At 62.4% G+C, this 57,671-nt stretch carries 32 protein-coding genes and 3 rRNA genes (2 of these 35 running past the window's edge); 28 read left to right on the forward strand and 7 right to left on the reverse strand.

Features of this window, described 5'->3' with window-relative positions; genetic code table 11:
- The 3 genes from S6FBBBH3_RS04780 to S6FBBBH3_RS04790 form a co-directional block, all read right to left on the reverse strand.
- Nucleotides 1-641, reverse strand: the 5' portion of a protein-coding gene (locus S6FBBBH3_RS04780; RefSeq protein WP_170143819.1) for a patatin-like phospholipase family protein. It extends 316 nt beyond the left edge of the window; the window shows 641 of its 957 coding nt (coding positions 1-641); the start codon lies at nt 639-641; its stop codon lies beyond the left edge, outside the window.
- A 125-nt stretch (nt 642-766) separates the two neighbouring features.
- The gene (ade, locus tag S6FBBBH3_RS04785) at nt 767-2,560 is read right to left on the reverse strand and encodes an adenine deaminase (protein WP_120176665.1); all 1,794 of its coding nucleotides are present in this window, start codon (nt 2,558-2,560) and stop codon (nt 767-769) included.
- Between the two features lie 95 nt (nt 2,561-2,655).
- A complete protein-coding gene (locus S6FBBBH3_RS04790) occupies nt 2,656-3,606 on the reverse strand; it encodes an alpha/beta hydrolase (protein WP_120176666.1) in 951 nt (316 codons plus the stop codon).
- Nucleotides 3,607-3,854: 248 nt separating this feature from the next.
- Here S6FBBBH3_RS04790 and S6FBBBH3_RS04795 point away from each other — a divergent pair, with 248 nt between their 5' ends.
- The 4 genes from S6FBBBH3_RS04795 to slmA all read left to right on the forward strand — a co-directional run bounded on the left by S6FBBBH3_RS04795 (nt 3,855) and on the right by slmA (nt 9,072).
- A complete protein-coding gene (locus tag S6FBBBH3_RS04795; protein WP_120176667.1) occupies nt 3,855-5,954 on the forward strand; it encodes an ATP-binding protein in 2,100 nt (699 codons plus the stop codon).
- Between the two features lie 53 nt (nt 5,955-6,007).
- Entirely contained in the window at nt 6,008-6,649 is a 642-nt protein-coding gene (locus tag S6FBBBH3_RS04800) for a response regulator transcription factor (RefSeq protein WP_120176668.1), read from the forward strand.
- Nucleotides 6,650-6,651: 2 nt separating this feature from the next.
- On the forward strand, nt 6,652-8,211 hold the full coding sequence (locus S6FBBBH3_RS04805) for an FAD-dependent oxidoreductase (protein ID WP_120176669.1): 1,560 nt from the start codon (nt 6,652-6,654) through the stop codon (nt 8,209-8,211).
- A 204-nt stretch (nt 8,212-8,415) separates the two neighbouring features.
- Nucleotides 8,416-9,072, forward strand: coding sequence for a nucleoid occlusion factor SlmA (gene slmA, locus S6FBBBH3_RS04810; RefSeq protein ID WP_120176670.1), 657 nt, complete (start codon nt 8,416-8,418; stop codon nt 9,070-9,072).
- A gap of 162 nt (nt 9,073-9,234) precedes the next feature.
- Here the strand turns inward: slmA and S6FBBBH3_RS04815 are convergent, their stop codons facing one another.
- From S6FBBBH3_RS04815 to S6FBBBH3_RS04825, 3 genes are all read right to left on the reverse strand, one after another.
- On the reverse strand, nt 9,235-10,599 hold the full coding sequence (locus tag S6FBBBH3_RS04815) for an RNA-guided endonuclease InsQ/TnpB family protein (RefSeq protein ID WP_120176671.1): 1,365 nt from the start codon (nt 10,597-10,599) through the stop codon (nt 9,235-9,237).
- Between the two features lie 186 nt (nt 10,600-10,785).
- Nucleotides 10,786-11,625: a posphoenolpyruvate synthetase regulatory kinase/phosphorylase PpsR gene (ppsR, locus tag S6FBBBH3_RS04820; protein ID WP_120176672.1), complete on the reverse strand. Its 840-nt coding sequence runs from the start codon at nt 11,623-11,625 to the stop codon at nt 10,786-10,788.
- 111 nt (nt 11,626-11,736) lie between these two features.
- Nucleotides 11,737-12,318, reverse strand: coding sequence for a TorD/DmsD family molecular chaperone (locus tag S6FBBBH3_RS04825; RefSeq protein ID WP_170143820.1), 582 nt, complete (start codon nt 12,316-12,318; stop codon nt 11,737-11,739).
- A gap of 459 nt (nt 12,319-12,777) precedes the next feature.
- Between S6FBBBH3_RS04825 and ppsA the strand changes: the two genes are divergently transcribed.
- The 3 genes from ppsA to S6FBBBH3_RS04840 all read left to right on the forward strand — a co-directional run bounded on the left by ppsA (nt 12,778) and on the right by S6FBBBH3_RS04840 (nt 16,906).
- The gene (gene ppsA / locus S6FBBBH3_RS04830) at nt 12,778-15,153 is read left to right on the forward strand and encodes a phosphoenolpyruvate synthase (RefSeq protein WP_120176674.1); all 2,376 of its coding nucleotides are present in this window, start codon (nt 12,778-12,780) and stop codon (nt 15,151-15,153) included.
- A gap of 319 nt (nt 15,154-15,472) precedes the next feature.
- On the forward strand, nt 15,473-15,901 hold the full coding sequence (locus S6FBBBH3_RS04835) for an NfeD family protein (RefSeq protein ID WP_120176675.1): 429 nt from the start codon (nt 15,473-15,475) through the stop codon (nt 15,899-15,901).
- A 132-nt stretch (nt 15,902-16,033) separates the two neighbouring features.
- Nucleotides 16,034-16,906, forward strand: a complete 873-nt coding sequence (locus S6FBBBH3_RS04840; protein WP_408646497.1) for an SPFH domain-containing protein — start codon at nt 16,034-16,036, stop codon at nt 16,904-16,906.
- A gap of 510 nt (nt 16,907-17,416) precedes the next feature.
- On the opposite strand, the gene hydG is transcribed toward S6FBBBH3_RS04840, so the two are convergent.
- Nucleotides 17,417-18,838, reverse strand: a complete 1,422-nt coding sequence (hydG, locus tag S6FBBBH3_RS04845; RefSeq protein ID WP_120176677.1) for a [FeFe] hydrogenase H-cluster radical SAM maturase HydG — start codon at nt 18,836-18,838, stop codon at nt 17,417-17,419.
- Nucleotides 18,839-19,657: 819 nt separating this feature from the next.
- Between hydG and S6FBBBH3_RS11045 the strand changes: the two genes are divergently transcribed.
- The 21 genes from S6FBBBH3_RS11045 to cas6 all read left to right on the forward strand — a co-directional run.
- Nucleotides 19,658-19,795 carry a hypothetical protein gene (locus S6FBBBH3_RS11045; protein WP_170143821.1) on the forward strand — a complete coding sequence of 46 codons (138 nt, stop codon included), beginning with the start codon at nt 19,658-19,660 and terminating at the stop codon, nt 19,793-19,795.
- Between the two features lie 201 nt (nt 19,796-19,996).
- Entirely contained in the window at nt 19,997-20,776 is a 780-nt protein-coding gene (locus S6FBBBH3_RS04855; RefSeq protein ID WP_120176679.1) for a hypothetical protein, read from the forward strand.
- 363 nt (nt 20,777-21,139) lie between these two features.
- Nucleotides 21,140-24,793: an autotransporter outer membrane beta-barrel domain-containing protein gene (locus S6FBBBH3_RS04860; RefSeq protein ID WP_120176680.1), complete on the forward strand. Its 3,654-nt coding sequence runs from the start codon at nt 21,140-21,142 to the stop codon at nt 24,791-24,793.
- A gap of 246 nt (nt 24,794-25,039) precedes the next feature.
- Nucleotides 25,040-27,163 (forward strand): autotransporter assembly complex protein TamA, encoded by a 2,124-nt coding sequence (tamA, locus tag S6FBBBH3_RS04865; protein ID WP_269460466.1) that lies wholly within the window; start codon nt 25,040-25,042, stop codon nt 27,161-27,163.
- Nucleotides 27,160-31,905: a translocation/assembly module TamB domain-containing protein gene (locus tag S6FBBBH3_RS04870; protein WP_120176681.1), complete on the forward strand. Its 4,746-nt coding sequence runs from the start codon at nt 27,160-27,162 to the stop codon at nt 31,903-31,905. The genes tamA and S6FBBBH3_RS04870 overlap by 4 nt, the downstream gene beginning before the upstream one ends.
- Nucleotides 31,906-32,264: 359 nt before the next feature.
- Nucleotides 32,265-33,815, forward strand: coding sequence for a Na+/H+ antiporter NhaC family protein (locus S6FBBBH3_RS04875; protein ID WP_120176682.1), 1,551 nt, complete (start codon nt 32,265-32,267; stop codon nt 33,813-33,815).
- A 318-nt stretch (nt 33,816-34,133) separates the two neighbouring features.
- Nucleotides 34,134-34,856: a CopM family metallochaperone gene (copM, locus tag S6FBBBH3_RS11410; protein ID WP_120176683.1), complete on the forward strand. Its 723-nt coding sequence runs from the start codon at nt 34,134-34,136 to the stop codon at nt 34,854-34,856.
- Between the two features lie 300 nt (nt 34,857-35,156).
- Entirely contained in the window at nt 35,157-39,107 is a 3,951-nt protein-coding gene (gene purL, locus S6FBBBH3_RS04885; RefSeq protein WP_120176684.1) for a phosphoribosylformylglycinamidine synthase, read from the forward strand.
- Nucleotides 39,108-39,627: 520 nt separating this feature from the next.
- Nucleotides 39,628-41,162 (forward strand): 16S ribosomal RNA (locus S6FBBBH3_RS04890).
- Between the two features lie 290 nt (nt 41,163-41,452).
- Nucleotides 41,453-44,333: ribosomal RNA gene (locus S6FBBBH3_RS04895) — 23S ribosomal RNA — on the forward strand.
- Nucleotides 44,334-44,429: 96 nt separating this feature from the next.
- Nucleotides 44,430-44,544, forward strand: a 5S ribosomal RNA gene (rrf, locus tag S6FBBBH3_RS04900).
- The 16S, 23S and 5S rRNA genes sit together here, the layout of an rRNA operon.
- Nucleotides 44,545-45,384: 840 nt before the next feature.
- Nucleotides 45,385-47,556 (forward strand): cobaltochelatase CobT-related protein, encoded by a 2,172-nt coding sequence (locus S6FBBBH3_RS04905; protein ID WP_120176685.1) that lies wholly within the window; start codon nt 45,385-45,387, stop codon nt 47,554-47,556.
- Nucleotides 47,557-47,630: 74 nt separating this feature from the next.
- Nucleotides 47,631-48,758 carry an NYN domain-containing protein gene (locus S6FBBBH3_RS04910; RefSeq protein ID WP_120176686.1) on the forward strand — a complete coding sequence of 376 codons (1,128 nt, stop codon included), beginning with the start codon at nt 47,631-47,633 and terminating at the stop codon, nt 48,756-48,758.
- A gap of 117 nt (nt 48,759-48,875) precedes the next feature.
- On the forward strand, nt 48,876-49,913 hold the full coding sequence (locus S6FBBBH3_RS04915; RefSeq protein WP_123957640.1) for an AAA family ATPase: 1,038 nt from the start codon (nt 48,876-48,878) through the stop codon (nt 49,911-49,913).
- Nucleotides 49,913-50,932 carry a hypothetical protein gene (locus tag S6FBBBH3_RS04920; protein ID WP_120176688.1) on the forward strand — a complete coding sequence of 340 codons (1,020 nt, stop codon included), beginning with the start codon at nt 49,913-49,915 and terminating at the stop codon, nt 50,930-50,932. The genes S6FBBBH3_RS04915 and S6FBBBH3_RS04920 overlap by 1 nt, the downstream gene beginning before the upstream one ends.
- A gap of 158 nt (nt 50,933-51,090) precedes the next feature.
- Nucleotides 51,091-53,712 (forward strand): type III-A CRISPR-associated protein Cas10/Csm1, encoded by a 2,622-nt coding sequence (gene cas10, locus S6FBBBH3_RS04925; RefSeq protein WP_170143822.1) that lies wholly within the window; start codon nt 51,091-51,093, stop codon nt 53,710-53,712.
- Nucleotides 53,713-53,756: 44 nt separating this feature from the next.
- Nucleotides 53,757-54,188 (forward strand): type III-A CRISPR-associated protein Csm2, encoded by a 432-nt coding sequence (csm2, locus tag S6FBBBH3_RS04930; protein WP_120176690.1) that lies wholly within the window; start codon nt 53,757-53,759, stop codon nt 54,186-54,188.
- 80 nt (nt 54,189-54,268) lie between these two features.
- Entirely contained in the window at nt 54,269-54,973 is a 705-nt protein-coding gene (gene csm3, locus S6FBBBH3_RS04935; protein WP_120176691.1) for a type III-A CRISPR-associated RAMP protein Csm3, read from the forward strand.
- A 40-nt stretch (nt 54,974-55,013) separates the two neighbouring features.
- Entirely contained in the window at nt 55,014-55,952 is a 939-nt protein-coding gene (csm4, locus tag S6FBBBH3_RS04940) for a type III-A CRISPR-associated RAMP protein Csm4 (protein WP_120176692.1), read from the forward strand.
- Nucleotides 55,953-56,293: 341 nt separating this feature from the next.
- The gene (locus S6FBBBH3_RS04945) at nt 56,294-57,427 is read left to right on the forward strand and encodes a hypothetical protein (RefSeq protein WP_123957641.1); all 1,134 of its coding nucleotides are present in this window, start codon (nt 56,294-56,296) and stop codon (nt 57,425-57,427) included.
- A gap of 240 nt (nt 57,428-57,667) precedes the next feature.
- A protein-coding gene (gene cas6 / locus S6FBBBH3_RS04950) for a CRISPR system precrRNA processing endoribonuclease RAMP protein Cas6 (RefSeq protein WP_170143823.1) crosses the window boundary here: on the forward strand, nt 57,668-57,671 show its 5' end (the start). It continues 695 nt past the right edge of the window; only the first 4 of its 699 coding nucleotides appear in the window; it begins with the start codon at nt 57,668-57,670; its stop codon lies off the right edge, out of view.

Genomic DNA, 57,671 nt, shown 5'->3' on the forward strand with positions numbered 1-57,671 from the left:
TTGCGGGCAAAGCCCATGGCTTCGAACGCGGCCAAAGGGACGCGGTCCGTGCAGCCGCCGTCAAGAAGCTTCATCCCGCGAAATTCCACGACGGGCGAAACGTAGGGAAGCGACGCGGACGCGCGCAGACCGTCGATTTCGGCCGTGAGATCCGGAATATGGAGGTATTCGCAGCGTCCCGTTTCAAGGTTGCTCGCCGCAGCAACGAAACGAACGGGCGACGTCCGGAAGGTTTCCCCGTCAAAGGGATCGAGCTTTTCGGGAATCTCCCGGTAGCAGAAGTCGGGGTCGATGAGGTTTCCCGTCCGCAGCCAGCGGCGCACCGAAAAGAAGCGGTCGTCGCGACAGAAGCGCTCGTAAAAGCGAATGCTGCGGCCCGGTTGCCCCGAGACGAACGACGCCCCGTGAATGGCGCCCGCGGATACGCCCGCAAGACCCCCGACGGGAAGCTCCTCTTCGTAGAGCACGTCGAGCACACCCGCCGCGTAAATCCCGCGGCATCCGCCCCCTTCGACAACGAGACCGATCGGTCGAGCGGGATCGGGGTTCAAGGCGGGAAGGTTTGAGCGCAGGAAGGGGGTGTCGTCGATGGAATCGGTGAAGTCGGCGGTCATGGCGGGGAAAAACGGGGAAGGCTTCATGAGGCAAACGGGCAATCCGCCCATCCTACACCGCAGACCCGACGCAAAAGCGCCCCGCACGTCTTTTCGGGATGCTCGTCGACCGGACGATCGATGCGCATCCCGAATCCGATCATCGACTTCGATCAGCGCTCGGCGTCGACCGCGACGTGTTTCCAACCGAGGACGTCGAAGAGTCCTTCGTCCGTGACGCGCAACGCGGGAATGACGGGAAGCGCGAGGAACGCCAACGTCATCACGGGCTCCACCGCGTCGCGGATGCGGAAGGTTTCGCGCGCGACGCGGTAGACATGTTCGAGTTCGGCTGCAATGCTTTCGCCCGTCTCGAAGCTCATGAGGCCCGCACAGGGAAGGGCGAGTTCGGCGAGAACGCGTCCGTCCTTGACGACCGTCATGCCGCCCCCGATTTCGCGCAGGCGTTCCACGGCGGCATGCATGTCCGCGTCCGACCCGCCCGCAACGACGATGTTGTGACTGTCGTGCGCGATCGTCGTTGCGACCGCTCCGGGCATGAAGGCGTCCGCCTCGACGTAGCCCGAGAGAATCCCCGTGCCGACGGTGCCGAGCGCGTGGTGCCGCTCCAAGACCGCTACCTTGACGAGCCCCGGGTTGAGGGCCGCGTTGAATTTCCCCGCTTCCGTACGAACGGTAAGTTCCCGGGCCGTCGTGAGAATTTCGTGCGGAACGAGCCCGATCACGCGGGCGCGACCCGAGGGGACGTCGACGGCGAACGTATCCGCGTCCACGCGCCCCGTGCGCACGCGCGAAAGCACCCCTTCGGGGCGAAGCGGAGCACGCAGGGGAGCCGACAATTTCCCGTCGCGCGACGTGAGGCGCCCGCCGTGGTAGGTCGCGCGCACGCGGAAGTTCGTGAGGTCGTCGACGACGGCAAAGTCGGCGCGACGCCCCGGAGCGACGGCGCCCGATTCCGTAAGACCGAAACGGTTCGCCGCATTGATCGTGGCCATGCGTACGGCCGTCATGGCGGGTACGCCCGCCGCCACCGCCATGCGGAGGTGTTTTTCCATATGGCCTTCGAGCGCGATGTCCGCGGGATTCGCGTCGTCGTTGCAGAACATGCACATATGGGCGTTTTCGGGCGTGACGCCGCGGATGAGTTCGGGGAGGTTCTTGGCGGCCGACCCCTGGCGGATCATCACGCACATGCCGCGACGGATGCTCTCGCGCATTTCTTCAAGGGTCGAGCACTCGTGGTCGCTCGTGATCCCCGCCACGACGCACGCGGAAAGCGCTTCGCGGAGCACCCCCGGCGCATGACCGTCGATCGGACGTGCGAGCGTTCGGGCGTCGAGGAGCTTTTGAAGGAGGTCGGGGTCTTTCCCGAGCACGCCCGGAACGTTCATGACTTCGCCCAAACCCAGAACGCGCGGGTGCGCGTAAAAGGGTCGAAGCGCTTCGGCGTCAAGCGTCGCCCCCGCGTGCTCGAAGGGGGTCGCGGGAACGCACGAGGGGAGCATGAAGCGGATGTCCAGGGGCAGGCCTTCGGATGCTTCCAGCATGTACCGAATCCCTTCGGTCCCAAGCACGTTCGCGATCTCGTGCGGGTCCGCAATCACGACTGCCGTCCCGTGCGGAAGGACGAGTTCGGCAAAGCGCTCGGGAACGAGCATCGACGACTCGATATGAACGTGTGCGTCGATGAAGCCCGGCAGCAAAATGCCGCCCTCCAAGTCCACGGTTTCGAGGGCTTCGGCCGAGCCCGTCGGGACGCAGTCGACGACGACGCCGTCCGTGACGAGCACGTCGACGTCCGTCAGAAAGGTGCCCGAGAAGACGTCGGCAACGGTGCCGTTCGTGAAGCGCACCTCGGCGGGCGTACGGTGCGTGGCGGCGTCGAGTCGGCGCTCAAGCTGCTCGCGTGTCACCGCGCGGAGCGCGGACTGCGTGGACTGAAGCATGGGTTTTCCCTTGGTTGTCAAGAACTGCGCCCATGATAAACGAGGGACGCCGCTTCGGGTGACGGGGAGTTGGAAGGCGGCCGACGTTCGTCCGCTCACGGCATCCGGAGCCAAAAGTTCTTCATCGCGTCGTACATCGCGGGCCAAAAGACCGTGCCGTGCACCTCGTCGGGGAATCGCCGCACGATCACCTCGACGCCTCCGCGACGAAGCACCTCGGCGATACGCTCTTTCGCGGGGGCCGACCGATCGAGCGCCCCGACGGATCCGCGTCGGGGACGTTCGGCGTAGGCGAGGTAGACGCGCTTGCCCGCCCATTGATTCGGCCGAGTTTCGTGGAATGCGTCCGCCCAGCGACCCCCGTCCCACCAAAGGCTCGGGTCGATCGCAATGAAGTCGTCCCAGGCGTCGGGCCGTTCCAAGAGCGCATGGAGCGTGAAGAGCCCCGCGTAGGAGTGGCCCGCCAGGACGCGTCGTGCGGTCTCTCGTCCCGACAAGCGCTCCGTCTCGCGCTGCCAAGGGTCCGACAGCCAGTCGAGCATTTCGGGCGCACCCCCGCCCGCGCGTTTCCTTCCGGGAAGCGGCTCTCCGCGCCGGTCGATCGAGGAGGCCGTGGGCGTGAGCGCGTATTCGCGCTTCCGAGCGTCCGAGGTCGTTTCGATGCCCGCGACGACAAAGCCCGCAAAGTCGCCCGCAAAAAGGCGGCTCTTTTCGATCGCACCCGCGTAAGCGACGGTCGTCTCGAAAAAGGATTCCGCATCGAGAAGGTCGATCACCGCAACGGACCCGGGATGCGTCGGAACGCGCAGCCGCCGCCCGAATCGAACGGAGCGAATGCCGGATTCATGCTCGATTGCAGGAACCGATTTCGGTTCGGCGGGTTTCCTCGAACCATCGGCCGTTTCGGCGGTTTCGGTATCGGGAGCCGCAGGAGCCGCCTTGGCCCGAAGGGCGAGAAGCCCCGAAGCGGCAAGTCCCGCCAGGGTCTTGAGGGCCGTTGCGCGCGTGATGCCCGCCGCAGGGGTCGGGCTCGGAAGTCGATCCACGATGCGTCCTTTAAAAGAATATGAAAACGAGAATCGTTACGGATTCTATAGGAACCAAGTGCAGCCAGAGAGCCTCGGACGACTCAAGCCGTCTTCAACGTCGACCGATCGCCTAGGCCAAGGTATAGAGGGTTGTCCGGTCGAATTTGCTACGCTCGCAGTATCCGATCGATGTGCGCTAGACCTCCCTTCGGAGTCGTCTTCGCGTCGCTTCGGCGTTTCTTTTCCCGCCCGTTTCCGGTGACGCCATGTCGTTTGTCGCAGCGTTTTTCTTCGATTTTCTCCGGCGAGGCGTCCGTGACGGGCGACCCGCGGAAGCACGCGCGCGCGGCGTGCTCGGGGCGGGCCTCCTTGCGCTCGCAGGTTCGGCGAGTGCGACCGCGGTAGCGGATGCTCCGAATGCACCGAGTGTTCCGACGGTTCCGACGACGCCCGCCGCAGTCGACCTTCTCTCCTCCGCCTCCGTTCGGGTTCCCTTTCCGAAGCCCGTCACGCTTCGCATCGGTCGCATGAGCGGCCCCGCGGACCTCGACGCGAGTCTCGACGAGCCGGTGCTTCTCTTTTCGGATTTCTTCTCCGATCGGGTTTCGATCGAGTGGGTGGAAATTCCGGCGGCGGACGCCGCCGACACGTTGAAGCGCGAGCGGCCCGACTTCGTCTTGGCCTATCCCTCGTTTATGGCCGATGCTGCCGCGGCGGGGATCACGCTGCACCAGGTGGCGGCTCGAAAAACGGCCTATGCCGAGTCGGCCGGGCACTCGGTCGGAACGGCGCTCGTCGTGCTCGACGCGCGTAGGAACCTCCGTACGCTCAAGGATTTGAAGGGAAAGCGCCTTGCCGCGGACCTTCCCGAGTCGATCACGGAATTGGCGCTTCTCGATCGGGTGCGCGAGTCGGGCGAAGACCCCTGGCACTACTTCGGCGACATCATTCATCTCTCGGCCGCCTACCCGAATGCCGTGGCGGCCGTCCTGGGGGGCGGCGTCGACGCGGCGGCGTTGCCCACGTGCCTTCTTGAGTCGCTCGAGCGTTCGGGCCTCGTGGCGCCGGGCCTTTTGCGCGTCGTCGACGGCGTTCTCGACGGGCACCTCGCCTGTCGGCGCACGTCGGCGCTTTTTCCCGACGTGAGTCTCTATGCGTTCGACTGGACGCCCGAACCCGTCGTGCGCGACACGACGCTCGCGCTCCTTTCGCCTCCCGCACCGAGTGCGGGATTGCATGCGGTGACGCCGGGGAGTCCCTCCTACGGTTGGGTGGCCTTTTCGCCGGGCGAAGATTTGACCCGTCTGTATCGGTCGCTTGCGGCGGGTCCCTACAAGTACCTGCGTGAGTATTCGCCTTCGGCCCTTTACGAGCGCTACGGCACGTACGTGAACGCGGCGCTCTTGCTCCTTCTCTGGCTCGTTGTGAACGAAGTGCGGTTGCGAAGGCTCGTCTCCGTTCGCACGCAAAGCCTGCGGAAGGCCCTGGCCGACCGCGCGCGGCTTGAAGTCGAAGCGCGTCGGGCACGGGCGCGCTTAAGCGGCCTTGAAAAGCGCAGCATCGTCAACCAGATGTCGGGCATGATCGCGCACGAAATCCGATCGCCCGTGGGGTCGATCCGCAATTTCGCGGCCGTTCTGAAGCTGCTCCTGGCGCGCGACGGCAACACGAATGCCGACATTCGCACGGCGCTCGACGGAATCGACGGCGAGGCGCTTCGCATCGCGGGGATCGTCGATCGGGTGCGCCGCTACGCGAAGGCGCAGCACGGCGCGCAGGTGCCGTGCGACCTCGTCGAGATCGCGCAGCGGGCGCTGCGCGCTTTGGACCTGAGCAAAACCGACCACGTCCCCGTGGTGCTCGATTTGCCCGAGCGAGCGCCCGTCAAGGGCGATCCTCTCGAACTCGAGCTCCTGATTCTGAACCTCATCAAAAACGCGGCCGAAGCCTCGGCCGAGTCGCCCGACGCGAAGGTGGCGCTCTCGCTCGCCGAGATTTCGCCCGAGGACGACCCCGCGGGGTGCGCGCGCATTCGCCTCACGGTCGAGGATAACGGCCCCGAACTCTCCGACGCGGGGTTCGAGCGCCTCACGGCGGGGTTCGACTCCGTGAAGCCCGAAGGGCTCGGTCTCGGCCTCGGGATCGTGCGCGGGATTGCCGACAGCCACGGGGCGACCATCAAATTCCGCCGCCGTCCGGGCGGAGGCGTCGTTGTGGACGTCGTCTTCGAAATGCTCGTCGAAAACGAAGAGTCGGACGATGCGGACGAACCGCATGAATCGTCCGTCCCGTCTCCCGACGCACCGAATTCCGCCGCGGCCGACGCGGTTTCGCCCCCGGGCGCCGAGCCGAGCCGCCGCGCGTGACCGACGCGTTTTTCCTCCGTTAGGAGGGGTACGATTTTTTTGAGATACACCCCATGACCACACCGACTCTCCCTCTCATTCGTATTGTCGACGACGACGAAACCTTTGCGGGCTCGCAAAAGCTCTTCCTTCAGGCGATGGGCTGGCACGTGCAGACCTATTCGAGCGGGCGCGATTTTCTCGCCTTCGACGATGCGGAACGTCCGGGCGTGCTCATTCTCGACGTGCGCATGCCGGGGATGACCGGTATCGAACTCTTCGACGCGCTGCTCGGTCGCAAAGCGCTCCTTCCCGTTGTCTTTCTGACGGGGCACGGCGACGTCGACATGGCGGTGCACGCGTTGAAGCGCGGGGCCTACGATTTCCTTCAGAAGCCCGTCGACCCCGTTACCTTGAATGCGGTCGTCGAAGCGGCCGTGCGGCACTCCCGGACCCTTGCCGAATCGAAGCGCAAGGTCGAAGAGACGAAGGCGATCTACGCGTCTTTGACGCCGCGCGAGCGCGAAGTCGTGCGCCTTGCGGCCCTTGACCGCTCGAACAAGGTGATCGGGGAAGAGCTCGGCATTTCGCTTCCGACCGTCAAGATGCACCGCGGGAACGGTTTTCAGAAGCTCGGCGTGCGCGGCGCGCTCGAAGCCTTCTGGCTACTCGAATCGATCGGGGTCGTCGAAAAGGGCGGCCGCTCGGAGGACTGACCATGCGTGAGGATTGCCCGCGCCCGACGACAACCGTGGCTGCGTTCCCGAAAGACGTCGGGGCTCCGAACGAGCCCGTTCGGCGCCGACTCCTTCAGGGGGCGTCCCTCGCGGCAGGCCTTGCCCTCGTGCGGCCGTCCGCCGCATCGGTCTCGCTTCATCCGACGGAGACGATCGCGCCCTATTGGGACGTGATCGTGATCGGCTCGGGCATGGCGGGCTTGACGGCGGCGCTTGCCGCCCGCGAAGCGGGCGCCGAGCGCGTGCTTCTCGTCGAAAAGGGACCGCTTGCGGGCGGGCACACGCTCTACTCGGCGGGGTCGCTTTCGGCCGTCAGCCCCAAGCGTCAAAAGCCCCTCGGGATCGAAGATTCGGTCGACATGCTCGTTCGGGAGTGCATCGAAACGGGCGGCGCGGGCGTGAGCCTTCCGCACGTGCGTTATATCGCCGAGCATTCCGAGGCGGCCCTCGACTGGCTTGAAGCGAAGGGCGTTCCTTTCTCGGGCGTCATCTTCCAAGCGCTCGGCACCCACCGCCGACGCTCCTACGGCGTCACGGGGACGGCCTCGGGGCGTCGCTACGTGATCGTCCTTCTTGAAGCCGCGCGACGCGCCGGTGTCGACGTGCGCTTCAACCTGCGCGCCACGCACCTCTACCGAACGGAGTCGGGTACGGACGGGCGGGCTTCGCTTGAGGTCGAAGGCCCCGACGGAACGCAGACTCTCTCCGCGGGCGGCATCGTGATCGCAAGCGGGGGCTTTACCGCCAACGCCGCCATGCGCGCCGCCTCCGACCCGCGCATCACGCCCGAAATGACCACGACCGCCAACCCCGAAGGCCTCTACTGGGACGGCGCCCAAGGGGACGGTATCCTCATGGGGCGCGAAATCGGGGCGGTGACGAGCGGGATGGAGAACGTGATGCTCCTCCTTTACGCGGGCGGGCGTCTCGTCGACTACGCGGGGGCGGACATCTACGTCAATCGCGAGGGCGAACGCATCGTCGACGAAACGGCGGGCTGGAGCACCGTGGCGGACGCGGTGATGGCCGCACCCGGAGGCGACGTGTGGGTGATCACCGACAGCCGCTCCCGCAAAGGGGCGACGCTCGGCGTGAAGCTCGCTTCGGGTATCGTCCACAAGTCGGAGACGATCGCCGACATGGCGGAAGGGATGGGCATTCCCCCGTCCGCGCTGGAGCGCACGATCGCGCGCTACAACCGGGCGGCGGAAGCGGGGTTCGACCCCGCAACGGGCAAACGGGTCTTCGCGCAGAAGATCGAAGAGCCCCCGTTTTACTGGGGGCGCGAACGGCTATTCGTGCACATGACCTTGGGTGGTCTTCTCACGACCCCCGACGGGCAGCTCGTTGACGAAGCGCACCGACGGATCCCGGGCTTTTGGGCGGCGGGCGAAGTCGTGGGCGGCATCTTCGGCGAAGAGCGCCCGGGCGGCATGTCGCTCACAAGCTGCGTCGTTCTCGGTCGCGCCGCGGGCAAAGCGGCCGCTCGGCGTGCGGCAGCCCTCAAGGCGGGTACGCCCGACGAGACGCTCTTGGGCTGAAGAGGGAGGCTTTTCCGGCGTTTCGCACGTTCCCGGAAAGCCTCGAAGCCTCCCGAAACGCCCGAGAAACGTCGCCCGCACCCGTCGCGCCCTGCCTTTTTTCGCTTTTTTTTCGCGAAAAGTTTGTGCTTGCACTCGCCGATACGCTAGAGTTTCGGCACAAATCAAAAACACAGCCTCTCCGAAGGGGCGAACACACGAACCATGTCGGACAGTCACGATTCCCAACTTGCCTCGAAGAACCTTCAAAGCTCGAACCTTCAACCCGTGCGCCGTACGCGCAAACCCCGTGCGGACCGTCGCATCGAAATTCTGAAAACGGTGGCGACCCTCCTCGCCGACCCAAAGGTCGACCGCATCACCACGGCCCAGATCGCGCGCGAACTCGCGCTCTCCGAAGCGGCCCTCTACCGCATCTTCATTTCAAAGGCGGACATCTACCTCGGGCTTCTCGACCTGATGGAAGGGTCTGTGGTCGAAGTCTTTGAGCGCATCGCCGCCGACCCCGCGCTTCCCGCCACGAACGATCGCGTCCGTACGATGGTGCGCGCGCTCCTGGACTTCGGTACGGCCAACCCGGGCTTTGCCCGCGTCTTCGCGGGTCAAGTCTTCCTGGGCGAAGACGAGCGCCTCATGCAGCGCCTCGCTCTCGTTTTCGACAAGTTCGAAGCCGCTTTCCGTCAGCGCTATCGCGAGGGCGTGATGGCGGGGGAACTCCCCGCCGACTTCAATACGACCGCCAAGGCGAACCTCATCATGAGCTGGGTGATCGGTCGCTGGACCCGCTATGCCGTCACGGGCTTCAAGGGCGCGCGCCCGAACGACGCGGCGGCGAGCGCCGTGGAGGCGCTTCTCGCCTGAGGCCCCGAAGGGGCCGTTCTTCCGGAACTTGCTGCCGATCGCGCTCGGGCGCGATCGGTGTGTTGCACGTTCGAAAGCGTCAGTCGTCCGCGCCGAGCACGGCCGCCGCGGGACAAAAGGCAACCTCTTGACTTCCTCCCCGTCCTAAAGGGCGGGGATTCCTTAGGCCGCGCGGTCGCGCGGACTGAGGCTGGTTCCTGTTGATGGCGTCGAGTCCTCCGGCCGAAAGCCTTGCTCCCCGACACTCACTACATGGGCGATGTGCTTTTTGTCGTGTGCACTCGGGCCAGTCCGGCCCTTCTTCAACACGTTTAGGGCGCCAACCACATCGGCATTCGATTCGAAGTTGCAACTTTTGTTGATGCACTTGAAAATCGCTTGCGTCGGACGGTTGCGTTTATCCCTGGTCTGGCAGTGCGGGCAGGTTATGCTCGTTCCTCTCGGATCAACGGCAATGACCACCCCTCCGGCCTTCAGAAATTGCCATTCGATTTCGTGGTGCAGACCGTAGAATCCCACGCGCAGAATGACACGGTTAAGCCCGCTTTTCTGTTTCACGTTCTTGCCGGGATTCTCAACGGTGCCCTTGGCGGACGCCGTCATGTTCTTCACCTTCAGGTCCTCGACGTACGCGCAGCCGTACTCCTGAGCGAGCGCGTGCGCCGTCTTCCTGTAGAAATCCTGTCGAATGCAACGAATTTTGCGGTATAGGTTTTGAATCCTCTCCTTGAGCCGGCGCCGCTTGCGACTCGGTTGCTTCTTGTCAAAAGGCTCCGCCCGTCCCAACTTCGCAAGCTTCTGCCGCGACTCTTGATTGAGCGAGAGCTTGCGCTTCAACACAGCAATGCGCCCCTCGATCGAGCGAATTTTCGCCGTGTCGAGATCGAAAAATTCTCCGTCGCTCGTCGTGACGGCGTGCACGACACCGACGTCGATTCCAACATCGAGCTCCTTCATGTCGGGGGCCTCGATTTCGAACTCGGTCGTGAAGTTCACGAACCAATGGCCGCAGTCCTTCTTGATGTGAATCTGTTTTACGACACCGGGCACGAGCGTCCCGTCCGCGGAAGGGAACGCGATGGGCCGCGTTTTTCGGTATCGAACCCAGCCGATCTTCGGGAGCTTGACTCGACCGTTGGCGTCGTCAATGTGCTCCTGCTCGAACTGCGGAATCCGAAAGCCGTCGCCAATGTCTTTCGCCTTGAACTTCGGCCAGCCTTTGCGTGCCGGATCGCTCATAGGTCGGAAGCTGTCGCTGATGGCATGATCGAGATCGCGCAGGGTTTGTTGGAGCGGTTGCGACATCGCCTCTCGAAGGAAGGCGGTCTCGGGTTGTTTTTTCCAAAGCACCAGCTCATGGGCGAGTTCGTTGTAGGTGAGAAGCTTTTCCCCCTTTTCCTTTCGCTCGTTTTGGATGTCCAGCGCCTTGTTGAAGACAAACCTGCGGCAACCGGCGTTTCGGCTCAAAGCCGCACGTCGGGTCTCGTCCACGTAGAGTTCATACTTAAAGGCGCAGGTGATTTTCATACGAGTATTGTGTCACGCTCTTTTCGCAAATATGCGCCTCCCAGAAAAAAAGTCACTGGGCCTTATATCCTCCCCATGAATGGAGAGGTTTTACGGCCCGTTGGATAAAACAAAACGCGCCCGGCGCTCGGGTGTTGAGCGTCGGACGCGTTGAGCGCGTCAAAAGCCGACGGGTCGCTTCGTCGATCAGACGGTGTGGAGCTTTTCGAGGCCGAGCTCCGACATGATGGTCGCGGAAATTTCCTCGATCGACTTCGTCGTCGAATTGAGCCAGCGGATGCCTTCGCGCTGCATCAGGCTTTCGGCGTCGAAGATTTCCTGACGGCAGTTTTCGATGCTCGCATAGCGGCTCCCCGGGCGACGTTCGTTGCGGATTTCGGAGAGGCGTTCGGGCTTGATCGAGAGGCCGAAGAGCTTGGAGCGCAACGGCTGAAGCGCTTCGGGGAGCGTGCCGCGGTCGAAGTCTTCGGGAATAAGGGGGTAGTTGGCGACCTTGAGGCCGAACTGCATCGCGAGGAAAAGCGACGTCGGGGTCTTGCCCGAGCGGGAAACGCCCACGAGAATGACGTCCGCTTCGTCGAGACCGCGGTTCGTCTGGCCGTCGTCGTGCTGCAGGGTATAGTCGATCGCGGCGATGCGGCGGTTGTACTTTTCATCGTCGCGGATGCGGTGCGTGCGCCCGATGCTGTGGGCGCTCTTCATGCCGAGTTCCGTTTCGAGCGGACCGACGAACTTGCGGAAGAGGTCGATGATGTGGCCCGAGACGTGCTCGTTGAAGCAGCGCATCACGTCGGGGTCGACGAAAGTCGTGAAAATGATCGGGCGAACGCCGCGTTCTTTTTCAACGGAATTGATTCGGCGGGCGGTGTCGAGTGCCTTTTCAACCGTGTTGACGAAGGGAAGGCGGGTCTGCTGATAGGAGAGATCGAACTGCGCGAGAATCGCGTGCGCGAGCGTTTCGGCGGTGATGGCGGTGCCGTCGCTCACGATGAATACCGGCCGGGTGGGCGAAGTCGTTTCGGTCATGGGTAGGAGGCCGGAAGGGGCTTCCGGCGCTTTCGGGTTAATTGCGGTGCGGCGTATTCTAACAAGGCCTCCGTCGGGAGGCCTTGTCGGAAGGTTCGGCTTTCGGAAGCCTCAGTAGTTTTTCGCTTCGCGCAACGACGCTTCGATTTCGCAGATCGTTTCAAGGAGCGTCGCGGCGTCGCGGAAAAAGACCGCCTCGGGGCGACTCCGAATCGCTTCGACCAAAGCCGGAAGCCACTTCCCCGGATGTCGGTCGAAGAAGCGTTCCGCCGCATCGGGGTCTTCGCGCAGGAGCAAAACCGCCATGAAGCCGCAGAGCATGCCGAGGTGATCCTCGGGGACGCCGAGTTCGTCCGTGACGGCCAAATCGGCCTTCAGGTATTCGAGACGGCATGTGGCGCGGGGATCCTCGCCCGTCTTCGGCCAGGCGCTCTCAAGAAGCGACACCGGGCCCCCGACGCCGAAGAGCGTCTCGTACTCGGCCTGCACGGCTTCGGCCGTCGGGAGGGGCTTTTCGCGCAGCGCGTCGAGCGTCGCGGTGGGCATCCCCACTTCGCCCGCGAGGGCCGCGGTGACCTTCACGGCGTCTGCCCAGCGCTCGAGGACGCCAGCGGCGTCGGGACGAATGAAAAGGGCGGCAAGGGCGTCGAAAACCGACTGACGGGCGTAGTTTTCTAGTCGCGGCGTGGCCATGACGTGAGGGTCCTCCGGGTGTGCTCGGTTGGGGGGTCGCAAAAAGGATCGGTCGCGCATTTTCCCCGACACTCGTGCGGGGCCGAGAGCGAGCCGACATCGGTCCATTCTAGCGAAAGGAAAACGTCGCGCCGCGGGTCGCGAAAGCCCTTTTCGCGGGGCGTGCGACGGTCGGGTCCGAGCGACCGGGAGGGCCGAATCGAAAGCGCTCCTCGTCTTGAGAGTTTTCAGGCCGCGGACGCCTATTCGGAACGCGTTTCCGATCGATCTTTTCTAAGGGAAAACCTGTATTTCGGGAGCGATCGGAGGAAAAAATGCGGAAAAAGCGGCAAAAAACCGCTTTGAGACCGTCGGAAAGCCCTCGGGCGGCGCCGAGCGGGCCACATGTCGCACTCTTTGTGGTTACAATCCCCTCCGATTGAGCAACAACCCGTTCTCACGGGATCAAAGGACTACACAATGGTACAGGGTCGTTACGTATTTCCCTTTAGTCAGCTTCGCATGACGGACGTGGACCGAGTGGGCGGCAAGAACGCCTCGCTCGGCGAACTCTTGAGCCAGTTGACGAGCGCGGGCATCCGCGTTCCCGACGGCTTCGCGACGACGGCCGAAGCGTTCCGCCTCTTCATTCGCGAAGGCGGCCTTGAGGAACGTATTCACGAACGCCTCGCCCACCTCGACGTCGACGACGTGAAGGCCCTGGCGGCCGCCGGCGCGGAAATCCGCAGCTGGATCGAAGCGGCCCCGTTCCCGGCCGAACTCGAACGCGAAATCCGCGAATTCTACGATTGGCTCAAGGACGGTCAGGAAGAAATCTCCGTCGCCGTTCGTTCCTCGGCCACGGCCGAAGACCTGCCCGACGCGTCGTTTGCCGGTCAGCAGGAAACGGTCCTCAACGTGGTCGGCATTGACGCCGTTCTCCACCGCATGAAGGAAGTGTTCGCGTCGCTCTACAACGACCGCGCCATCTCCTACCGCGTTCACAAGGGCTTCACCCACGCCGAAGTGGCGCTTTCCGCCGGCGTGCAGCGCATGTGCCGCTCCGACCGCGGCGCCGCGGGCGTGATGTTCACGCTCGACACGGAATCGGGCTTCGACCAGGTGGTCTTCATCACCGCTTCCTACGGTCTCGGCGAAACGGTCGTTCAGGGTGCCGTCAACCCCGACGAATTCTACGTGCACAAGCCCATGCTCGACGCGGGCAAGTTCCCGATCATCCGCAAGACCCTCGGCTCGAAGCTGATCAAGATGGAATTCGAACCGAAGAGCGCCACGGGCCGCACGGTTCGCACGGTCGACGTCTCGGCCGAAGACCGTCGTCGCTTCGCGATCACCGACGAAGACGTGATCGAACTCGCGAAGTTCGCCCGCATCATTGAAAAGCACTACGGCCGTCCCATGGACATCGAATGGGGCAAGGACGGCATCGACGGCAAGATCTACATCCTGCAGGCTCGTCCCGAAACGGTGAAGTCGCAGCAGTCCGCCGCCGACGTGCAGCTCCGCTACTCCCTGAAGGAAAAGGGTCGTCTCCTCGCTCAGGGTCGCGCCATCGGTCAGAAGATCGGTCAGGGTACGGTTCGCATCGTTGAAAGCGCCGCCGAAATGGATCGCGTTCAGGCGGGCGACGTGCTCGTCACGGACATGACCGACCCCAACTGGGAACCCGTGATGAAGAAGGCTGCGGCCATCGTCACGAACCGCGGCGGCCGTACCTGTCACGCCGCCATCATCGCGCGCGAACTCGGCATTCCCGCCGTCGTCGGTTGCGGCGACGCCACGGATCGCCTGATGGAAGGCGACGAAGTCACGGTCTCCTGTGCCGAAGGCGACACGGGCAACATCTACGAAGGGCGTCTCGCCGTTGCGGTCGAAGAAGTTCGCCGCGGTGCGCTCCCCGAAGTGCCCGTCAAGATCATGATGAACGTCGGCAACCCGCAGCTCGCGTTCGAGTTCCAGTCGATCCCGAACAAGGGCGTGGGCCTCGCTCGTCTTGAGTTCATCATCAACAACAACATCGGTCTCCATCCGAAGGCGATCCTCGAGTACCCGAACATCCCGAGCGAACTGCGCGATGCGGTCGAACGCCTCTCCGCGGGCTATCCGTCGCCCAAGGCCTTCTTCGAACGCAAGATCGCCGAAGGCGTCGCCACGATCGCTGCCGCTTTCTGGCCGAAGAAGGTGATCGTTCGTCTCTCCGACTTCAAGTCGAACGAATACCGTAAGCTGATCGGCGGCGAACACTACGAACCGGTCGAAGAAAACCCGATGCTCGGCTTCCGCGGCGCGTCGCGCTACATCTCGAACCAGTTCGCCGAATGCTTCGCCATGGAATGCCGTGCGATGAAGTTCGTCCGTGACGAAATGGGTCTCACGAACGTCGAACTCATGATCCCGTTCGTTCGTACGGTCGACGAAGCCCGCCGCACGACGGAAATCATGGCCGAACACGGTCTGAAGCGCGGCGTCAACGGCCTGCGCCTCAACATGATGTGCGAAATCCCGAGCAACGCCGTTCTCGCCGACCAGTTCCTCGAATACTTCGACGGCTTCTCGATCGGCTCGAATGACATGACGCAGCTCGCGCTCGGTCTCGACCGCGACTCCGGTCTCGTGGCCGCCTCGTTCGACGAACGCAACGATGCCGTCAAGGCTCTGCTCTCGATGGCCATCAAGGCCTGCCGCGCTCAGGGCAAGTACGTCGGTATCTGCGGTCAGGGCCCGTCCGACCACGCCGACTTCGCTCAGTGGCTGATGGACGAAGGGATCGAATCGATCTCGCTCAACCCCGACACGGTGGTCGACACCTGGCGTCGTCTCGCCACCCGCCGCTGAGTTTCGACTCCGGCGAGTGAGGATCCTTACGGCTTGATGCCGTAAGACCGAACCGGCGATCCGAACAAACGGTCCGAATTCCCGAAAACGGAGTTCGGACCGTTTTGTTTTGTCACATCCGTCTTCCAAACCCGCTTTCCGCCCCGACGATTCGACCCCGGTCAGCAGGTAGAATGCGAAAAAGCACTCGGGAAACACACGACCGAAGGCGGTAGCCTCGCCCGGGAGCCGAAATCTACCGAACCTATCGAATCCGATCGGCTTTGCGGGACGCGTCGGAGCGCTCCTCGGCCGAACGCTCTTTCCCGGGGGAATTGCCATGCTCGTTTCCGGAACCGTACTCTGGTGCGTCGTCGCGCTTCTCGTCGTCGGCGTTGAAATGTTTGCGGGTACCGTCTACCTGCTGGCGGTGGCGGCGGGAGCCGCGGTGGCGGCCCTCCTTTCTTTTCTTGACTTCTCCTTTTCCGCGGAACTTTTCGGCTGCGGCGTCACGACCGTGCTCGGCGCCGTCGCCGTGCGCTCGATTCGTCGTCGCATGCCCGAAGGCGAGGCCGAAGCGATTCAAAAGCTCGACGTCGGACAGCGGGTCTTCGTCGAGGCCGTGCGTCGCGACGGCACGAGCGACGTGCGCTACCGGGGCGCGCCCTGGCGCGCTCGGGCCGAATCGGGAGCGCTTTCGCGCGGCACATGGACGATCGTGCGCGTCGACGGGGCGGAGCTCGTCTTGGGCGAGCGCGTCTCCGACTGAAATTTTTCCGGGGCGAAGCGGTCGGACGGGCCGAGTCGTTCTCAATCTTGCCTTTGGGGGATAACAATGTACGAAATCAGCGGTTTTCTCGTTCTCACGATCGTCCTACTCGTCGTGGCCGTGGCCTTTGCCATGCAGTCGATCAAAGTGGTGCCGCAGCAGACGGCCTGGGTGGTCGAACGTCTCGGCAAATTCCACGCGGTCCTGACGCCGGGGCTCAACTTCATCATCCCCTTCATCGACCGCGTGGCCTATCGTCACTCCCTGAAGGAAATTCCCCTCGATACGCCGAGCCAGGTCTGCATCACGCGCGACAACACCCAGCTCACGGTCGATGGCGTGCTCTTTTTCCAAGTCACGGATCCGCAGCGTGCGAGCTACGGGACGTCCAACTACGTGATCGCCATCACGCAACTCGCGCAGACGACGCTTCGAAGCGTCGTGGGCAAGATGGAACTCGACAAGACCTTCGAAGAGCGCGACCTCATCAACAAGTCCGTTGTCTCCGCCATCGACGAAGCGGCCCTCAACTGGGGCGTGAAGGTGCTTCGCTATGAAATCAAGGACCTGACGCCTCCCGCCGTGATTCTTCAGGCGATGCAGCAGCAGATTACGGCCGAGCGCGAAAAGCGCGCCGTCGTTGCAGCGTCCGAAGGCCGCAAGCTCGAGCAGATCAACCTCGCGACCGGTGCCCGCGAAGCCGCCATCGCGCAGTCCGAAGGCGAAAAGCAGGCCGAAATCAACAAGGCGGAAGGTCAGGCGGCGGCCACGCTCGCCATCGCGACCGCCACGGCCGAGGCGCTCCGCCGCATCGCCGCCGCAACCGAAGAGAAGGGCGGCATGACCGCCGTCAACCTCCAGGTGGCCGAAAAGTACGTGGCGGCCTTCGGGGAGCTCGCGAAGAGCTCCAATACCCTCGTCGTGCCCGGGAACATGGCCGACATGTCGACCCTCATCACCTCCGCGATGAAGATCGTCGAAGGGACGAAGAAGCCCGCGCCCTGACGGGTTGCACGGCAAGCCCGAGTTCGCCTCGGGCCGCATCTTGCAAAAAGGGGCGCGGTGCGCCCCTTTTTTGCAAACGCTCGTCGGCCGAAACGGGCGGCACCGCAACAGGCGCGCGGGAAGAACTTGTGAACGGTGGGGGACGAGTCTTCGTGCGCGACCGATCTATGTCGGGACTTTGAGCGCTTGCGGCCCTCGGGGTGTGTGATGAAAGAAAAACCGGCACGTTGCGCATGCAACGTGTCGGCATTCGAACGCCAATCAAGCGGCATCCGATGTTCAGCCTCAATCCTGAACGGGTTTCGAGGTGGGGTCGTTGTCCCACAGCGACGCTGCGAAAAGCAAGCCCGAAGAACGTTTGTCCCTCGAATTGTGTCCCACGCTTGTCGGCGGCAACGCGCTATGCGGAATGATCGTACAGGACGCGCAAGGGCATGGGGGTGGTCGAAAAAAAGCCGCGGGCGACGAACCGATGCGTCGCCCGCTGCTTGAGAGTGACCTCTGTGAGGCTTAGAAGCGGAAATCGCGCTCGCCTTCGGCGATCTTGATCAGGCGCTTTTCACTCGCGGCACGGAACTTCTCGTTGGGGATCTTCGGCAGTTCGCGTTCGATCACCTTTTCGCCCGCTTCGCGCGTCTTGGGCGAAGCGTAGTCGCAGAGGTATTCCTTGATCGTCATGACGGCGTTGGCCTGGCAGTAGTTGGCGATGTCGCCGCTCTTGGCGAACTGCATGAAGCGGTCGCCCGTACGGCCGGCGCGGTAGCAGGCCGTGCAGAAGCTCGGGAGGTAGTTGTTTTCGAGGAGCCAGCAGACGATTTCGTCGAGGCTGCGGCGGTCGCTCGTTTCGAATTGGGCCGTGTTTTCGACGTCCTTGATGTCGCGGATCGTGTAGCCGCCCACGGACGTGCGCGAGCCCCCGGAAATCTGCGAGATGCCGATCTTGAGCGCTTCGGTGCGGATGCGGCTGCTTTCGCGCGTCGACATGATCATGCCCGTGTAGGGAACGGCGAGGCGGATGAGCGCGACGATCTTGAGGAAGATGTCGTCGGGCACGGCGTTCGTGAAGGTCGCGGGATCGATGTCGTCGGCCGGGCAGATGCGCGGGACGGAAATCGTGTGCGGACCCACGCCGAAGACGGCTTCGAGGTGCTCGGCGTGCATGAGGAGGCCCACGAAGTCGTAGCGGTAGAGGTTGAGCCCGAAGAGGACGCCCAGACCCACGTCGTCGATCCCCGCTTCCATGGCGCGGTCGTGCGCTTCGGTGTGGTAGGCGTAGTCGGACTTCGGTCCCTTCGGATGGAGTTCCGTGTAGGCCGCTTTGTTGTAGGTTTCCTGGAAGAGCTGATACGTGCCGATCTGCGCTTCGTGGAGCTTCTTGTAGTTTTCGACCGTCGTCGCGGCGATGTTCACGTTGAGACGGCGGATTTCGCCGTTCTTGTGCTTGATCGAGTAGATGGTCTTGATCGATTCGAGGATGTACTCGATCGGGTTCATCTTCGGGTGCTCGCCCGCTTCGAGGAGAAGACGCTTGTGGCCGAGGTCCTGAAGCGCGATCACTTCGCGACGGATCTCGTCCTGGGTGAGCTTCTTGCGGATGATGTTCTTGTTCTTCGCGTGGTACGGGCAGTACGTGCACCCGTTGATGCAGTAGTTGGAGAGGTAGAGTGGAGCGAAGAGAACGATGCGGGAACCGTAGATGTGGTCCTTCACGGCCTTGGCCGTTTCGAAGATGCGGGCGTTGCAGTCTTCGAGTTCGCAGGCGAGGAGAACGGCGGCTTCGCGGTGGGTGAGACCCTTGAAGGTGGCGGCCTTCTCAAGAATCGATTCGATCAGGGGGCGATCGTTCTTGTGCTCGTCGGCCCAGGCCAGCGTGGCCTCGATCTCGTCGTGGTTGATGAACTCCTCGGCCTTTCGGGACTTGGGATCGTACATGGTTATGGTCCTCAGGGAAATTCGAATTTTCGGCGCTCATCCCGCTCAAACCGGCTCGCGGAGGCCGTCGGAGGCCTTCGAGTCGCGGGTCGCGCGCACGCTCGGGCCGAGGGGCTCGGTGCGATCGGCGCCCGGGGGAAGGCGCCTCGGGCGTAGACCCGCGGGACGGCGAAGGTTCGATCGTAGAGGCTCCGGGCCTTTTGCGCCATTCGAACGTCCGGAATATGGAGGACTTTCGACCTAAGTCAAAATAATCCGTACGTAGCGTACGGGATAAGTCGCCGAAGCGTTCATTCTTGCCTGACGGGGGGTTCGCTTCGGGCGGACGATGGGCCCCTCGCGACCGCCCCGGGAGCTTCCCGGGCGGCATGTCGCCGTCTTGAGCACGATTGAGCGATCCCCCGTGTAATCGGTTGTTGTATTCATGCAACTCGGGGAAAACGCTGAACTTCTTATCGGACACGGCGCGCGTCGCCCGATCGGGGTGTTTTCGCGGGGTCTCGCAGGCCTATGGTTTACCATTAAAAGTTTTCAAGTGGTCAACATGACATGAAGAGGAATTTTATAATACGGGTCGGGGGAGGGTTGCGATTCGCCCTTCGAAGGGCCGCGCAACGGCCTTCTCTCCGATAGAATTCGACAAGCCCTTGACGATGAGGGCATCGATTTGTTCACAACCAACGCGTCAGCTCGGAGGATGTAAAGATGACGTTTAAGCGGGATGACTAAACTCACCGCGGATACGGTAGCAGTGTTGTCAGTTGCCGTTTGCCGCTCGAACTCAAGTTCCAACTCGAGACCCTCTCTCGGGAACGCGGCATGCCGATTTCGTTCGTTCTGAAGATGTACATTGAAGAAGCGGTTCGCCGTAACGAACCCTTCTGGTGGTTGCTCGACGAGGAAGAGTCGATGAACGAACCGCGCCGTGATGATCGCGCGGTCGGCGGCAACAGCTGATAACGGGTTGCAACCCGCGCAGTATGCGAGCGGGCGGTGAGGAAGCATTCACCGCCCGTTTGTTTTTGTTCGCCGACGCCCGCCGCAGCGCTTCGGGCCCGAGGCCCGACGTTCTTCGCGTGATAGAAGGCGACGATCGGGTGTTCGACCGAAGGCCTGCAGGCCCGCCCCGAGAGTGATCGAAAAAGTGAGGAATCGATAATGGCCAGCATCAAGATCAAAACGAAAATCACGTTCGACGACGAGACCGTCGACAAGTTCGTGACGTATTTGCGCGAATCGGGAACGACGCCCGAAGCGTTTGCGACGCACGTGATCGGCGAACTCGCCCGTGTTCTCGGCAAGACCCTCCCCGAGGGGCTCACGACGGCGGAAGTGTCGGCGCGCAAGAAGGCCGAACCGAAGCAGGAAGCGAAGTCGGAAGGGAAGGCCCGCAAGGCGAAGGCGAAAGCGGCGGAAAAGGCGGAGAAGGCTGAAAAGGTCGAAAAGACCGAGAAGGTTGTCGAGCCTGCCGCTTCCGACCCCGTCAAACCCTCCAAGCCCGTTGAACCCGCCGCCGAGGTGAAGCCCCTCAAAGCGGTCAAAGCCGTCAAGACGGTCAAGGCGAAAGAAGCCGTCCAGGCGGCGACGGAAAAGAAGGCGGAAGCCGAAGTTACCGCCGAAAAGCCCGTCGAGGCGCCGAAGCGCCCGGCTGCTCGTCGTACCGCGAACCGCTCTTCGACGCGTTCTTCGACGGATGTCGCCGTCCCGAAGGCGAAGGCCCCTCGGAGCACGAAGGCCGTGAAGACCGAGATGCCCGCAACGCCCGCGAAGGCCGAAGCTGCCAAGATCACCGAGAAGGTCGAAAAGCCTGCAACACCGGAAACGCCTGAAACGCCCGAAAAGGCCCCGGCCGCCTCAAGCACGCGCACGACCCGCACCGCCCGAGGCACGCGCGGCACCCGCTCGCGTACGGTTGCGGGTACGGGCAAAGCGTCCTGATTTTTGTTTGAAAAGCCCCCGGCACGCGTTTCCCGCCCGGGGGCTTTTCTGTTTTTTCTACGTTCTTACGATTTTTCCCGGGACGTTCGGGCATCGGTACCGAACCCGATTCCTCCCGCGTGCGCACCCGTTTCGCCCGTCCGATCGACCCCGGATCCTGCGGCGGCTCTTGCAATTTGCTTAAGGGAAAACGCCGAAAAAGACGAAACCGACCTTCGTCAAGACGAAGAAACGGTGCGTCGCTGTGGTAAATTGCCACATGCTTTTTCCCGGCTTTGCGACATCGCTCCCGGGTTCGTTTTTTCTTCGATCGGTCGGGCGGCTCTTCGGGTCCGCGCGCTCCGCTTTTTACGTTTTCAAAACATGCTGAACGAATTCTCCCTGAAGAAAACGCCGCTCGTGGCGGCGCTCGGCGCCGCACTTGCGGTTTCGGTTGCGGCCCCCGTCTGGGCGGCAGAGGACGAAACGCCCCCCGAACCCACCGCCATCGACGGCAACGCCGAGTCCGTCTGGGAGGCCGAAAAGGAAGCGCCTTCTTACGAGGTTTCGGGCAAAGACGATGAGACGATCGACATCTCGGACGAGCGTTCCGTTACGGCCAAGGGGAAGGGCACCGTACTTTCGTCGATGACTGTCTCGGGTACGGGGAGCTTCACGAACCAGTCGAAGGCGGACCTTACGTTCGGTGATGACTCCACCCTGACGATCAACCTCACGGGGTCGGCCACGGGTGAAGAAGACGCAAAAACGGGCTCCTTCGTGAACCGCGGTAAGGTGACGCTCGGCAAGGGCGAGCATGCGATCCAGGGCGACGCGATCGTTCAGGAAGATCCCGACAAGAAACTCGCGCTTCCGACGATCACGATGGGGGACGTCGTCGTGTCGGGCGACGGTGCGGTCCTCACGAACTCAAACCAGGGCTACGTCGTCAAGGTGAAGGAACCTCCGAAGGAGGAAGGGGCCGACCCCACATACAAGGACGATACCCGCACGCTCGTTTCGTTCGATCAGCTGACGCTCGAAAAGGGCGGTCGTTTCGTGAACGCCGAAGGCGCCCGCGAAACGGGTGATGCGCTCTACGTGGCGGACTCCTCTTCGAGCGCCGAAATCAACGGCACGTCCGAATGGGATACGGTCACGATCAACCTCGACGCCCCCAAGGACGACACGGAAGAAAAGCCCGAGGGTGAGAAGGCTGCCGGCGATCCCGCGATCACCGTGGCAGATAAAGCACACCTCTCCGTGACGGAAGGCCTCACGATCCGCGGCAACGCGAGTACGGAAAAGTCGGTCTTCGGTGACATCGTGGCTGTGGGCGCGCAGGCCGAAGATGCGGCCGAGTCGCTCGTCACGATCGACGGCACGCTCGCCTTCGCCCATGAAGGGACGCTCACGCTCGCGCCCGTCAAAGGCGTCGACATCTCGGGCGTTGCGATCGACCTCGATCGCGCCTTTACGAATGAAGAATTGGGGAACGGCTCCGGCCGCGCCAAGGCGGAGAACCTCTCCGTGCTCGAAATCTCCGACTTCGGCGGGACGCTGACGGAAATTCCGCCCGAAACCGAAGAAGGTGAAGACGGCGACAAGGGCGACGCCGCCACCCGCGCCGAGGGTGACGAAGGGTCGGATGCCGACAAACCCACCCACACCTGGTCGGCGGCCCGCTTCGGCGCGATCGCCGTCGACGGTGCCTCGACGATCAAGCTTTCGACCGCCGCCGTTCCGACGGGCAACGAAAAGCTCGACGAATCGAAGTCGGACCTCTTCTCGACGGGCGAACGCGTCGCGCTTCGCACGGGCCACTTCACTTTCACGGAAACGTGGGCGAAGGGCAAGGCCGTCGAATGGGAAAAGAAGGAGGACTCCGCCTCTGGGAAGGCCGACGGGGATGACAAGAAGACCGTTCTTGAGAAGGTCGATGAAAAGCTCAACCAACCCGCCGCCGAATTGCATCAGGAAATCTCGAACGCTCAACTTCGCGTCGACGGCGTCTTCGGTGTTCTGAAGGGTGAAACCCGCACGGTGACCTTCGACTTCGACGAAAACGGGAATTTCCTTGAAAGTACGGACGGCTACGAAAGCGTTGCGAACAGCACGAGCGAAAACGAATTCCAAAAGTCGAAGCAGTTCATCGACGTGACGAACAGCCGCCTGCAGGCGTCGGGTCTTCGCATGGACGGCGGTGTGCTCACGATGTCGAATTCCGACGTGACTTTCGGGGCGCTGGCCGCGATCAACGGCAAGGTCGAATTTACGGCAGGCGAAAACGGCAACTTCCTCGGTCTCGGGTGGCTCCCGACGGCGGAAGAGCTCGACAACGTTCCTGCCGAAGACCGCCAGGGCAAGGCGACCGTCTTCGTCGGTCAGACGATCGTTCTCGACAAGGACGGCTCGCTCGTTCTCGGTAAGACGACCTCGACGGGTTCGGCGGCTGCCGCGGGCGACAATGCGGGCGAAGGCGAGGACGACAAGGAAAAGAACAACGCCTCGCTCACGCTCGGCAGCGACGCGCTCATCGTCGTCGATACGGCTTCCTTCGCGCGCGGTCCGCTTTTTGCGAGCAACCTCGAAAAGGGGAGCCTTACGATCGAAGCGGGTGCCGCGGTCGACGCGCGCAACCTCACGTGGGGTACGTATCAGCTCTTCGAAAACCTCGATACGGCCGAAGACGCGAAGAACGTCGAGCTCAAGGTTGAATTCGATCCGACTGCTTCCGTACAGTCGCACTGGCTCGTTAATCTTTCCGAAGAGGAAAGCAAGCACGTGACGGCCGACTACGACCCCGCCAAGGGTTGGATCAAGGTCGGCATCGGCTCCGAAGGCGCCGTCGACTCCTCCGTCGAAGCGCTTCACCTCTCGGTTGACGCCGCCAATGTCGCGAACAACGTCTTCGTGAAGGGCGAACACAACACGGCCTACGGCGACGTTGCCTTCATCACCCGTGCGATGGGTCTCGTGGGCACGCAGATCGCGGGTCCGAAGGAATCCGCTTCGGGTGCGTCGCTTCTCTCGACGACCGACGCCGACGGGCGCGTGTTCTTCGACGCGAACGACTTCGCGAAGACCATGAACCTCGCGACGGGCTTTGCGGCCGCCACGGCCGTCAAGGCGCTGACGGTCGACTTCAACAGCTACACGGTCGATCAGATCGAACACCACGCCGCGACGATTCCGCACGAAATGCGCGGCTGGTGGGTGCAGCCGATCGCCTCGAAGATGAAGACGGACGAGCTTTCCGCCGGCAGTCTCACCGCGGGCTACTCGCTCGATACGGTCGGGATCATGGGCGGGTACGACTTCACCGTGCCGAACGGCGACATCTGGGGTATTGCGGCCTCCTACCAGTCGGGTGACGCCGACGGCGAAGGCGACGCGCAGTCGATGACGACCGACATCACCAATTACGGCTTCCACCTCTGGGCCGCCCGCCACTACGGGGACCTCAAGGTGATGGGGACGCTTTCCTACATGGTGACGGACGGCGATGCGGACATGACGATCGACCGCATGGGGCGCCTCTCCTCGACGGACATCTCCGCCAAGGCGTTCGCGTTCGGCGTGAACGGCGCGCTCACGAAGACGTTCGGCGCCATGACGATCGTTCCGCACGCGGGTGCCCGCGCCATGATGATCGACGTCGACGACATTACCGCCACCTACCAGGGTGCGGAAGCCTTCCGCTTCAAGGACGACACGAGCTGGGTCTTCGAAGTGCCGGTGGGCGCCACCTTCAAGACGGCGTTCGAATACCAGCGCTGGAACGTTCAGCCCTACGTCGACCTGACGGTGCGCGGCCGCTTCGGCGACACGGACGGCTCCTACACGGTGACGGGCGCCTCGCAGGGCGGCTCCGACACGATCGACTACGACGTGACGGGCTCCTTCGTGGGCGACGTGAAGCTAGGCTACATGTCGACCTTCAAGGACCTCAACCTCGGGATGAGCTACGGCTTCTCGGCGGGCGACGCCGGTCGCCAGAACCACACGCTTGAAGCGACGATGCGCATCGATCTCTGATCGAACGTCACTCGAACGCCCGACGGTCCTTTCGATGCGCTCGAAGGACCGTCGAGGGCGAAAATCACAAAAACCGCGAAACCCGACGCCCCGTGCGCCGGGTTTCGTGTTTTCGGGGAAAGCACGGAAAGTGCGGTGTAGCGGGGTGTTTCAAAAGCGACGGCTCCTTCGGGGAATCCTCTACAATGAGGCGGAACCTTTCTTCGTCCGATTCCGCGGGAGGCGCGACGCCTCCCCTCACGTTCCATGGCTTCGACGCGCATCTCTCTTCGACCGCTTATCGTTCTACTCGTTGCCGCATGGTCGGCGGCCTCGGTCGCGGCGACCGCTCCGACGGCCTCGAACGACGAGACCGAAAAGACCGAGCAAACTGAAAAGACCGCTTCGGCCCGATCGAACGACGCCTCGGAAGGCTTCTCCTGGCGACTCGAAGGCCTGGAGGGGGAGCTTGAAGCCAATGTGCGCGCGCAGCTTTCCGCCATTCCCGACAACATCTCGACCCGCAGTCGCTACCGCACCCGCGTGCGTCAGGCGGTGCGCGAAGGGCTCCGAGCGCTCGGGTACTATTCGCCCGCGATCGAATTCCGTTGGGAATCGGCCCCGGCGAAGCGTGCGACGGATACGAAGGACGCGAAGGAGGACGAACCGGAGAACGCCGCCCTCGAAGCATCGGAATCCGCCGCGGACGCCAAAGACGATGCGGTTGCGGCGAAGAACCCGCCCGCTGCCCGCCCGAAAGAGCCTCAAAAGCCGGGGGTCTTCGAACAGACGCCCGTCGGTCAGGCCGTGGGAACGCTTGAAAGGCTGGCGCGCCGTCCCAATCCCTCGCGCGTGCTGCGCGTCAAAGTGACGCCCGGAGAACCCGTGCGGATTGCGGCCGCGGACGTGAAGATTTCGGGCGACGCCGCCCGGGATCCCGCCTTCAAACGTTTGCTCGCAAAAGTCCCCGAAAAGGGGACGGTGCTCCATCACGGCGAATACGACGCTTTTAAAAACGACCTCGTCAATACGGGGGTCGCGCGCGGGTACTTCGACGCGCGGTTCGAGCGCAGCATGCTCGGGATCGCTCCCGATCGCAACGAAGCCTACTGGATGTTCGATTACCGAAGCGGCGAACGGTACCGCGTCGGCAAGGTGCGCTTTACGGGCTCGCAAATTCGCGAGAGCTACCTCCAGAATCTCGTCCCCTGGGTTGAGGGCGAAGAGTACGCGGCCGAAGACGTTGCCGAACTCAACCGCAGGCTCTCGGCTTCGGGCTGGTTCAATTCCGTGATGGTCGCGCCCGTTTTCGAAGAAACACGCGAAGTGCCCGCGTCCGAGTTCGACGCAATCGAGCCGAAAGCGGGACGAGAGAAGCCCGTGCGTTCGGACGACTCCGAGGAGACCGTGAAGGTCGTGCCCGTTTCGGCCGTGGTGACCCCGAAGCAGGGAAACTCCATGGAGGTGGGGCTCGGCTACTCGACGGACGTAGGTCCGCGCTTCAAGTCGACCTGGGTTAAGCCCTGGGTGAACGACCGCGGGCACAGCCTCCAGGCCTCGACCGCAATTTCGGCCTACGAGCAGGAGTTGGAAGCGACCTACCGGATCCCCGAAGAGCGCGCGCCCCTTGAAGAATATTGGCTCCTTCAGAGCGGCTTGAAGCACACGGACTTGAACGACACGAAGTCGCAGTCGATGACCTTCAAGGCGTCCCGCTTCTGGGAAATGTCCACGGGCTGGCAGCGCGCGGCGAACCTTCAGTGGTCGATCGACAAGTTCACGCAGGGTGCGGACGACAATACGACGATGCTTATTTACCCGGGCGTGAGTCTTTCGAGAACGCGTACGCGCGGGGGGCTGATGCCCGTCTGGGGTGATTCGCAACGCTACACGCTCGACGTCTCGAACACGATCTGGGGTTCGGACATCGACTTCGTCGTCTTCAACGCACAAGGGGCGCTCGTTCGCACCTACGACTGGAAGCACCGGTTCGTGCTTCGCGGAAACTTCGGTTGGATCGAAACCGGGGACTTCGACGAGGTGCCGCCGGATCTGCGATTTTTCGCGGGGGGCGACCGGAGCGTTCGCGGCTACGACTACAAGAGCATTTCGCCCAAGGACGAAACGGGCGAACTCATCGGTGCCCAGCGGCTTTTGACCGGTTCCGTCGAGTACCAGTACAAGGTGACGGGCAAATGGTGGGGGGCGGTCTTCGTCGACGCGGGTGAAGCGGTCGACAAGTTTTCCTCCACCAACTTCAAAACGGGCGTGGGCTTCGGAGTGCGGTGGGAGTCGCCCGTCGGTCCCGTCAAATTCGACATCGCACGCCCCGTGGGTGACTCGGAACACAAGGACTTCGCCTTTTACATCGGTCTCGGACCCGAACTATGACGCCTAAGAAATGTATCGGACTCGCGCTCGGCGCACTCGGCGGAACGGCGGTTCTCGCGGCGGGCGCCGCGGGGATCCTGCTTTTTACGACGCCGGGTTTGGAGTTCGCGGCCCGTACGGCCGTGAAGTACGTGCCCGGTCTCTCGATCGGAGGGATAGAAGGCCGCATCGACCGGCTGACGATCACGGACTTCGCCTACGAAATGCCGGGCGTCACCGTGGCGGCAAAGCGCCTTCATACGGTGTTCGACCTCGCGGCCCTTTTCAATTCCTTCGCCCGCATCGAAGCGGTCGACGTTTCGGGCCTTGCGGTCACGATCGAGACGAGCGCGATGGCGCCTTCCGCCCCCGCTCCCGAAGAGGAATCGGCCTCGCTTGCCCTTCAACTTCCCGCCCCGTGGCGCTTCGCGGTCGAACGCCTCTCGGTCGAAGACGCCGATGTCGTCGCGGACGGGAGTCGCGTCGCCTGGGGGTCGTTCACGACGGGCGCCGCCTGGTCGGGCCGCGCCCTGCAATTGACCCCCACGGTGCTCGAAGACGTTCGGCTGACGCTCGCGAAGGCCGCCGAAGCGCCCTCATCGTCGGTGTCGTCGGCATCGTCCGGGGCTTCAACGCAAGAACCCGAACCCGCTCAAGCCTCCCAGGAGACACACGAACCTCAAGCGACGGAAGCGCCCGCGCCGACCGAGGTCGCTGCGAACCACGTTTCCGCAGGTACTTCAGAAACCGCACCGCAAAACGCTCCGAACCGGGCGCCCGCAGCCGAAGGTACGGAGGCCCCGTCGCCCGAAAAGGTCGCGTCGGCTCCGTCCGCAGCGTCCGATGGGCCTGCCGCAGCACCTCTCTCATCGGACGCATCCTCCGTGCCCAAGTCCGCGCCTTCGGACTCGGGCTTCACGTTCACGGGACGCGACGAGGCCGAAGCGCCCGTCTATGCGGGCAAATTCGAGGCGCCGAAGCCCCGGGGCGTTCAAAAGTCGATTGCCGAGGTGCTCGACGAAACGTTTGCAAACCCCCTGATCGAAGCGCTTCCCACGGTGGAACTGCCGCTTGACGTCGCGATCGAGGACCTTGAGATTCGCAACATCCGCTGGACGAACGCGTCCGACTTCGGCGTGCCGACGACGGACGTAGCCCGCATTCACCTGCGCGCCTCGACCCTCGGGAGCACCGTGACCGTGCAGACCGCGGAAATCGCCTCGCCCGAAGGGGACCTCGCGTTCGAAGGCAAGGTGCGCCTCGCCGATACGTGGCCGCTCGATTTGCGCCTTGCGGTCGGCATGGATGCCGAACGCGTCGCGTCGCTCGTTCCCGCATTGCGCCCCTATTTCGAGGCGAACCGCCCGGCAGGGGCCGGCGCTCTTTCGGACTCGGTCGAACTTCGCGCAACGCTTTCGGGCGCGCTCTTGGAGCGGCTCGGGTTCGATCTCACGTTGAAGAACCTGCTCGCCGAGCCCTTCATGGTGTCGGGCGACGCGGCGCTTGCGGAACCGAAGCTGCCGCTGCGGCTCGACCTCTCCTTGCCCGCCCTCACGGTGCCGTTGCCGCAAAGCGAAGAGGGGACCCATGCGGCGACCGATGCGGTGAATTCCGCAGAGTCCGCGAATGCCACGGATAAGCCGACGGAGGTTGCGGCGGCGGACGCCGCGAAAGCTCCGGCCGCTCCCGCTTCTCCTGCGAACCCCGCAACCGAAACAAAAGTGGGTACTTACTTCGAAGCAACGACGCCCGCTGCGACGACCGTTGTGTCTGCTGCGGCTGCCGAATCCTCCGTCAATGCCTCCAATCCCGCCAACGCAGTAGGCGCGGACCCCGGCCGGTCGTTGCCGGGCGATCGCGTGACGGTGCGCGACCTGCGCGTCCTCTTTTCGGGCGACACGGACGACTACCGACTCGACGTCTCGACCTCCGTTCGGGCGGAACTTCCGGGCTCGGGCCTGGCCGCGCCTGCGGGGGTGGATCTGGAGTTGCGCGGAAACGGCAACCTGAACGGCATTCGTCTGGAGAGCCTCGGTGCACGCTTTACGGAAGGGGTCTCCGGCGCGGTGAAGCTTGCGGGCGGCGTCGAGTGGCGTCGCGGCTTTGTCTGGCGCGGGAAACTCGAAACGAATCCCGAAGGGATCGACGCCCGGGCGCTCGTTCCGACGGCGCCCGAGTACCTGCGCGGCAGCGTCGACTCGATTTTCACGGGGAACAAAACGGGCGTCTGGCGCGCGACCCTTTCGAACGTGAAGATCGACGGGAAGTTCGGGGACGCCCTTCTTGAGACCGAAGGCGGCGTCTGGACGGCGCACGACCGCTCGGCGGGGTTCAACAATTTCCGCGTTCGTCTCGGGAAGAACACGTTGCGCTTGGACGGTGCGCTTCAGGGCGTGCGCGCCTTCGACCTTCGGGCCGAAGTCGACGCCCCGGGGTTCGAGCACACAATCGAAGGCCTGCGGGGACGCGCCAAGGGCTTCGTGAAACTTCTCGGTACGGGTGCGCGCCCGATCGTCGACGCGGACTTCACCGCGGACGGCCTCGGCTGGCAGGATCTTTCCGTCGGGAAGGTGGTCCTCAAAGGGAAATTGCGCAATCAGATTTCCGAAAAGGTGATGCGCGAAGTGATCGCGAACGCCAAGGCCGCCAAAGCCGAGTACGACAGACAGATCGCCGAGCGCGAAGCGCGCGGCGAAAGCCCGGAGGGGCTTTCCTCGCGCGACGCGGCCGTCGCGGCGGCCTTGGAAACGGCACTCGCCAAGGGCGAACTCTCGGGTGAAATTTCGCTTGCGGTCGACGACCTCACCTTGGGCGAGGGGATCGACTACCCGAAGATCCGCCTTCTCACGAAGGGGCGTGAAACGAATCATCAGGCGACCCTCACGGTCGAAGGCGAACCCGTCTCGGGAAGCCTCACCGTGAAGGGGGCTGTCAACCGACGGACTTTCGACTGGAAGGGGTCGCTCGAAGGTGCCGACATCCGCACGCCCGCGGGCATCTGGAAGCAGGCGCAGCCGATGGACATCCGCTACACCCACGCGACGAAAGACATTCGCCTGGGCGCTCACTGTTGGACGCACGAATTCGGCGAAGTGTGCCTTGCCAAGCCCGCAAACCTTCGAAACGCGGGCGAGCGCGGGGCGGTCGAGGTGGTCTTGAAAAAGCTCGACCTGGGACTTCTGAAACCGTACCTTCCGAAAAAGCGCGATACCATTCAAGGCATCGCCACGGGGAACGTCAAGGCCTCGTGGAATCTCGCGTCGGGGGCGCTTCCCGACGTCGACCTTCTTTTCGAACTGCCGAAACTCGACTACCGCACCCGCATCGACGGCGCGCGCTTCCCCGTCTCGATCGAGGACGTTCGGGTGACGGGGCGCGTAAGGAAAGACGCGCTTGAAGTGCTCTGGCACCTCGTCCCCTCCGAAGGGGCCGTGGTCGACGGGCGGATCGGGGTTTCGGACCCCTTGGGCGACAGAAAGCTTACGGGTCGCGTGCGCGCGACGAACGTCACGCCCGTGACGCTCAAACCGCTTCTCTCGCGCGGCGAAAAGGCGGAAGGGCGCCTGGACGCGGACCTCACCGTTTCGGGTACGCTCGCGCACCCCGAAATCCGCGGGCGCGCGGCCTTCACGGGGCTCAACGTCGACGCGGCGATGCTGCCTTTGACGATGGAGCCGAGCGACGTCGTCTTCACGTTCTTGGGTACCTCGTCCGTCCTCGAAGGGGCGCTCAACACGCGGGACGGGAATCTCATTGTTCGGGGCTCGGCCGACTGGTCGACGCCCGCCGACTGGCGCGCCCGGGTGAGCGCGAAGATGAGCGACGACAAGGGCGTGCTGCGTATTGCGGTCCCTCCGATGGTGACGCTTTCGGCCGTGCCCGACATCGAGGCGCGGGCCTCCGCCGAGCGCGTGACCCTCACGGGGCGCGTCGTCATTCCCGACGCCCGCATTGAGGTGGAATCCATCCCCGAATCGGCCGTGAAAGTGTCGAGCGACGCCGTGATGCTCGACGAAAACCTGCAGCCGAAGCTCGCTCCCGAACCTCCGATTCCGTTCGAAAGCCGTGTGGCCGTGGAATTGAAGCGCGCCTTGATCGATGCCTTCGGCCTGAAGGCCGCGTTGAACGGGGAGTTGCAGGCCGTGCAGGATCCGAAGCACGGGTTGGGGCTTTCGGGCCAGATCAACATTCCGGCCGGGCGCTTTCGCGCCTACGGTCAGGACCTGATGATCCGCCGCGGGACGGTGCTCTTTGCGGGCCCGGTCGACAACCCGAGCCTCTCGATCGAGGCGATTCGCAACCCCGAAACGACGGCCGACGACGTGACGGCGGGGATTCGCGTGACGGGGACCGCGTCGAAACCCGAAGTGACGCTTTTCTCCGACCCCGCGAAGTCGCAGGAAGAAACGCTCTCCTACCTCCTGCGCGGCGAAGGTCTTGGAACGCTCGGAGAAGGCGAAGGGAACATGATGACGAGCATGCTCCTTGCGCTCGGCACGTCGACGGGGAGCCCGGTTCTGGGTGCGATCGGCGACTCGGTCGGGATCAGCAACCTCGGTATCGATACGACGGGGGTCGGGGACAACTCCCAGGTGGTGGTGTCGGGCTATGTGCTCCCCGGCCTTCAGGTGAAGTACGGGATCGGAATCTTCGATTCGCTCGCCACGTTGACGCTTCGCTACCGCTTGATGCCACGGCTCTACCTCGAAGCGGTCTCGGGCGTCGATCAGGCGATCGACTTCCTGTATCGGTTCGATTTCTAAGTGTTTTCAAGAGGTAACGGCTACGACATTTTCCCGACTTCATGCCCCGTTGAGTGGAATACCTCGGAAAAAGCACGCCCTCGGGGCGCTTTTTTCCGAGGGTCCGCCGTCCCTTTTCGACACCCGCCGATAGAATGCCCGCATGCGCCTCGCTCGACGCCGAGCGGGGCCTTTTTCCCTTCACGGGGAATATCGGTCGCGGGAATTCACCCAAAACAAAGAAGCGGGTCACAAGACCCCTCGTCCCGCGTCCGTTCGCCCGGGGCTTCGCGCGCGAGAAACGCGAAGCCGCACGAAATCGAACGGGTCGCCTTCCGACCGTCCTTGAGCGGACGGCGACCGCCTCAAGGAAAACACACATGGAACCGTATGCAGCCGGTTGGTTTTCGATCGTCCCTCCGATCGTGGCGATCGTTCTTGCTCTTGCCACGAAGGAAGTGCTCTCTTCGCTCGTGCTCGGCATCCTCACGGGGACGCTGATCTACACGATCGGTACGGACGGCAACGTGCTCATGGGTACGCTCGAAGGGGCGTTCACGACCATGGGCAACAAAGTCGACTTCAACATCCTCATCTTCTGCTCGCTTCTCGGGGCGCTCGTCTACGTGGTCGCCATGTCGGGCGGCACCAAGGCTTACGGCAGCTGGGCCGTCACGAAGATCAAAGGCCGCAAAGGGACGCTCCTTGCGACCTCGGGTCTCGGGATTCTCATCTTCATCGACGACTACTTCAACTGTCTCTCGGTCGGGACGGTGATGCGCCCCTTGTGCGACAACTACCGCATCTCCCGCGCGAAGCTCGCCTACATCATCGACTCGCTTGCGGCGCCGGTGTGCATCATCGCGCCCGTTTCCTCGTGGGCGGCGGCCGTGGGGTCGTCCCTCAAGGGTAACGGCGTCTTCGAATCCGACATGGCGGCCTTCGTCGCGTCGATTCCGTGGAACTTCTACGCGCTCCTATCGATTCTGATGATTCTCTTCATCGTGTTGACGGGGTACGACTTCGGTCCGATGAAGCGCGCCGAAGAGCGCGCCCTTGCGGGCGACGTGGGCGACGTCGCCGCACACGCGCACGCCGAACCTCCGCACGCGAATCCCCGCGGCACGCTCTGGGACATGATCGTTCCCGTTCTCGCTCTGATCGTCTTTGCGGTCCTTTCCCTCATGTACTCGGGCGGCTACTGGGGCGATGACGCCGCATACCACACGTTCCAGGCAGCAATCGGCAATTCGAGCGCCGCCTCGGCGCTCGTCTGGGCTGCGTTCGGCGCCGTGGCGGTGGCGTTCTTCCTTTACGTCCCGCGCGGTCTCGTGCCCTTTGCCGACTTCATGCAGGGCCTGGTCGAAGGGATGAAGCTGATGCTCCCCGCGAACATCATCCTCGTTCTCGCGTGGACGCTCTCGGGCGTGTGCCGCGACCTTCTGCAGACGCCCCTCTTCGTGCAGGGGCTCGTCGAATCGTCGGGCGGCGACCTGTCGCTTTTCCTCCCCGCGGCCACCTTCCTCATCGCCGCCTTCCTCTCCTTCTCGACGGGGACGGCCTGGGGGACGTTCGGGATCCTCATTCCGATCATCGTGCCGGTTGTGCAGGGAATTGATCCGCAGCTGACGATCGTCGTTCTCTCCGCGACCCTTGCGGGTTCGGTCTTCGGCGACCACTGCTCGCCCATTTCCGACACGACGATTCTTTCGTCGGCGGGTGCGGGGTGCAACCACATCGAACACGTCTCGACGCAGATTCCGTACGCTTTGCTCGTCGCCTTCTGCTCGACGGCGGGTTACGTCGTGGCGGGCTTCACGCACGGGAACCTCGTCGCCTCCTTCGGTACGGCGCTCGGCCTCATGGTGGTGCTCGCGACCGGGCTCCATTTCATGAAGACGAAGGACAAGAAGGCCGCTGCCGCCGCGTAAGCGCATAAGCCTTCGTCGGATCCGTCGGGGCCGCTTCGCACGTGCGAGGCGGCCCCGATGCGTTGGAGCAAAATACAGAAACGATTTCTGCAACCGTTCGCGAAGCTTGTTAGGGTTTGTATCTACTCTTAGGGGTTTCTAAGGATGGGGCGTTAAAGTTCTCTCCGTAACGCGGCCCGAGGGCGGGGCGTTTCGGGATTTCAGCCGAACCTTCGGGCGCGTTTCCGGTCTTTGTTTTTCTTTCGTATTCTCCTGTCCGCGCTTCCGGCCTCGATCCGATCGGTCGCGGACTCCTCTTCACAAGAAGGAACCCACACCATGCGCACCCTTTCCACGCTCGCCGTCACGCTTCTCGGTACCGGTCTCGCTCTCGCTTCGGGCGGCGCTTTCGCGGCCGATCCGCACGCCGGGATGAACCACGGTTCGATGAATCACGAAATGATGAACCACGGCACGCACAAGGTCGAACGCACCCCGATGCAGGCGGAACTCGCGGCCGGGATGGACCGCATGCACGCCGACATGCACGCGGGCATGATGCTCCTCGACGCGGACGCCGCCTTTGCCGCGGGTATGGTGCCGCACCACAAGGGTGCCGTTGAAATGGCCGAAGTCGAACTCAAGTACGGCAAGGATCCCGAAATGCGCAAGCTCGCCGAAGCGATCATCGCCGCCCAGGGTCCCGAAATCGAACAGATGAACGCGTGGCTCGCCCGCAACCCCGAAAAGACGAAGGCGAAGGGCGAGACGCACGGCGACATGCTCCCCATGCACAAGGAACTCATGGCCGGCATGACCGACATGCACGAAGGGATGGCCAAGTCCCTGAACGTCACGGACGCCGACATCGCCTTTGCGGTCGGGATGATCCCGCACCACCAGGGCGCCGTTCAGATGGCCGAAGTCGAGCTCAAGTACGGCAAGGACCCCGAAATGCGCAAGCTCGCCGAAGCGATCATCGCCGCTCAGGGCCCCGAAATCGAACAGATGCAGGCTTGGCTCAAGTCGAAGAACGTCGACCTCGCGACCTGCTGCAAGTGATGAGCGCATGAGAGCGCGAGCGGTCGCGCTCTTTGTGAGAGTTGCTCGGGAGGAAGGGCTCCGTACTTCGGTACGGAGCTTTTTCGCGTTTTCGGAAGATCCCGCGAATCGCTCGAGGCCCGCCGGAGGTGGCTCTTCCGGGCGGAAAATTCGCGGAAAATCCCTCGGCGCCCGCCTCTCGGTCGGCGCGTCGAGCGTCGCCCGTTTATAATGGCGCCACTTTGGATTTTCCATCTCCCGCGCCCGCGCAGACAGACTTCACCCGTTCCGCCCGGGCGCTTCTCTCTCACTAGGACAGCTATGACCACCTTTCACGGCATCGTCTTCGCCCTCCCGGGCGGTTGCGCGCTTTCGGACTTTCGCGCCCGTCGTGCGCTTGCCGCGCTCCAATCCGTCCAACCTCATGTCGAAGCGGTCTCTGGCCGCTTCGTGCATTTCGTGCATGCCGAACGCGAACTGACGGATGTTGAAGCCGAGCGTCTCGGCTCGTTGCTCGTCTACGGCGACCCGGCGGCGGACGTTCGCGCGGACGCGGCCTTCATGGTGGTGCCGCGCCTCGGGACGATCTCGCCCTGGGCCTCGAAGGCGACCGACATCGTGAAGAATTGCGGCATCGGCGGGGTGCTGCGCGTCGAACGCGGCACGGTCTTCTCGCTCGCGTTCTCGGAAGGGTACGTCCCCTCGGCCGAAGAGCTTGAAGTGCTCGCCTCGAAGCTTCACGACCGCATGACGGAATCCGTCGTGGGTTCGGACTTCACGGGCGAAGACCTTTTCGTCGACCTCGAAGGCCGCCCGATGGCGACCGTCCCCCTCATGGAAGAAGGTCGTGCGGCTCTGGAGCGCGCGAACCTCGACATGGGGCTTGCGATGTCCGAAGACGAAATCGACTACCTCGCGGATGCGTTCGGCACGATGAAGCGCAACCCGACCGACGTCGAACTCATGATGTTCGCGCAGGCGAATTCCGAGCACTGCCGCCACAAGATCTTCAACGCCCGTTGGACGTTGGACGGCACGGAGCGCGAAGAAACGCTCTTCGGCATGATCCGCAAGACCCATAAGACGTCGCCCCAGGGCACGATCACGGCCTACGCCGACAACGCCGCGATTTTCGAAGGCGGTACGGCCACGCGTCTTTACCCGCGTCCGGGCGAAGAGGGCGACCTCTTCGGGCGCGTGTTCGAACGCCGCGACGAAGTCGTGCACACGGTCTTCAAGGTGGAAACCCACAACCATCCGACGGCGATCTCGCCCTTCCCGGGTGCTTCGACGGGTTCGGGCGGCGAAATCCGCGACGAAGGCGCGACGGGCCGCGGTGCTCGTCCGAAGGCGGGTCTCACGGGCTTTACCACGTCGGCCCTGCACCTCCCGGAAGCTCCGCAGCGCTGGGAAAACGACGGCGACGCCGCGCGCGGCGAAAAGGCGCAGGCTGCTTACGGCGCCCCTTCGCGCATCGCGACGCCGCTCTCGATCATGACGGAAGGTCCCCTGGGCGGCGCCGCCTTCAACAACGAATTCGGCCGTCCAAACATCCTCGGCTACTTCCGTACCTTTGAAGCCAACATCGACGGCGTTCGTTACGGCTACCACAAGCCCATCATGCTCGCGGGCGGTATCGGCAGCATCCGCGACGACCAGACGAAGAAGACCGTTCCGCCCGTCGGCAGCCTCTTGGTTGTCCTCGGCGGCCCCGGCATGCGCATCGGTCTCGGGGGCGGTGCCGCCTCCTCGATGACGACGGGCTCGAACTCCGAAGCGCTCGACTTCGACTCCGTGCAGCGCGGCAACCCCGAAATGGAACGTCGCGCCCAGGAAGTGATCGACCGCTGCTGGGCGATGGGCGAAGAAAATCCGATTCTCGCCATTCACGACGTGGGCGCGGGCGGTCTCTCGAACGCCATGCCCGAACTCGCGGACTTGTCCGGCAAGGGCGCTTCGTTCGACCTTACGAAGGTCCCCGTCGAAGAGTCCGGCATGTCCCCGCTTGAAGTCTGGTGCAACGAATCGCAGGAGCGCTACGTGATTGCGCTCGATCCGGCGAAGCTCGACCTTTTCACGGCGTTCTGCGAACGCGAACGCGCGCCCTTTGCCGTGATCGGCACGATCACCGAAGAGGCGCACTTGAAGCTCGCGCGTGCCGCGGGTGAAACGGATGCGGTCGACATGCCGATGGAAGTCCTCCTCGGGAAGGCCCCCCGCATGCACCGCGACGTGCGTCACGAAGAAAAGCACCTCCCCGAATTCGACGAAACCGGGATCGACATCGAAAAGAGCGCCTACGACGTGATGCGTCATCCGACGGTGGCCTCGAAGTCCTTCCTCATCACGATCGGCGACCGTACGGTGGGCGGGCTCGTTGCGCGCGACCAGTTCGTCGGTCCCTGGCAGGTGCCGGTTGCGGACTGCGCCGTGACGACGCTCGGCTTTGAAACGAACCGCGGCGAAGCGATGGCGATGGGCGAACGCACGCCCCTCGCGGTGATCGACTCCGCGGCCGCCTCTCGCATGGCCGTGGGCGAAGCGCTCACGAACATGTGCGCGGCCGACGTGGAACTGCCGCTTGTGAAGCTTTCCGCCAACTGGATGGCCGCTTGCGGCGCTCCGGGCGAAGACGCGCGTCTCTTCGACGCCGTGAAGGCGGCGTCCGACTTCTGCTGCGCGCTCGGCATCTCCATTCCGGTCGGGAAGGACTCGCTCTCGATGAAGACCGCTTGGAAGGATGGCGACGACGCGAAGAGCGTCACGTCCCCGGTCTCCCTCATCGTGTCGGCCGCGGCTCCGGTGGGCGATGCGGCTCTGACGGTGACGCCGGAACTCAAGCGCGAACCCAGCTCCGTCCTCGTTTTCGTCGACCTCGGGTTCGGTCGCAACCGCATGGGCGGCTCCATCCTCGCGCAGGTCGAGCAGCGTTTCGGCAACACTGCTCCCGACTGCGAAGATCCCGCGGCGCTCGCGCGCTTCGTGGGTGCGGTCCGGAAGCTCGTCGCTTCGGGCTGCGTCTTGAGCTACCACGACCGCTCGGACGGCGGCCTCTTTGCGACCGCTGCCGAAATGACCTTCGCTTCGCGCCTCGGCGTTCGCCTGACGCTCGACTCGCTCCTCGAAGCGCAGGGTGCTACGGTGACGAACGTTCTCTTCAACGAAGAACTCGGCGCGCTCCTCCAGGTTCGCGCCGACCGTGCCGACGAAGTCGTGGCGACGATGCGTGCCGAAGGGCTCGCCTCTTGCTCGCACTTCATCGGTGAAGTGACCGACACGGACGCGATCGAAATCGTCCGCGGCGGCGAAGTCGTCGCGCGCTTCCCGCGTGCCGAACTCCAGAAGGCCTGGACGGAAGTCTCCCACGCGATCGCCCGCGGCCGCGACAATCCGGCCTGCGCCGATCGCGAAGCCGCTCGCGTCGAAGACGCGACCGACACGGGTCTTTTCGCGAAGACGACCTTCGAGGTGAACGAAGACGTCGCCGCTCCGATGATCGCCTCGGGCGTTCGTCCGAAACTCGCCGTCCTTCGCGAAGAAGGCGTCAACTCGCAGAACGAAATGGCGGCCGCCTTTACGCGTGCGGGCTTCGAAGCGCACGACGTTCATATGACGGACCTCCTCTCGGGGCGCGTCGACCTTGCGGACTTCAAGGGTCTTGCGTGTGCCGGGGGCTTCTCCTACGGGGACGTGCTCGGTGCGGGCGGCGGTTGGGCGAAGACGATCCTTCACAACGATCGTCTCGTCGAAATGTTCTCGACCTTCTTCCACCGCAACGACACGTTCGGTCTCGGGATTTGCAACGGCTGCCAGATGATGAGCCGCCTGCGCGACCTGATTCCGGGTGCCGAAGCCTGGCCCGATTTCGTTCGCAACACGTCCGAGCAGTTCGAAGCGCGACTCGTCAACGTCGAAATCCTTGAAAGCCCCTCGATCTTCTTCGCGGGGATGGCGGGCTCCGTCATGCCGATCGTGAATTCGCACGGCGAAGGTCGCGTTCGCTTCCTGCGTCCCGAAGACGCCAAGCTCGTGCATGCGGCGGCGCGCTTCGTCGACAGCACCGGTGCCGCTACCGAAGCCTACCCGATGAACCCGAACGGTTCCGAGGGCGGCCTTACCTCGGTGACGACGACCGACGGGCGCTTCACGATCATGATGCCGCACCCCGAACGCAGCCACCGCGCGCTGCAGCTCTCGTGGCACCCGGACGCCTGGACCGACGTTTCGGGCTGGATGCGCATGTTCCGCAACGCCCGCGTCTGGGTGGGTTGATCGACCGAACCCCCGAAACCCTTCGACCCGCGCAAGCGGGTCGGTCGGTTCGAAAGGATCGAATCGATCGCAAACTCTGCGAGCCCCCTTCGACTTCACGAGTCGGAGGGGGCTCGCCTTTTCGAGGGCCGAGAAAAAATCGCCGACCTCGAAAAAAAACTCTTGACAAACGAAAATTCCCGCGTATAATTCACTTCCTCTCGCGAACGACGACGCCTCGAGCGGCGGACTTCGAGAGGGAAACAAGAACGACCGCGAAAAATTTTCAAAATCGCTCTTGGCAAAACGAAATCGACTCTGTATGATTTCAATTCTGCGCTTCACGAAGCGCAGTGCTCTTTAAAAATCAGATTCAACGAACCGATAAGTGTGAACATCGGAAAGCGAGAGGTCGCTCAAACGACAACGTGTCCTCGCGGGCACGGCTCAAAAATTTTACGAAGTTCGCACTTGTCTGATAGAAAGACGAAGGTTAATTCCTTCTCTTTCAATTCCGGCGAGAGAGCGAAAAACAGAGATTGAACTGAAGAGTTTGATCCTGGCTCAGATTGAACGCTGGCGGCATGCTTTACACATGCAAGTCGAACGGCAGCACGGGGAGCTTGCTCCCGGGTGGCGAGTGGCGCACGGGTGAGTAATACATCGGAACGTGTCCTCTTGTGGGGGATAACAACCCGAAAGGGTTGCTAATACCGCATGAGACCTGAGGGTGAAAGCGGGGGATCGCAAGACCTCGCGCAAGAGGAGCGGCCGATGCCCGATTAGCTTGTTGGTGAGGTAAAGGCTCACCAAGGCGACGATCGGTAGCTGGTCTGAGAGGACGACCAGCCACACTGGGACTGAGACACGGCCCAGACTCCTACGGGAGGCAGCAGTGGGGAATTTTGGACAATGGGGGAAACCCTGATCCAGCCATGCCGCGTGCAGGATGAAGGTCTTCGGATTGTAAACTGCTTTTGTCAGGGACGAAAAGGTTTCGGTTAATACCCGGAACTGCTGACGGTACCTGAAGAATAAGCACCGGCTAACTACGTGCCAGCAGCCGCGGTAATACGTAGGGTGCAAGCGTTAATCGGAATTACTGGGCGTAAAGCGTGCGCAGGCGGTTCCGTAAGATAGATGTGAAATCCCCGGGCTTAACCTGGGAATTGCATTTATGACTGCGGGACTGGAGTTTATCAGAGGGGGGTGGAATTCCAAGTGTAGCAGTGAAATGCGTAGATATTTGGAAGAACACCAATGGCGAAGGCAGCCCCCTGGGATACGACTGACGCTCATGCACGAAAGCGTGGGGAGCAAACAGGATTAGATACCCTGGTAGTCCACGCCCTAAACGATGTCTACTGGTTGTTGGGGATTCATTTCCTTGGTAACGAAGCTAACGCGTGAAGTAGACCGCCTGGGGAGTACGGTCGCAAGATTAAAACTCAAAGGAATTGACGGGGACCCGCACAAGCGGTGGATGATGTGGATTAATTCGATGCAACGCGAAAAACCTTACCTAGCCTTGACATGCCAGGAATCCCGAAGAGATTTGGGAGTGCCCGCAAGGGAATCTGGACACAGGTGCTGCATGGCTGTCGTCAGCTCGTGTCGTGAGATGTTGGGTTAAGTCCCGCAACGAGCGCAACCCTTGTCACTAGTTGCTACGAAAGGGCACTCTAGTGAGACTGCCGGTGACAAACCGGAGGAAGGTGGGGATGACGTCAAGTCCTCATGGCCCTTATGGCTAGGGCCTCACACGTCATACAATGGTCGGAACAGAGGGCAGCGAAGCCGCGAGGCGGAGCAAATCCCAGAAAACCGATCGTAGTCCGGATTGCAGTCTGCAACTCGACTGCATGAAGTCGGAATCGCTAGTAATCGCGGATCAGCATGCCGCGGTGAATACGTTCCCGGGTCTTGTACACACCGCCCGTCACACCATGGGAGTGGGGTTCACCAGAAGACGTTTGTTTAACCGCAAGGAGGACGGCGTCCACGGTGGGCTTCATGACTGGGGTGAAGTCGTAACAAGGTAGCCGTACCGGAAGGTGCGGCTGGATCACCTCCTTTAAAGAGAGCAAGTCCGAACGGCCTGCCGCTCTTCACGGTGTTCACACTTATCCGTGTCGTTGAAATGATTTTCGAAGACAGGAATGTTCTTTAAAAATTTGGAAAAGAAATGAAGCGTTCAACTGAATGCGCCGGCTCTTGATGAGAGGGTCGGAGATGCAGCAGTTGAGGGTTGTGATTGCATTCATTTGATTTCATGAAGTTCTCAAGAACCGACATAAATCAGAGAAACAGCGAAACACGTTACAGGTTGCTTGTAGCTTTGAAGGCAAAAGGCTTCAGAGTTATAGGATCAAGTGACTAAGTGTATGTGGTGGATGCCTTGGCGATCACAGGCGATGAAGGACGTGACAGCCTGCGAAAAGCTGTGGGGAGCTGGCAAATAAGCTTTGATCCACAGGTCTCCGAATGAGGAAACTCACCTGTTTTACAGGTATTCATAACTGAATACATAGGTTATGAAGGCGAACGCGGTGAACTGAAACATCTAAGTAACCGCAGGAAAAGAAATCAACCGAGATTCCGAAAGTAGCGGCGAGCGAAATCGGAGAAGCCCTGTGTTTGATAATGACTTCGATACCGGAACGATCTGGAAAGTTCGGCTATAGAGGGTGACAGCCCCGTACGGGAAATCGCAGTCATGGTACTAAGAACACGACAAGTAAGGCGGGACACGTGACATCCTGTCTGAAGACGGGGGGACCATCCTCCAAGGCTAAATACTCGTGATCGACCGATAGTGAACCAGTACTGTGAAGGAAAGGTAAAAAGAACCCCGGGAGGGGAGTGAAATAGATCCTGAAACCGCATACATACAAACAGTAGGAGCCTCGTAAGGGGTGACTGCGTACCTTTTGCATAATGGGTCAGCGACTTACGTTCAATGGCAAGCTTAACCGTATAGGGGAGGCGCAGCGAAAGCGAGTTCGAACAGAGCGATTCAGTCGTTGGGCGTAGACCCGAAACCAGATGATCTATCCATGGCCAGGTTGAAGGTGTGGTAACACACACTGGAGGACCGAACCGACTAGTGTTGCAAAATTAGCGGATGAGCTGTGGATAGGGGTGAAAGGCTAAACAAATCTGGAGATAGCTGGTTCTCCCCGAAAACTATTGAGGTAGTGCCTCGTGTATGACTCCAGGGGGTAGAGCACTGTTATGGCTAGGGGGACATGGCGTCTTACCAAACCATGGCAAACTCCGAATACTTGGAAGTTTGAGCACGGGAGACAGAGCACCGGGTGCTAACGTCCGGACTCAAAAGGGAAACAACCCAGACCGCCGGCTAAGGTCCCTAATATTGACTAAGTGGAAAACGAAGTGGGAAGGCTAAGACAGTCAGGAAGTTGGCTTAGAAGCAGCCATCCTTCAAAGAAAGCGTAATAGCTCACTGATCGAGTCTTCCTGCGCGGAAGATGTAACGGGGCTAAGTCAATAACCGAAGCCGCGGATGCACAGCAATGTGCGTGGTAGGGGAGCGTTCCGTAAGCCTGCGAAGGTGACTTGCAAAGGTTGCTGGAGGTATCGGAAGTGCGAATGCTGACATGAGTAACGTTAAAGCGGGTGAAAAGCCCGCTCGCCGTAAGCCCAAGGTTTCCTGCTCTACGTTCATCGGAGCAGGGTGAGTCGGCCCCTAAGGCGAGGCTGAGAAGCGTAGCTGATGGGAACAAGGTTAATATTCCTTGACCGCCGCCAAGTGCGAAGGGGGGACGGAGTATTGAAGATCATCCGGGTGTTGGAAGTCCCGGTTTCCGAGCGTAGGAAGTCGACAGGCAAATCCGTCGACGAATTTCCGAGGCGAAGGATCGAGGTTCTACGGAACCGAAGTGATTGGATGTGCTTCCAGGAAAAGCCTCTAAGCTCCAGCTTGGCGGGACCGTACCGCAAACCGACACTGGTGGGCGAGCTGAATATGCTCAGGCGCTTGAGAGAACTCAGGAGAAGGAACTCGGCAAATTGACACCGTAACTTCGGGATAAGGTGTGCCTTGGTAGCGTGAAGGGAGAAACACCCGGAGCGTGAAGAGGTCTCAGAGAATCGGTGGCTGCGACTGTTTACTAAAAACACAGCACTCTGCAAAGACGAAAGTCGACGTATAGGGTGTGATGCCTGCCCGGTGCTGGAAGATTAATTGATGGGGTGCAAGCTCCTGATCGAAGTCCCAGTAAACGGCGGCCGTAACTATAACGGTCCTAAGGTAGCGAAATTCCTTGTCGGGCAAGTTCCGACCTGCACGAATGGCATAACGATGGCCACACTGTCTCCTCCTGAGACTCAGTGAAGTTGAAGTGTTTGTGATGATGCAATCTCCCCGCGGCTAGACGGAAAGACCCCATGAACCTTTACTGTAGCTTTGCATTGGACTTTGAACCGATCTGTGTAGGATAGGCGGGAGACTGTGAAGCGAGGACGCCAGTTCTCGCGGAGTCGTCCTTGAAATACCGCCCTGATTTGTTTGAGGTTCTAACCTAGGTCAGTCATCCTGATCGGGGACCGTGCATGGTAGGCAGTTTGACTGGGGCGGTCTCCTCCTAAAGGGTAACGGAGGAGTGCGAAGGTACGCTAGGTACGGTCGGAAATCGTGCTGATAGTGCAATGGCAAAAGCGTGCTTGACTGCGAGACCGACAAGTCGAGCAGATACGAAAGTAGGTCATAGTGATCCGGTGGCTCTGTATGGAATGGCCATCGCTCAACGGATAAAAGGTACTCTGGGGATAACAGGCTGATACCGCCCAAGAGTTCATATCGACGGCGGTGTTTGGCACCTCGATGTCGGCTCATCTCATCCTGGGGCTGTAGCCGGTCCCAAGGGTATGGCTGTTCGCCATTTAAAGAGGTACGTGAGCTGGGTTTAAAACGTCGTGAGACAGTTTTGTCCCTATCTGCCGTGGGCGTTGGAAGATTGACGGGGGCTGCTCCTAGTACGAGAGGACCGGAGTGGACTGACCTCTGGTGTACCGGTTGTCACGCCAGTGGCATCGCCGGGTAGCTATGTCGGGAAGAGATAACCGCTGAAAGCATCTAAGCGGGAAACTTGCCTGAAGATAAGTCTTCCTGGAGGCTTGACCTCCCTAAAGAGTCGTTCGAGACCAGGACGTTGATAGGTTGGGTGTGTAAGCGCTGTGAGGCGTTGAGCTAACCAATACTAATTGCTCGTGCAGCTTGATCCTATAACCGTGAAGCTTTTCTCCTGTCGGAGAGAACTTCGAAATCGATGGGCATCGCAGCCCGCTTCATTTCGATTCCGTACAAAATTCAAAGTTTTGTCTGGCGACCATAGCGAGGTGGCCCCACTCCTTCCCATTCCGAACAGGACAGTGAAACGCCTTAGCGTCGATGATAGTCGGTTGTATTTCCGGTGAAAGTAGAACATCGCCAGACTCCCCATTCAAGAACCCCCGGTACTTCGGTGCCGGGGGTTTTTGTTTTTCCGGGCGGCTCCTCTCGCGTGAGGCACCTGCGGGCCATGGCCGAGATCGGGAGCGAGCTGATGCTGATGGAGCCGTTGAGCGGCTCATGGTCCGGTTCACGCTCTGGCAAGGCCCCCAAACGTCAGGTGTGAGCGGCAGACCCCAACCCGGCTCCTTGACCCCGTGACTCGTGAGATGTGAGGCGTGCGAAACGATTCTTACATTTCGAAATGAGAATAACTTGCATTTGCCGCAGCGCTTGTGCATAATGAACTCAACGGGAAACAACACCGTCACACAAAGGGGCCAAAGGGGTCGGCTCCGACGGATGGGCCCGGACTGACGGGAAAACAGTCCACGCCCGGCGTATCTCCTGCGCTTGTTGTTTTTCGGGGTCTCTCCAAAAGGCCGACGACAGCTTGGTGTCGTCGGCCTTTTTCTACTTTCTGTTCGTCGGCACGATATAGGCAGGTCGGTTGCGACGTGCGGGTGCGTGCCGTCTTCTCATAAATACAAATGAGAACTACTTGCATTTTGGGTGCGGGTAGGGCATAATGATTTCAACGAAGACGACACGTGCTCGCACAAAGCCGTTGCGGTTCGCGTAACAGGCTCGCGCGGGGCGACCTTCGGGTTCGGGGTAATGCTCGTGGGTCGCGGTTCTCCTTCCGCCCGTGTTGTTTTTCGGGGTCTCTTGAGAGGGCCGGCAATCGATGAGGTTGCCGGCCCTTGCTTCACCCGGGTCTTCCTCCTTCCTATTCCTTCCTCCTTTTCCCTCTACGTCTTTCCGCCGTTCCGATAAGCTTTCGGAATGGTCACAGCATCTTCCTCACCTCTTTTCGACGCTTTGCCGCACGCGGGTGCGCCCGTGGAAGTCAATGCGTTGCGCCGCCTCGCGGAGCCCCTCCTTCAGCTCCTCGTCGGGCGGGGGCTTGTCGTACGCTTTCGCGGCACGTCGGTTGAGACGCAGTTCGACGGCGAAGGTCGGCCGACGGCCATCACGCTGCCGCTTCTGCCCGACACTGTCGACGAGGCGGTGCTCGAAGTCTTTCAGGGGCACATCGACCGCGCGGCCGCCCGTGCGCTCTTTACGCGCCGCACGGAAGCGACGCAGCGCCTGACGCGCGACCCCGTCGCGGCGCGGATCTTTCGCGCGCTTGAAGATGCCCGAACGGAGCGCCTCATGCAAGAGCGTTTCCCTGGCTCAACCTACAACCTCGAACGCTATTACGAGCGACTCTTCGCGGGTGCGGCCGGAGTCGAAAGGGAAGCTGCGGATTTCGCGTGCGCGGTGCGGGCGGCGGTCGGGGATGCGCTCTTTGAGACCCCGGCCGAGGCTCAACTTGACGACCGTCGAACGACCGTCGTCGACGCGGAAGATGACATCCGATCCGAAGAAGAAGGGCTCGATCCGGCCGCGCTTCGTGCGCACCTTCAATGCGCGTACGCGCAGCGCTTTGCGGGCGTGACGCTGCCCGAGGCCTTCGACGAGCTCACCTCCACGGAAGACGCGGCACGGCTTGCGGCAGTGCTGGCGGGTCTTCTGGCCGAGAGCGACTGCGAGTCGGATGCGGAGGAGAGCGGTGCGTCGGGAGATTCCGCCGAGGCGAACGAATCTGAGCCGTCCGAATCGTCCGAGGATTCGGAGGATTCCGAGGAGGAATCGCGGACGAATGAGGAAGAGGGTGCGGGCTCCGGCGACGACCCGACGGAGGGGACCGGCGAGGGGACGGACGATTCGCAAGCGGACTCGGATGAGGAGTCCGATGACGCTTCCGGGAATCGAGCCGAGAGCGACGCCGAAGACGACCGAGCAGATTCCGGGAAGGCCGGAAACAAGGAAAACAATGAAGATAAGGGAGAAGGTGAGGACGAAGGCGCAGGTGAAGCAAGCTACGCCGAGGCTCTCTTGAATGCCGCCCGTGGCGACTTCGGGCTCGATTCCGACGATGCAGACGATCGGACCGCTTCGGGTGATTGGGACGATTTGAATGAGGTTGCTCTTCCTCGGGCGACGGAAGTCCTTCGGTCGTTCGACGTAGCCGACGCGACCGACGACGTCTTCGAGCGGATCGCGGCGCGCCTTCTTCCTCGGGTTGCGGAAGCGGCTCTTGCGCGTGCGGTCTATCGCGTCTATTCGACGGACGACGATCGGGCGGAGCTCGTGCGCGTGCGCGGGGACGCGCCCGTCGCGGAAATCGAACGGCTCACCGCCTCGATGACGGGAACGATTCAGAAAAACCTTGAGCGCGCCTTTGCCGCTCGAAAGCTCTCTCACGTGACGCCCGGTCGCAGAAGCGGCAAACTCCGTGCTTCGGCCCTTTATCGTCTCGCTTCGGGCGACGTGCGGGTCTTTGAAAAGCGCGAGCCTGCGCTCGTGACCCACGCCGCGGTTTCGCTGCTCATCGACTGCTCGGGCTCGATGGCGGGCGCCCCCATGCGCCTTGCCGCGGTTTCGGCCTATGCGCTCTCGACGGTGCTTGCGCGCCTCGGCGTCCCCTTTGAGGTGGCGGGCTTTACGACGCTCAAAATCGCGTCCGCACCGCTTGACTGGGAGCGCTGGAGTCGATTCGAACCCCTTTACATGCCGCTATTCAAACGGTTCGAAGACCGGTGGGACGCACCCGCGCGCGAGCGCCTCGCGTCGCTCCTCACCTTTCCCGTCTCGCGTATGCGCAACAACGTCGACGGCGAGTGCGTCGAGCGGGCGGCTGCGCGTCTGGCGCTTCGTCCCGAAGGGCGTCGCATTTTGATCGTGCTCTCGGACGGCGAACCTGCGGCGGAAGGGTGGCTCGCCGACCAGGAAGCGCACCTTGCGGCCGTGACGGCGAGCCTTCCCCGACGCGGAATCGATGCGATCGGGCTCGGGATCATGTCCGAGGCGGTCGAGCGCTTCTACCCGAAGCACGTCGTCATTCACCGGCTCGAAGACCTGCCGGGCACGGTCGTGCGGGAACTCCACGCGCTCATTCTGGGGTACTGACGGGGACCGCAATACCCGGAGAAGATGCGGGATAGACTTTGTGTCACTTTAACCGTCTTTTTTCCGGTAGTGCGATGTTGCGTTTTCGACTTTTCTCTTGGATCCGCCGATGCCTGAGGGCTGAAGGCGACGATCGCGGCTCTTCCTCGGTGCGCGAAGAGCCTTCGAGGCTCCGCGCGGATGCGCGGCCCGGCACCCGTACGGCGCTTCTCGTCGACGCCGAGAACGTGTCCCCGAAAGCACTCGACTTCGTCGTCGAACGGTTGGGCGACGCCTGGGATGCGGTTGAAGTGCGACGCGTCTACGGCGACTGGCGCAAAACCGCCCTTTCTTCGGGCTGGCATGCGGTATGTCTGCGGCAGGGTCTGCGCGAAATGCAGCAGCTCTCGGCCGTGGCCGGTAAAAACGCAACGGACTTTGCGATCGTGATCGACGCGATCGAGCTCGCGGCCGACGGGTTCGGAGAGATCGTCGTTGTCTCGAGCGACTCGGACTTCATGCCGCTTGCGCAGCGTTTGCGCGAGCGCGGCGTTCGCTACGTGGGCTTCGGCAAAACGCAAACGCCCATCGGCTACCGGAAGAGCTGCGCGGTCTTTACCGAGTTTCCCGAGGAGGCGCAAGCGGCCGAAGCAGCACAAGCAACTCAAGCGGCCCAAGCGCCTGCCGCCCCCAAAGCCGCAAAAGTCCCCAAGCCCTCCAAGGTCTGTCAAGCACCGGGAGCGTCCGCGAGCTTCGGGAAGCCGGAGGCGCCCGAGAAGCCTGAAATTCCCGCGACCGCAACGAACAAAGCCGACGAGCCTGCGACGCTCGGCGTGACGCCGGTTACCGCAGAGGACGACGTGCGGCTGCTGAAAGCCATCAACCAACGCTTCCATGACGCGGATGGATTTACGTGCGGCGGTCATGTCGGCCACTATGCCAAGATGCTCGGCTTTCATTGGGGGAAACGCACGCAGTCGAGGAGGCTCGCGGCGATCGTGCGCAGACATCCGAAGGTCTTCGAATGGCGCATCGAGAATGAGCACTTTTATTTTCGAATCCGTCCCGAGCCCGAACCGAAGGTTGCGAAGTTCCGGGTCGCCGCGCTCCCCGCGTTGCCTGCTCCCCGCCCTCGACTCGCTTTGCCGCGGCCCGCTTTGCGGCGGCTGTTGCCCGCGCCCGAGCGGGTTCCGTTGTTGCCGCTGTTGCCGTTCACCCCGTAAAGTCCGCGGCCTTCGCGACCTCGGGTACGATATGGAATTCCATCGTCATCTTCCCGGCTCGGGCGGCTCTCAACGTCGCCCGAGCACGGAAAACCGGCATTGTTCCGAGAGCTTTACATGACTGAAACACCACGCCCCGATTCGCCCGACGGCCCCGCGCTTCGCTCCGAGGCCGAGCGGGGGAGTTCGGGCTTTGCGACGCAAGCCTATTTGCATGAAGTCTTCGGGTTGCGCGGCAACCTCGCGCGCTCCACGTGCGGGCGTCGTCCCATTCCGATCACGGTGTGTCGCCCCGCGGCCGAAGACTTCGACCTCGTGCCCGACGTGCGCGAGGACTACGTCTGGAACGTGCAGGAACTGAAGTACGTGCTCTCCGCCGTGGAAATGGGGATTCCCGTTTATATCTGGGGACACAAGGGCGTCGGGAAAACCGAGATGGTCGAGCAGATCTGCGCCCGAACGCGCCGACCGCTCGTGCGCGTGCAGCATACGTCGAACACCGAAGAGTCGCAGATCGTCGGGCAGTGGACGGTGAAGGACGGGAGTACGGTTTTCGAGTACGGGCCGTTGCCTACCGCCATGAAGTACGGCTGGGCTTACCTCGCGGACGAGTACGATTTCGGGCTTCCGAACGTACTCGGGGTCTATCAGGCGATGCTCGAAGGCAAGCCCCTCATGATCAAGGAAGCGCCCGCGGACATGCGGGTCGTGCGACCGCACCCCGATTTTCGATTTTTCGCAACGGGCAACACGAACGGCACCGGGGACGAAACGGGACTCTATCAGGGGACCGTGCTTCAGAACGCCGCCAACTTCGACCGCTTCGGGCTCGTGCTTCAGAAGGGCTATATGGCGCGCAAGGACGAAATCAAGATTCTCGAGCGCTCGACGGTCGTCACGAACGAAGAGGCGGGGCGCCTCGTCGATTTTGCCGCGCAAGTGCGCAAAGCCTTCGACGCGGGGAAGATCTCCGACACGATTTCGGTGCGTACGCTCATCTTCGCCGCACGTCTCGGGGTCGCGCATGCGTCCTTCCGTGCGGGGCTGCAACTTGCGTTTTTGAACAAACTTTCCGCCACGGACCGCGCCGCCTGCGACGCGCTTGCGATGCGGATTTTCGGCACGAATGAAAGCCGTCCCGGGGAGGACATGTGATGGACGTACGCGACGTTTTTCCTTCGGGCGTCTATCGCGGAAAGACCTTTGCGGATCTGTGCGCCACGACATCGGGCCTTCAGTATCTGGAACGCTGGGTGGAGGAGCGCGACAAAACGCCCGCCGCGCGCGCGTTCGAGGACGCGGCACGCATCGCGCTCTCGGGGTCGGGCAATCGTTCGGTGGAGACCCTGTGGTTCGTCCTTGACGCGACGGCGGAACTTTCCCGCACGCGCTTCGGCACGGAGCGTCGGGGGGAAATCCGTGCCGCCCTTCTTTCCGCCCGTACGGCTATCGCGCATGCGGGAGCGGTGGAGGGATCGGCCCTTGCCGTTCTCGGCGGAAGCGGAGGCGAGTCCGGGGACTTCTACGTACTCGCGGCGAAAAAGAGCATGCGCAAACTCTGCGCGATCGTATCCGAGGCCGTGCGAAGCCGTCAGATCGAAACGCACCGTTTGGCCGCCGATCGCGTGACGATCCTCGCGCGGCTCGCGGATTGGGAGATTCCCGAAAAGCGCCCCGAAGGCCTGCGGGCGCTCCTTGCGGCCTTCGATCGGTTGCTCGACATCGAGACGGCAGACGACGTGCCGACGGTCACCGACCTTCCTGCGGGCCCCGGGCCCCTCGCGACGGCGAAGGCAGCGAAGGCGACAAACACAACAAAAGCAACGAACGTAACCGGGGCCTCCAAGACTTCCGAACGCCCCGAACCGGTTTCCAAAACGGCGAGCCTCTTCGAAGCGGTGCAACCCTCCGAGGCGGTTTCGAAAGCGGGCTTCGAAGCGAGTCCTGCAACGGAAGATTCCGAGACGCTCGAAACCGAAAGCCCCGAATTTCCGCGCAGTCGGGAAAATCGGGAAACTTGGAAAGAGACCGTTCTTGAAACGGGGAAGGCGCCCGCCCGTGCGGCGATCTCGACGGGCACGCACACGAGCGCTCGAAAGACGTCCGCGCCGACTGTGAAAGACGCAACCGAAACGCGACCGCTTCGCAGTTGGGAGATTTGGGGCGGATGGTGAGCGACGGACCGTCAACGTTCGGGATGATCCGACTGCCCTCTCTTGCAGGGAAAGTCCCAAACTTGTGAGCGGCGTGACGGTGTCGGCGGACTGATAAGATGCTTGCGTACGGGGCGCTTCGCTCCCGTTTTTCGGCACCATTCCAAGAGGCCCGAACCATGCACCTCATCGACGAAGCCGCTCGTGTGGCTTTTGCGTCTCTGATTCACGATGCCGGCAAGTTTGCTCAACGCGCCGGCCTCACCGTGTCGCCCTTGACGAAGGACACGCACGTTCAGCTCTACTGCCCGAGGACGCCGGAGAATCGCCCCACGCACATTCATGCGGCATATACCCCCATGGCGATCGATGCGATGGAGGCGTGGCTTCCGGACTTGGTCGGAGGGCGGACCGCGCCCTTCGAAGGAGCGGGCGCACTCGAGCACGCGGACAGTCTCATCAACGCGGCTGGCGCTCACCACCGACCCGAGACGCTTTTGCAGTGGATCGTCGCGACGGCGGACCGTGCGGCGTCGGGGTTCGAGCGCGAAATGAAAACCGAAGAGGAGGCTCGGTCGAGCGACGGGGACGATTACATTCGGACGCGTCTTTGGAGCCTCTTGGAGGAAATCCGTCTCGACGAACCGGAAGGCTCGGCGCCCCTCACGCGCAAGCCCCTGCGCGCGTTGAGCGTCGATGCGCTCTTTCCCCGACAGGGGATCGTTCCCGAGAAGCGGACCGAGGGCGAGCGGGAGTATCGCGCCCTCTGGGACGACTTTTTGAAAGCGGGTCGTCGGATTCCGAATGCGATGCGTCGGAATTGGCCGCTCTGGCTTGATGCGTTCGATACGTTGTGGCTGGTCTATACGCAGGCGATCCCGTCGGCGACTGCCTTCAACGCGCGCCCCGACGTGTCGCTCTACGACCACTCCAAAGCAACCGCGGCCGTTGCCACGGCCCTCTGGGCCTGGTGCGAGGCAAGCGGCAGGGATGCAGACGCGCTGGTTCGCGGCCTCAAGGATCGTTCGCTCTGGGACGAGGAGTCGCTCCTGCTCGTTCAGGGGGACTTCTTCGGGATCCAGGACTTCATCTTCTCCGGTGCGGCAAGCACGCAGAAGAAGGCGGCCAAGATCCTGCGCGGTCGGTCGTTTTACGTGTCGCTCCTTACCGAAGCGGCGGCACTCGCCGTTTTGGAAAAGCTCGCGCTTCCCGCCACGTCGCAGATTCTCAATGCGGCGGGCAAGTTTCTCATTGTTGCTCCGAACACGCCTGAAGTGCGCGAGCGCCTTCGCGAGGCGGAGTCGACGTTCGAAGCCTGGTTCGTGAAGGAAACCTGCGCTCAAGCGGGTCTCGGACTCGCGTTTCAGGCCGCAACCCTTCGGGACCTTACCGGGGAGCGGTTCCCGAAACTCATGCGTTCGATTTTCGAAAGCCTCGAGCGCTCGAAACTTACGCGCTATCGGCTCTTCGACGAGGATCCGACGCGCGTGCCCGGTCCCGTGCTCGAAGCGGACTACCGGTTCGGGCCCTGCGCCTGGCAGGGGCGGTGGCCCGCGGACGCGCTCGACGAGAACGGCTTGCCGACCGCCCGACTCACGCGGGACGAAATTGCGGTCGGCGAGGCGATCGTACGCATGGATACGCTCGCGCTCGTCGACGAGGACGTGCGGCTTGACGGACTCGGCTTCGAAACGAAGGTCTTGAACGGTGTGATTTTCGGCTCTCGGGCGGTCTTTTTCGCGCACGGCAACGTCGACGCGTTCCTGCGGGCGGTTCCCGCGGAAAACATTCGACGCATCTGGGACTTTTCCATGCCGCGCGCTTCGGACGAGGTGCTCTGGCGCGGGCTTTCGAGGCGCTCGATCAACGGGTACGTTCCGCGACTCGACGATGCGCTCGTTCCCGAGGACGAACCGCGCTTTGCGGGTCTTTCGAGCGAGGACATCGGACACGAGCGGATTCTTCCCTTCGAGTGGCTCGCGCGACTCGGTCAGTCGTTCGACGAACGGGGGCGGATTTGCGGGGTCCCCGCGCTCTGCGCCCTCAAGGGCGACGTCGACCAGCTCGGGCGCATTTTCCAGGAGGGCCTCGTCGGTGCGGGCGGTCGCGGCATGAATTTTGCAAAGATGGCGAGTCTTTCGCGGGAATTCAATGCGTTTTTCTCGATCGCCGTGCCCTTTGAATGCTCGAAGGCGTTTCCTCACGTCTATACGGTGTTTGCGGGCGGGGACGACTTCTTCTTCATCGGTCCCCTTCTGGAGACGCAGCGCTTTGCGACGGCGTTGCGCGACCGCTTTGTCGAATTCGCGGCTGCCAACCCCGAAGTGCACTTCAGTGCGGGCTTTGCGGTGGTGAAGCCCGGGATGCCGGTGCGGCGTTTCTCCGAGGCTGCCGAAGACGCGCTTTCCCGAGCGAAGAATTCCGGACGCAATGCGGCGTGCGCATACGGCGAGTGCGTTTCGTGGACGGAGTGGAAGGCGCTCCTCGCCGTTCAGGAGCGACTGGAATCGTGGCGATCGGCGTACGGGCTCTCGACCTCGTACCTCTATGCTCTCTTCGAGATCATGGAGCTCGCCGAGCGGCGCGACGATCCGCGTGCCGCGATCTGGCGCAGTCGCCTCTATTACCGGACGACGCGCTGGATGGAGAGCGTCGCACGCGAGCGGCGGCTGTCGTCCTCCGCAGCATCCGAAGCTGCGACGCAGCTGCTCGGGAGCTTGACGCGTGACCTCGAAACGTACGGCGCCCGACTGCGCATCCCGCTGACCAATCTCTTTTACGGCGTCCGTCGGGCGCGGTGAAGACTTTCTACGCGAATATCCGTTTTTTTTCGAGAGTGTTACCCATGAGCTATTCGAATACGAACACGTCATCGAGCCCGGTCGAGTGGACGGTGACCTTGAAGCTCGACCCGCCGCTTGCAGGCGACCTTTTTTCAACGCAGGCCGAACGTGCGGCTCGGAAGTGCCGCTCGTCGAAGACCGAAAACAAGTCGACGCAGATCCGCCGTTTCTACGACGAACTCGTCCTGTGGCACGAACAGGTGAAAACGGCGCCCGACCCGAAAGCCAAATTCCGCGAGATCGAACCTTACCTGCAGATGCTCCGGGCAAAAGCCGCATACGCCCGCGCCCGCAAGTTGATCGACGAGAATTTCCGCGTGCTCGTCAACGCTTTGCTCGACGGGATCAAGGACCCCGCGAGCCTTGAAAACGGAAAGCTCTTTTTCGAGGCGTTTCTCGGCTTTCGCAAGTTCCTCGAAATGAATGAGAAATGACCGAGGATTCCATAAAGCAACAACCGCGCCAGGGGCGGTTGGGTCCGCAGGCGGACGACACATTTCCAGCGAGACAGACGATGCAACTCAAGAACCTTCACAAAATTACGGCGACGGTCGTGTGCGAAACCGGCCTGCACGTCGGCGGCAACGACGGTGAAATGCACATCGGCGGCATCGACAACCCGGTCATCAAGCATCCGATCACGAACGAGCCCTACATTCCGGGATCGAGTCTCAAGGGCAAGATGCGCGCGATGCTCGAATGGCGAAGCGGCTTCGTGAAGGAAAAGCCGCTCGACTGGCAGGATTACAAGCAGTCGGGTTCCGAAGCCGTGCTCGATATTTTGAAGCTCTTCGGTATGAGCGCCGGGGCCGATCTGACGGTTGACGAGGCGAGCGCCGTCGGTCCGACGCGCGCGTCCTTCTGGGACCTCGCGCTCGACCCCGCCTGGGTTCGGGAGCAGCACGAGGCACGGCGCCTCCTCACGGAAGCGAAAAGCGAAAACGTGATCAATCGCATTAAGGGCACGGCCGAACACCCCCGCCAGACGGAACGCGTTCCCTCGGGGGCGCGGTTTTCAATGACGGTGACACTCAAGGACCTCGGCGACGACGAGCGTCTCATGAAGACGCTTTTGGCCGGTCTCAAGCTCGTCGAATTCGACGGGATCGGCGGATCGCTTTCCCGCGGCTACGGCAAGGTGCGCTTCGACGACCTCAAGATCGACGGGCACGACGCGACCGAACTTTACCGTTCGATCGATCCCTTCCGCCCCTTGTGATTCGGACGGCAACACCGGCGCTTTCCCTCGGAGTTTGCACATGCAACGACTTCTCATCACCATCGAACCGCGGTCGGGCTTTGTCTCGCCGTTGAAGGGCGGACAGCTTTTCGGGCAGTTGGCCTGGACGATTGCGGAGGCGTTCGGCTCGGCTCGCCTGACGTCGTTGCTCGACGGGTACGTCGACGGTCGTCCGTTTCTCGTACTCTCGGATGCGATGCCCTCGGGCGTTGTACCGATGCCGGCGATGCCCGTCCATTGGTGGGCGCCCGAAGTGAACGCCCGGGAGCGTAAGCGCATCAAGGTTTTGCGGTGGTTGCCGCGCGAGGCGCTTCGCGAACCCGTGGCGCGCTGGCGCGATCGCGCACTCACCGACGACGATCTCGCAAAGTCGGGGTTCTCCGCGCGCAGCGGAGAACGCACGCGCAATACGATTTCGCGCGCGACGGGGACGACGGGGGAAGGGCGGTTCGCTCCCTTCGATACGACCGATACGACGTTCGGTGTCGGAGCTCGGCTCGACATCCATGCGGTTCTCGACGAAACCCGTCTCGATCGGAAGGAATTCCTTATGCTCCTTGAAAATTCGGGCCTTTTCGGTTTCGGAGCCGACGCCTCCTCGGGGGCGGGGAAGTTCGTCGTCACGCACGCGGAAGTCCAACCCGACGAGCCGCCTTCGACGCACTTTCTCTCACTCGCGGCGATGTCGCCCGTTGCGGGCGTATTCCGTTCGGACCGTACGTTTTACAAGCCCGTGACCTATTTCGGTCGTCACGGAAACATGCGCGCCCTTTCGTCCGTGCCCTTCAAAAAGCCCCTGCTTCTCGCTGACACGGGAGCGTTGCTGACGACGCGCGCCGAGGCGCCGCAGTCGTTGCGGTTTGCGGGGCGCGGCATTGCCGGCCACTCGGCCTATGCGGATACGGTGGCCCAGGGTTATGCGCCGCTTCTCGCCGTAACGCCCGACATTCGTCATTGAGAGAGGATCATGCACGCTACGCCATATCTAACCCGCCGCGTATTTCTGACGTTGCTCTCGCCCGTGCACGTCGGTTGCGGGGAAACCTACGATCCGACGAATTACGTCATTGACGAGGGCATCCTCTACGGGTTCGAGCCTTCGCTTGTTTGGCTGCCCGAGCAGGAGCGGCAGGAGCTTCGTCGTCTCGCTCTGAAAGGCGATCGGATCGGTTGGGCTGTTTTTTTCATCGCAACCGTCGAATCTTCACCGCTCAAGCCCGAACGGCCGTTCGGGCCGGGCGCGAGGTCTGCTCGAACTATCAAAAGCTCGTCGAACGAAAGGGAAGCGACAATCAGTGTTTGATCGAACGCACGATGTACACGGCCGCAGGTGACGATGACACGGCGTTTATCCCCGGATCGAGTGTCAAGGGCGCGGTGCACACGGCGCTTCTCGAGCGTCTCCATATCGGGAAACGCCATGTTTGTGAGGATGATGATCTCTGGGGTAAGGGGTTTGAAAAGCGGCCCCTTCGACTTCTCAAGGTCGGCGACTTCATGCCCGAGGCGCCCGTCGTGATGCGGGCTGTGTCGGCCAAGCGACTCGCGAAGGACGCACGGGGAACCTCGGGGCGCAAGGAAGGGATTCCCATGGCGATCGAGACGCTCTGGCCGGGCGGCTACCGTGCGTTTTCTTCGAGCTGGACGATTGAGGGGGACCGGTCTGAATCGGGGGGCGCCGATGCGTACGTCGACTTTCAACGCATCGCTCGGGATTTGACCGCCTTCAACCGCCCGAAGCTTGAGACGGAATTACGGTTGCTTGACGTCGACCCGAGAGCTGGCGACTGGGTGCGCCGTATGCGGGAGATCCTCGGCTCGATCGATCCGCTCTTGAAGCGGGGTGACATGGCGCTTTTGCGCGTCGGGAAGTTTCAGGGGGCTCTGTCGTTGCGTCTCTCGGCGAGTGACGAGAAGCCGCCCAAGATGCAGACCTTCGTGGTGAACGACAGTCAGGTCCTTCCTTTCGGATGGGCGCTCTTGGAGTTCCGCGACGAAGTGTCCGAACCCTTGAAGGCCTGGTGCCGTGCTTGGCCCGACATGCAGACGGTCGACCTCCAGGCCTTGCGTCAAGCCCGTCGCGAAGAGGAGACTCGTCGCCGAGAGGAAGCACGGGCCGAGGTTGAGCGACGTAAGGCTGCCGAAGTCGCCGAAGCCGCCGAAGAAGCGCGACTTGCGGCGATGAGCGACGAGAAGCGGCGTGTGGTTGTCCTCGAGAAGAGCCTTGCCAAGTATTCGGGAACCGTCAACCCCGGGTCCGATCTCTTTCGAGCTGTCCAGGTACTCCTGCGCGAGGCTGCGACCTGGGCGAACATCGAGGACCGGAAGTTTTGCGCTCTGACGCTCGCGCCGCTCGTCAAGGAGCGGGGCATGTATCAGGGTAAGGCGAAAAAAGAACTCAAAGAATTGCTCAACAAGCTTGCAGGCGACTGAGGAAGAGAGATGACCGACATACCGTTGACGTGGCCTCTGGCACGATACAAATTTGTTTTTGCGGTTACAAGCCCCATCGAACTCCCGGACTATGCGGGCTCGGCCTTTCGCGGTGCGTTCGGACGGGCGTTGCGAAAGACCGCGTGCATGACCCGTATGAGCGATTGCTCCACGTGCCCCCTTCGCAGTACGTGCGCCTATACGTCCGTTTTCGAGACGCCCGCGCCCGCGGAGCACGCCTTGC

This window comes from Sutterella megalosphaeroides, assembly GCF_003609995.1.
GTDB classification, from domain to species: Bacteria; Pseudomonadota; Gammaproteobacteria; order Burkholderiales; family Burkholderiaceae_F; genus Sutterella; species Sutterella megalosphaeroides.

Coding starts and splice junctions, on each gene's coding strand:
- ade (WP_120176665.1), bottom strand. CDS start 2,560: ATGCTTCAGTCCACGCAGTCCGCGCTCCGCGCGGTGACACGCGAGCAG.
- S6FBBBH3_RS04795 (WP_120176667.1), top strand. CDS start 3,855: ATGTCGTTTGTCGCAGCGTTTTTCTTCGATTTTCTCCGGCGAGGCGTC.
- S6FBBBH3_RS04800 (WP_120176668.1), top strand. CDS start 6,008: ATGACCACACCGACTCTCCCTCTCATTCGTATTGTCGACGACGACGAA.
- S6FBBBH3_RS04805 (WP_120176669.1), top strand. CDS start 6,652: ATGCGTGAGGATTGCCCGCGCCCGACGACAACCGTGGCTGCGTTCCCG.
- slmA (WP_120176670.1), top strand. CDS start 8,416: ATGTCGGACAGTCACGATTCCCAACTTGCCTCGAAGAACCTTCAAAGC.
- S6FBBBH3_RS04815 (WP_120176671.1), bottom strand. CDS start 10,599: ATGAAAATCACCTGCGCCTTTAAGTATGAACTCTACGTGGACGAGACC.
- ppsR (WP_120176672.1), bottom strand. CDS start 11,625: ATGACCGAAACGACTTCGCCCACCCGGCCGGTATTCATCGTGAGCGAC.
- S6FBBBH3_RS04825 (WP_170143820.1), bottom strand. CDS start 12,318: ATGGCCACGCCGCGACTAGAAAACTACGCCCGTCAGTCGGTTTTCGAC.
- ppsA (WP_120176674.1), top strand. CDS start 12,778: ATGGTACAGGGTCGTTACGTATTTCCCTTTAGTCAGCTTCGCATGACG.
- S6FBBBH3_RS04835 (WP_120176675.1), top strand. CDS start 15,473: ATGCTCGTTTCCGGAACCGTACTCTGGTGCGTCGTCGCGCTTCTCGTC.
- S6FBBBH3_RS04840 (WP_408646497.1), top strand. CDS start 16,034: ATGCAGTCGATCAAAGTGGTGCCGCAGCAGACGGCCTGGGTGGTCGAA.
- hydG (WP_120176677.1), bottom strand. CDS start 18,838: ATGTACGATCCCAAGTCCCGAAAGGCCGAGGAGTTCATCAACCACGAC.
- S6FBBBH3_RS11045 (WP_170143821.1), top strand. CDS start 19,658: ATGCCGATTTCGTTCGTTCTGAAGATGTACATTGAAGAAGCGGTTCGC.
- S6FBBBH3_RS04855 (WP_120176679.1), top strand. CDS start 19,997: ATGGCCAGCATCAAGATCAAAACGAAAATCACGTTCGACGACGAGACC.
- S6FBBBH3_RS04860 (WP_120176680.1), top strand. CDS start 21,140: ATGCTGAACGAATTCTCCCTGAAGAAAACGCCGCTCGTGGCGGCGCTC.
- tamA (WP_269460466.1), top strand. CDS start 25,040: ATGGCTTCGACGCGCATCTCTCTTCGACCGCTTATCGTTCTACTCGTT.
- S6FBBBH3_RS04870 (WP_120176681.1), top strand. CDS start 27,160: ATGACGCCTAAGAAATGTATCGGACTCGCGCTCGGCGCACTCGGCGGA.
- S6FBBBH3_RS04875 (WP_120176682.1), top strand. CDS start 32,265: ATGGAACCGTATGCAGCCGGTTGGTTTTCGATCGTCCCTCCGATCGTG.
- copM (WP_120176683.1), top strand. CDS start 34,134: ATGCGCACCCTTTCCACGCTCGCCGTCACGCTTCTCGGTACCGGTCTC.
- purL (WP_120176684.1), top strand. CDS start 35,157: ATGACCACCTTTCACGGCATCGTCTTCGCCCTCCCGGGCGGTTGCGCG.
- S6FBBBH3_RS04905 (WP_120176685.1), top strand. CDS start 45,385: ATGGTCACAGCATCTTCCTCACCTCTTTTCGACGCTTTGCCGCACGCG.
- S6FBBBH3_RS04910 (WP_120176686.1), top strand. CDS start 47,631: ATGTTGCGTTTTCGACTTTTCTCTTGGATCCGCCGATGCCTGAGGGCT.
- S6FBBBH3_RS04915 (WP_123957640.1), top strand. CDS start 48,876: ATGACTGAAACACCACGCCCCGATTCGCCCGACGGCCCCGCGCTTCGC.
- S6FBBBH3_RS04920 (WP_120176688.1), top strand. CDS start 49,913: ATGGACGTACGCGACGTTTTTCCTTCGGGCGTCTATCGCGGAAAGACC.
- cas10 (WP_170143822.1), top strand. CDS start 51,091: ATGCACCTCATCGACGAAGCCGCTCGTGTGGCTTTTGCGTCTCTGATT.
- csm2 (WP_120176690.1), top strand. CDS start 53,757: ATGAGCTATTCGAATACGAACACGTCATCGAGCCCGGTCGAGTGGACG.
- csm3 (WP_120176691.1), top strand. CDS start 54,269: ATGCAACTCAAGAACCTTCACAAAATTACGGCGACGGTCGTGTGCGAA.
- csm4 (WP_120176692.1), top strand. CDS start 55,014: ATGCAACGACTTCTCATCACCATCGAACCGCGGTCGGGCTTTGTCTCG.